The organism is Bradyrhizobium sp. WSM4873, from assembly GCF_055811355.1.
Genome location: NZ_JBVVPS010000006.1, coordinates 151767 through 207750, shown reverse-complemented (window position 1 = coordinate 207750; position 55984 = coordinate 151767). Strand labels below are relative to the sequence as shown.

The window sequence follows — 55984 nt, the reverse complement described above, 5'->3', positions numbered from 1 at the left end:
GACATGACGACCAAGGAAGTCCGCGAGGGCAGCGGCGAACCCTATGACTACGCGCTCGGCTTCGAGTTCGGGACAAGCCATCAGCCCGCGCGCCCGTTCTTTTACTCCACCTATAACGCCATGCGTGCCGACATGCAGCAGGCGATCGACGAAGCTGTAAATGAGGTTTTAAATGACTGACACTTCCCGCGAGATCACCTGGGCCGGCGGCACCCATACCTTTGACCTGGGGCATCCCTGGGTCCGGCGCGTCATGAGCTATCGCGGCCCGGCGCCGGCCGCAGCTTTGGCGCGCTTCGAGGCGGGCAGCTACAGTCCAGAGGACGTAGAGCGCCTGATCGAACTGGGGTTGATCGGCGGAGGTATGCCCGAACGCGATGTTGACGCGCTGCTCGATACCCATGTCCGCGGCAAACCTCTGGCGCCGAACGTGATGCTCGCGAGCGCCGTTCTGTCCGCGCTGTTTGTGGGTGCCGACAATGGCTAGTCTCACGATCCCGGTTAGGCTCAACCTCGACCAGTTGAAGGAACAGCTGCGGCAAACGTCGTCGCTCACCGGGACCGCTACGCGACAGATCGCAAAGCAGTTCCTCGACATGAATAAGGACCTCGCCAAGGAAGCGATCTTTGCGACAATGGCGCGCGGCGCTCTCGATCTCGCCGGCAAGGTCGCGCTGGCGGTGGGCGCCTATAAGCTCATGACGGCCGCGATCAGCGGCGCCCGCGAGCAGATGCAACAAATGGTCGATATCGCCGACAAGGCCCAGAACCTTGGCGTGTCGCCAGCATTCTTGCAGGCCTTCACCAACGAAGCACACAAGCTCAAGGTTGAGGCCGGCGAGCTCGAAACCGCGCTCGACCATGCTTTCCAGGCCACCAAGGATCGCACGCCGATCGACGTTGGCGAGTGGAGCGTCGGCGAAGAGAAGATCACCGACGTTGAGAAGGCTTTGCGCGTCTACAACGAGACCCTTGTCAAAACGGCCGGCCAACGGCTCCAGGGCTTGGTTCTGTTCCGGGACGCTCAGACGCAAGAGGACAAGGTCAAGGCGGTCCTAGCCGCCATGGTGCAGCTCGACCAGATCGGGCAGCATGCCGCTAGCCTGGACCTGGGCGAGAAGATGTTCGGCGCCCAAATCATCGATCGTATGCGGCAAGGCAAAACATCCGCCGAAAGCATGCTGGCGACAATCCAAGAGGCTAGCGTCGACGCGGACGGCATTTTCAGCAACGTCCTGGTTGAGCGCGCGAAGGAAGTTGATGACCAGCTGAAGCTTGCCCATCAGCGCCTCTCGACCGCGTTGAAGCCGTCCTGGGATGACCTCGCCAGCGTCATGATGGATATCAAGGGTGCCTGGGCCGACGTGATCGGCTACATCGCCAAGGCGGTGGAGCTGTCTAACAAGCTCCCGCGCATCCCCGGCATGCCTGCCAGCTCGACCGACCTGGAGGCCAAGCGGGACGCGCTCGCCCAGGTCAACGCCCGCCTTAACGGCACTGGCGGCGGGCTTCTCGGCAGCGTCAACCTCCCGCCCTTGGCCATTCCCGGTATCGGTCAGGTTTACGCCGGCACTACGGCCGACCTGGAAGCCCACCGCGAAAGGCTGCAAAAGGAAATCGCGGCACTCACGGCCGGACAAGATCAGTCCGGCCCCGCTGTCCCCGGCCAATCGCGCGGCACCGGCCCGGCGCCGTCCAAGGTCAGCACCGGCAGCAACGTGGACAAGCTCGGCTCAGCCGCTGACAGCATTGAAAAGCGCATCGCCGCATTGCAGGCAGAGGCAGCCGCGCTCGACCTGACTACCTCCGCACGCGAGCGCGCCAAGGTGGCGGCACAGCTTGAGACCGTGGCCATGCAGGCCAACGCCGCCGCCGGCAAGGGCGAAGGCGTCGTTACGAAAGAACAGCGCACTCGTATCGAGGAAGTCACCGAGGCCTACGGTAAGGCCACCGAGGCGATCGAAAAGGCGACGGTTGCCCAATCGATCCGACGTGGTCGGCAGACCTCGCTCCTGGATCCACAGGACGTGCAGATCGCCGAACAGCTCAGGGGTCTCTATCCCGATGTTGCAACGGCGCTCAATAGCGTTGAAGCATCGGCCATGCGGACCAATGAGGCCATGCGTTCGGTCGGCAGCACCATGAGCAGCAGCCTCACCACCGGCCTTGCGGACATCCTGGACGGCACCAAGAGCGTGTCGGCGGGTTTTGCCGACATGGCTAGGTCGATCGTCCGCGCGCTCGAAGAGGCCATGATCAAAATGCTGATCGTGCAGCCGATCATGCGGACCCTAGCGGGCGGCCCTGGCTTTGCCGACGGCGGCCTGGTCGGCGGCGCCGCGCCGGTCGCCAAGGCAGACGGCGGATACATCGCCGGACCAGGAAGCGGAACGTCCGATAGCATCCCGGCGCGGCTCAGCAATGGCGAATTCGTTGTGCGGGCCTCCGCGACCGCGAAGCACCGCGCCGTCCTGGAGGCAATCAATGCCGATCGCATTCCGCGCTTCGCCGATGGCGGACTGGTCGGCAACGCCGGCAGCAGCGGGGCGCCTATGATCGCCCCCTCGAATGTGATCGCGCCGCAGATCAGCGTCTCCGTGCAGGGAAGTCCCGGTCAGTCGTCGCAGGACCATCAACGCATGGGCGAGACCATCGCCCAGGCGGCCCAGCACCAAATCAAGACCCTGATCGCCCAGGAACTCCGGACCCAGCGGCGCCCCGGCGGCGTGCTGAGATAGGGCGCGTAACCCGGAAGCGCGACGCTATATCGTCAGATTGAAACCCAAATGCGAAAGCCACCCGGCGGCGAACCCGGATGGCTTTCTGGAGGACCCGAACGTGCCGTTGCAGAGAACGTCCAAGCAAGATCAGTATAGCGCTGCCAACTCCATTCCGCAGGACAACCGACCTCAAATCCGGTCGAAAAAAGTCCCCCAGCGGGTCCGCCAGTCTGCCTTCAAAGACAAGAAAATCCTCGCAAAAATAGCCGCTTTCCGCGTTCCTGCCGAGTTGCTGGCCGGCGAGACTTCAGTTGCGCACCCCACACCCTCGACACTCTCTATCGACAGCTCTGTAACACCCACCAACGACAACATACCCGTGTGGGCTCTTACTGGTGACGTGGTCAAAGCGGTGGCAGCGACAGCGGCCCTCCAGATCGCAGACAGGCCCGCCTATCCGTTCGTCTTCAATCTGACTCACGAAGCCGAGGCGAAGGCGCTGACTCACCCACGGGGCTTCCTAGAGTCTCTGAAGCGGTCTTTCGACAAACAGCTCGCGAGGGCTGGCATCCGGCTTCCATATTGGTTTGCGATCGACATCACCGACGAGGGTCGCCTGCATATTCAGGGCGCCTATGGTGCGATCGTCGAGAGTGACATCCTCAAGGAGGTCATGTGGAAGGCCTGGGGCAAATGGAAGGCCATGCCCCAATTCCAAATCAAGATGGCGTGGCGGCGCTGCGACGACGGCTGGGCAACCTACTGCATGCGCAGGCATCGCCGGGTAGCTAAACTCATTGGCCAGACCTTCACCATGACCCGGCCGTTACAGCAGGAGGCCGAATTGACCTATAGGGAGATCCGCCGGATTATGCGCGGCGTGCATTCGTTTCGGTTGCACATCAATTTGGTAGAGGAAGCCGGCCTTGGGTAGGCTATCAGTTGCGGCAATCACTCTTCTCACCTTCGCCGGAACGGCGTTCGCTGAGCAAAAACGCGACATTCGCGGATTCGTCACGGGCATGTCCGAGGCGGAAGTTAATGCGCGAATAGACTTGAAGCGATGCAGGGGGCCTACTGAGATCACATGCCCGCAGCCGGACGATGCGGAGCTTACCTTTGTATTCACCCGCGGTGCCAAACGGTTGTTTCGCTTTCGGCTCTTCGTGCGGCGCGCCAACCCGGACTTGGACCAGGTCCGCGCATTCGTCGAGCAAACGTATTCAGTGAAGTTCCCGGGAGTCGAATCCAAGGTGCAAATCCCGGGCACATCTGATTGGCTGTCTTCGTCCTCGGGCTCTGCGGGTTTCTCTGTGACCATCGAAAACCGGGAAATTATGCGCGAGAACGGGCTCCGCGAGGACCAATTGCTCGATGAACAGAGGCTCGCGAGGCCGCTTCCCAAATTGTGAGACCGTGGTCCGCGGGTGCGCCGGGCCTGGGGTGAGGCACCGGAACGGGGTCGGCAGTTCCAGATCAAGATCGTCCCGTTACGCGACGATGGCTGGGCAACCTACGCCACGCGCAACCTACGCCGGGTATCGGGCAAGATCGGCCCAGCCTTCACCATCACCCGGTCGCTACAGCAGGATGCGCAATGGACTTACAGCGAGGTTCGGCGAATCATGCGAAGGGAAGCTCGTTAGGGCTGCAAGGTCGGGGAGTAACGGGAATGAGATGGGTGCTGTTATTTGTCGGTCTGTTCGTCGGATTTGTGGGCGGCGCCGGAACCGTCATCTACCTCCAAACGAGAGTGACGGCGGGCGAGACGGGAGAGATGGCGATCCACTTCGACAAGAAAATGTATTACGATACTGACGCGTTCGTTGTCGTCTCAGGAACCTTGACCGGCCCGGATATGGCCTATCCCAACAACACATACAACGTAACTTGCTATCAGGAGGTCAAGCAATGCTGGTCGTCCAATGTTGAAGCCATCGGCGAGAAGCAGATTGGACGGCTAGGGCCACCATCAGAATTCGACATTCGGTCGTGGACAAAGAATGAAATCGTGGCTGGGGATGACTCGCAGTTTGGCTGCGTGAAGACAACGATTACGATCTCCCGAACGTCCAAGATGTTGCTTTGGGTAGAGGAGCCGGTCAACCAGACGAAGCCCTTTTGCAAGAACGCAAAAAACGAGATCAGAAAAATGACGATCGAAGACTCTCCAAGCTGGAAGCGTCTAAACAAATCTTGAGATCGCGGACTGTAAGCGGGCGCTTACACGCAAGTTTATTTTCGGCTGCGGCATCAACGTGCGCAGTGTCAGCAATGACTTGCACGTCCATTTGGTGCTCTTGCCGGCGACTCGCAAATCGCGCATTTCGATTCCCGTGCATCACCAACGCAGGGCTTCCAGATGACCATTGCCGACGACCGTTACTTCCAACTCGTGCGCTCGCTCACCGACCTCAATGCCGGTTCCGACGACTACGTCGTGCTGGGGCGCAACTGGGTGGAGACCCAGGTTCAGGTCGCGTTGTGCGCGGCCGACATCTATCCGGCATCGAGCGACGAACAAAACGATTGAATGTGATCTTTCCGTAACACTGCGACAAAAGGGGTCAATTCTTCCTCGCGCAATCCTATTTTTCGTGCGCTACGTGAATAGCCCTCCGCAACCAACAGAGAGGGTAAATGCTCACCCAAGCGCAATTGAAGGCACTTCTCCATTACGATCCCAATACAGGGGTCTTTAGGTGGCGAGTGGATAACGACCGAACGAGGGCTGGCGACATTGCCGGTTCACGTAGGAAATACTCCCACGTGATCACGATCGCTCGAAAGTGCTATCAGGCTCACCATCTCGCTTGGTTTTATATGACTGGTGAGTGGCATATCGGCCGTATGGCGCATGCGAACGGCAACAACGCGGACAATCGATGGAGCAATCTGGTTGCTAAGGACGATCGTTCTTTGAGGCGTTCACGTTACTACAGCACTGCCGAAGATGGGCGGGACGTCTACTCTCACTTAGTGGCGTCTGAGTTTGGCGAATTGGGGAGCGCCTGATGGACATCACACGCCGCGAGGGAGAGGGAGTCAGGGACTTCGAGCAGATCATGCGAGAGCTTAAGGACCGCATCGACGATCATAGTGGACCTGCTGTTGCCCGCGGACATCACGATGAACTTGGTTGGGTGATCTTAGTGAAGGACGGACACGAAGCCGTGCTGATCTCGGAGAACCCCTTCGTGGACTTTATAGACGAAGGTTAGTCTCGATTGTCTTGCCCTCAATCATCCCTCGCGCTTAGATTGCGCGGGGGATTTTTCATGCGACAGCTCTTGATTCTACTGACCGCGTTGGTCTTGGCCGGTTGCGGCGCTACAATGTCCAGCCGCTACGAACCGCCGATCGTCGACATGGTCGGAGTCGATCAGCAGAAATGGGCCAAGGATCAGGCCGAGTGCATTCAAGCCAAGAAGGACCACGGCTTCGTCGGCGACGGCTACATGGTCTCGAAGTGTATGGAGCAGAGGGGCTACAACATCATCGCCTGGAAGGGCTGAGATGCAGCAGACGGCAATGGATCTGGTGACGCTACTCGGTGGCGGCGCCGCAATCGTATTAGCGGCCGTAGGCGTGGCCTACTGGTGCTTCAAACTCTTCAGTGACAAGTGGCTTACGGGCAAATTCAACGAGCGCTTGGAAGCCTACAAGCATAGGCAGCAACGCGAGCTGGAAGAGCTGAAGTTCAAAATCAACGCCCTTATGGACCGGACCACGAAGCTTCATCAACGTGAATTCGACGTTCTCCCGGAAGCATGGGGCAAGCTAGTTGAGGCGGTGGGACACGTTAGATCTGTGACGTCCGCCTTCCAGCAATATCCCGACCTAAATCGCATGACACCTGACCACTTATCCGAATTCCTGGACCAATGTCCGCTTGAGAACTGGCAAAGGGAACAGATTAAGCAGGCGTCGGACAAAACGAAGCGCTACCAACAGGACATCGATTGGCACAAGCTGAACGAAGCACGCAAGATTCACGTGGAATTCTACGTCTATCTCCGCAAAAACGGAATCTTCATTCGCGAGGAGATCAGATCTGAGTTCGATGCGATTTCTGACTTGATCCACAATGCTGTCGTTGAACAGGAAATGCACCTAGCACACAACGTCTACGGCCCAGATTCGCGTAAAGCGCGGGTGAAGCTGTCGACTGATGCGGACACCATGTTGAAGGGTCTGGAAACTAGGGTTCAGGCGCGTCTGTGGGACGGTCAAGCTGCGACGTCGATAGTGCTATAAGCGGATAGCCAATTGCCTCGATCATCGTCACGCGATCCCGCAACGGACCTTCCGGCATGATGCCGTATCTGCCCGTTGTCGTTGATTTGGTATGACCGAGCAACGGCCCGAACTGTTCGTCCAGATACCCCGCGCGCCGGAACGCATCGGCAGCGCCATGTCGGAATGAATGGAAGTTGTGCCGCTTGTCGCTCTTGGCGCCGATCCGCTTGAAGTAGCCTGCGAAGAACCGCGAGGGTGTGCGCGAGAAAAAGCCTCGCGTGTCGGGCTTCAACTCCGGGAAAAGCTGTTGCTCGCCCCGCGCGACCATCCTGGCGTGGTGTTTGAGCAGACCCAGCTTGATCAGCTCGCTATGTATTGGAACGACGCGTTCTGAACCGCCGGTCTTTGTGCTCTTTAGCCGCGAGCCCTCGCGCGTGACGTGGAGCACCCAGACGCCATGAATCTGGCGAACGTCCGCCGTCAACAGTTGCGCGAGCTCGCCTAGGCGCGCGCCAGTGTATGCCGCGATCCATGGCAGCCAATAACGCCAATCCCTGATCTCGACGTCGCCCGGCTTGTGCTCCTGGTCGTCGCCAGCACACCGCGTCATCAACGGCGACGTGAAGATCTTGCGCAACTGGTCGTCCGAATAGGGGAAGACCTTCTGCTCTTGCTTGTCGACGCTGAGGAACATTCCCCGCATGCAGTCCTGCTCAATAAACTCGTGATTGAACAGCCACTCGCAGAAGCCCGCGATCGCGGACAGATAGCGATTCAACGTGTTCGCGCTGATCGTTGGCTTACCGACCGTCTTGTTCGCCTCGATGATCTTGCGGAAGGTCATCCCTTGGAATTCTGTGATCTTGAGCGCCTTCACAGGCCAAGAGGCGAGGGCATGCTTCCAATCGCGAACGGACCTCCTGGTGATCGCCGAGACATGTGACATGTCGCCAATGAACTCAAAGAACAGGCCGACGATCACCCGGTTCTGTGTCCAGGTGTCCAGGCTTATCGACGCCTTCTTCTCGCGCTCGAAGCGGTCATACAGCTCCCACAGGCTTTCGCCTGGGGCCGCCTTCTTACGGCCGGCAGTAGGATCGGGCGGCGCGATCGTGGCGTCGGTAGGGACACCCGACCAGTTGCCCCGGTCGCGTTCCTCCGCACGTTCCAGCATCTGGATCTCGGCGCGCTGGAGACGCTGGCAGAGATCGCGGTAGGCGGCGGAACCTCTCTCGATCAACAGCCGGTCCCGCTGGATCACGTCATCGGCCGCCCATTCGATCGGGCCGGTTTCGCCTACGGCGAGGTGCTTTCGGAGCTGGGCCAGTTTGATAGCGCGCCGATCGCGGGCGAGGGCAGGGGCGTCTTTCATGACCAGGACATCGAGCGCGGCGTTCAGCTGCACTAGTGGATCACCGGACCATGCGACCGAGCCGGCCGCGATATCGTCCGCGAGCTGATCCTTGGCTTGCCGCACCATAGCCGTCGTGGGCGTTGCGGCGCGCTCGCGCTGGTCGTGATCCAAGAGGTTCTCGTAATGCCGCCAGACCGCCGTCTGGAGGTCGCCGGGCGTTGGTTCCTGGCGCTGGGCAAGCTCCTCGAATCGCGCCCTATACTTCGCCAAAATCGGGAGCGCGGCGAGGCGCGCGGCCTTCGGATCCCGCACACCGGTCGACTTCCAGATCTCTTTCTTGCCGACGATGGGCTGGAGTTTTTTGGGGACCGCCAGACGCACGTAGTAGACCGCCGAACCACCCCGGCGCTGAATATTTGATGCTAGTCCCATGGCCCCTCGCGACAAAGAGTCGTAACAGTTGACGGGGCTATAAGTAGCTATCAAGCCATTGAGATTCAATCAGTTATTGAATTTGTTGGATTCTTCGTCGGGGCAGAACCAGTCCAGCTGCCCCGACCAGTCCCGAGGTGGGTCGGAACCGCGCCTCAGATCAACAGCCATTCGGCGAGGCGCCGGGCGAGAGCGCAGCCGCCGAGCATGGCGCCCGTTCGGTGCCGATCCCCCAGGGCTGCCAAAGCATCGTAACCCTCGGCGCTCATTCTCTGCGCGACGCGACTTCCGCGCGATTTTTCAAGGCATTGGGCGGGTCGGGCGGCGCGGAAATCGCAAGGCTTTGTCGAACCTTTGAGCGTCGCCATAGACACATAGGTGTTGGGGGATTTCAGCGCCCAATGCCTAACGGACGCCGCCAAGCGATGATATTCCGCTTGCGCGGCGTCGCGCTTTTCCAACCGTCAGTTCGTCGCGTACCAGCCGAACGGAAACGGCAGGAATGGCCAGGCCAGCTGATTGTCGTTGGCGACCTTCCGTGGCTCTTGCTCCGGCATCTTCGCGGGCAGAGCAGGCGGCGTCGATCGCAGCGCCAAGCGCAGACATGCACATTGCAAATTCATCGTGGTGGCCCCCGCCCGTCAATAGTCTTCAAAAATTCGCGTCAGCCTGGAAATCACCGCGCGTCCTCAAAACGACGCGCTCATTCTCAAATCGCACACAGTCTAGGAAAATCGGCGACCGCTTTCAACCAATCTTGCCGCGCGCTCACAGGAAGTAAGGTTGATCGGTTAGGTTAAGGGCGAGCGGTTGTTGCGGCCGCCTCCGTGACTGTTATCAGATCGATCCGGCTTGCGATGGCTGCCTGAAATTCGTGCTCACACGGCATCACAGTTCGTCGCAGCGCTCGTATCCCGTGAGTTCTGCATCATGTCTTTCGATCGCAACGTCCGAAACATCGGTCCGCAGGCGAGCTGGACCGAGATCTGGCACCTCTGGACCGTATTCGTGCCGCGCCGCTCGATCAACGGCCAGCTGGTTTACGGCAAGGTCTGGCGCCGCCACGACGGCCGCGACTGGATCTACAAGAAGTTTACCGAGTACGACAACGAAGCGGCGGCCTGAAGCGGCGTCACTGTCGTCCGGCGCGGTATCGCTGCTGTCGCTCAAGCGGCCTTTGCCGCCGCAGGCTTGGGCGGCGGCGGCTTCAGCGGCTTGTCCTGCCTCTTCGACCAGGAGATATAATAAGCCACGGTCGTCATGATCGCGATGCCGGCGACGCTGACGAAGATTTGCGCGAACAGCGAGCCCGAGCTCATCGACAGCTCGAAATGACCGACGAACGACAGGAACACGCCGACGCAGAACACGGCGAGCGACTGCTGGCCGCACACGATGATGGGATCGAACCCTTTCCATTCCAGGCCCGGCCAGTCCTTCGGCACGAAGCGGATCACCAGGATCACGATCACGACGAAATGGATGAAGCGGTAGGGCGCGAGGTTGGTCTTGTCGTTTGGATTGAACGTCGAGAACAGCCATTCCGGGAACATGCCGCCGAGGGTCGGGAAACGGCCAGCCATGGTCATGACCAGCGCGAACAGCATGTAACCGAGACAGAGCCAGAGCGTGACCGGCGCATTGATCAGCGCCATCGAGCGCCGCGCGCCGCCCATGGCGCACCAGGCGCCGAACACGAACAGCACCTGCCAGCAATAGGGGTTGAAGTACCATTGTCCGGCCGGATAGGCATTCAGGTTCAAGCCGAAATGGCGCGCGGTCAGCCACAGCACGATGGACAATGCCATCGTCAGGTCCGGCTTGCGCAGCATGAACCAGAGCACCGGCGGAAACAGCCCCATCAGCACGATGTAGAGTGGCAGCACGTCGAGATTGAGCGGCTTGAAGCGCAGGAACAGGCCCTGGCGCAGCGTCTCGGTGGCGTTATCGACCAGGCCGGCGACGTTGAACTCGTTGATCATCTCGGAATCGCCGAAGCGCAGCGCCAGATAGCTGATCGAGGCGATGTAGATCACGAACAGGATGATGTGGGCGACGTAGAGCTGCCAGACCCGCTTGGTCAACCTCGTGGCGCCGACCAGGAAGCCGCGCTCGAGCATCATCCGCGCATATACGAAGGAGGCGGTGTAGCCGGAGATGAAGACGAACAGATCGGCGGCGTCGGAAAAGCCGTAATTGCGGGTGGTGATCCAGTTCACCACGTTGTCGGGGATATGGTCGAGGAAGATCGCCCAGTTCGCAATGCCGCGAAACAGGTCGAGCCTGAGGTCACGGCCCTTCTCGGGGAGCGTGGCGTTGATGTTCAGGAAGGACATGCGACGGGAGCTTTCGGAGGGGACGGACAGGGAGAGGTCAACGAAGCAGGGCCGCCGGGCGAGATCCCGGGGCGGAAGGCGGGTACGCAATTGTCACGATGCAGCATAATGATTATACCGGTCGGCGAGGCATCCCGGGGGCCGGAATCACCGATCAGTTCCCAAAAGGTGTCTCTATACTATGCCCGCGGTTTCCACCAACTGCTACCGTGACGCATCGAAATCGAACGAAAAGACGAACAAGAGGCCCGGACCATCAATGACCGCACGCATTTTCAAGCCGGCCAAGAACGCGATGCAATCCGGCCGGTCGAAGACCAAGGAATGGCAGCTCGACTACGAGCCCGAGCAGCCGCGCGCGGTCGAGCCGCTGATGGGCTGGACCTCGTCCGGCGACATGAAGCAGCAGATCACGCTGCACTTCCACAGCAAGGAAGAGGCGGTCGCCTATTGCGAGCGCAAGGGCATCGCCTACCAGGTGATCGAGCCGAAGGAATCGGTGCGCCGTCCGGTCGCCTATGCGGACAATTTCTCGTTCCGCCGCGGCGAGCCCTGGACGCATTGAGAGCGGGCCACGCGTCGAGACTCGCGTCATGCCCAGGCTTGCCGTCTTCGCTGAAGCTTCGGCGGCCCAACACCGAATGCCCGGCGGAGCCGGGTCCCGGGCATCCACGTTTAGCCCCCGTAAGAGCCTGCGGCTGGCCGGAATAAGCTCGGACAACCACGCGAGTTCTTCCCATCGTCCTGGCCTTGGCAGCCATTCCGCCCCGTGCTTCGCTGCCGCGTAAGACAGGCTCATGACGAGGTGGGGTATGGCCGGGCGTGACCAGCTCGACGGCGTCGATCTGAAAATACTCTCCGAGCTGCAGCAGGACGGGCGGGTTCGCAACAACGAGCTGGCGCTGCGCGTCGGGGTGTCCGGGCCCAACTGCGTGAGGCGGCTGAAGTCGCTGTTCAGCCGCGGCGTGATCCGGGCGGTGCGCGCCGTCATCGACGAGCGGCTGCTCGGCTACGAGGTGGTGTCGTTCGTCTCGATCCAGCTCGGCAGCCAGGCCCAGCCGGTGCTGGCCGCGTTCGAGAGCTCGATCGCGGCGATCCCGCGCATCCAGCAGTGCTGGCGAATTTCGGGCGATACCGACTATCTTCTCAAATGCGTGGCGCCGAGCGTCGAGAGCATGCGCCAGCAGCTGCTGCATTTCGCCGCGATGCCGAACGTGAAGAACGTCCGCAGCTTCCCGGTGCTGGGCGTGGCCAAGGACGTGCCGCTGCCGTTGCAGGAGATCGCAGCGGCAGGATAGTTCGGCGGCGACGGGTCCCGAAACGTAGCCGCACAACGACATCCAAACATCCGACGGCCCGGGGGGTGATTCCCTTACTGCGATACAGGTTCGGATAAGGCGGATATAAGGGTAAGTAACTCACCTAACTGTGACATGTGATTTGCGAAGTCCTGCAATGCGCCGAGTCGTGATTGCCGGTTCCCGGCGCCGGCCTACATGCGAGCTGTGAACCTCAGCCTGCGTCGCATGCCGAGGCCTCTTTTGTGGGACCCTGAAGCAGGAAAAGACAACATGACCTCGACCTCGAAGACGTTCGTCGCATCCGCTGCGACGCTGTTTGCATCTGCGTTTCTCATGATGACCGCGCCGGCTGCCCAGGCAGAAGACTACTGCATCACCAATGGCGCCCAGGCCGCGCATGGTTGCGGCTATCCGACGATGGAGGCCTGCCGGGCCGCGGCCGGCGGCATCGGCGGCTCGTGCTCGCAGAGCGGCGGCGCGAAGACGTCGGCCGACGCGCTGGCCTTCCAGCCGAAGCAGACCCAGTCGCGCACCAAGCTGCGCCCGGGCGGGCAGACCAACTCGAACTGATGGAGTTTCGAAATGTTGCGGCCTCCGAGTTGGATCTCGGAGGCCGCAACGGCATGACAGCCCGCGCGTCAGCGATACCTGCCGCGAAACTCGCGCGGAGAGGCGCCGGCCCAGGTACGGAAGGCGCGGGAAAAGCTCTTCTCACTGCGGAAGCCGGCGATTTCCGCGATCCGCTTGATCGGGCTGCGACCGCGCATCAGCTCCTGCTTCGCAAGCTCGAATTTTGCTTCTTCCTTGAGATCGCGCAGCGAGGTCGCTTCCTCGCGCAGGCGCCGATGCATGGTGCGGGTGGAGAGTGCCAGCTCGCGCGCGACATCCTCGGCTCCGAGACTGCGTCCGCGCGCATTGCGGAGCACGCGGCGAACGCGCTCGACCAGCAGTCGGTCGCGCCGATAGGGGAGCACTGTCAGCCGCAGCGCGCCCTTGAGCATGTTGTCGAGGTCCGCCGCGCTACGGGTGAGCGGCAGCGACAGATAATGCTTATCGAAGACGATGGAAGCACGGTCCGCATCGAAGCGGATGTTTCGGCAAAAGATGGTTGGATAGACCGAGACGTGGCCGGGCTCGGGGTGCGGAAATTCCGCGGCGCGGAGCGCGATCCTGGAATCCACGGCCCAGCAGGAAAAGCCAAGAACATAGCGAAGCAGGGTGACCAGGCAGAATTCGCGTAGAGATCCGAGGTCGCGCAGTTCGCGGATGGACACAACCGCGGTCTCCTTGCCGACGGCGAGATCGAGCAGCACGTCCTCGGTGAGCAGACGATGGTGCCGGCACCTGCGCTTGAGCGCGACCTCCAGCGTCGGGGCGGTGATCGAGGCGCGGCACAGCATGCCGTAGGTGCCGAAGGGCAGCCGCCGCGAGAACCAGCCGAGCGCCTCGTCATCGAGCTCGCGCATGGCATGGCCCGCCAGCGCCTCGAACTGGCCAGCGGTGACCCGCCCATTCGGAGAATTGACAAGGTCTGGCGTTACCTGACCCCGGCTCAGCGCCTCGGTCGGATCGCGGCCGTAACGTTCGTACGCAGCAACGACCCCGCGGACGAAGGCGGCTGGGGTCACCGCGCGGCGCGGGATCGCGGTTGCGACCTGAAAAGGCATCGGGAGTCCTCTGGGAAAATCCTCGCCAAATTTGGCGGAAAATGCAACCTTTTCGACGGCAGAAGGGCTCCGATGCCGCTAGGTTCGGTCCCCAAAATACGGAGGAATCGCCTTGAATATCCCGAGCATCGATTTCGATCTGGGCGAAGACATCAGCATGCTGCGCGACACGCTACGCGCCTTCGTGGAGGCGGAGATCGCCCCGCGTGCCGCCGATATCGAGAAAGCCAATCTGTTTCCGGCAGACCTCTGGAAGCGCCTCGGCGACCTCGGCCTGCTCGGCATGACCGCGCCGGAGCAATATGGCGGCTCCAACATGGGCTATCTCGCCCATATCGTCGCCATGGAGGAGATTTCGCGCGGCTCGGCCGCGGTGGGCCTTTCCTACGGCGCCCACTCCAATCTCTGCGTCAACCAGATCCGCCGCAACGGCAATGATGCGCAGCGCGAGCGCTATCTGCCAAAGCTGATCTCCGGCGAGTATGTCGGCGCGCTCGCGATGTCCGAGCCCGGCGCCGGCTCAGACGTCGTCTCGATGAAGCTGCGCGCCGACAAGCGTGGCGACCGCTACGTGCTCAACGGCTCGAAGATGTGGATCACCAATGGCGGCGATGCCGACGTGCTGGTGGTCTATGCCAAGACCGACCCGGAAGCGGGCCCGCGCGGCATGACCGCCTTCCTGGTCGAGAAGGGGGCCAAGGGCTTCAGCCATGGCCAGCATCTCGACAAGCTCGGCATGCGCGGCTCCAACACTTATCCGCTGTTCTTCGACGAATGCGAGGTGCCGGAGGAGAACGTGCTTGGCAAGGTCGGTGAGGGCGTCAGGGTGTTGATGTCCGGCCTCGACTATGAGCGCACCGTCCTCTCGGGCGGCCCGCTCGGGATCATGGCGGCCTGCATGGATGCGGTGGTGCCCTACATGCACGAGCGCAAGCAGTTCGGCCAGCCGATCGGCGACTTCCAGCTGATGCAGGGCAAGCTCGCCGACATGTACGCGACCTGGCAGGCCACGCGCGCCTACGTCTATGCGGTGGGGCGTGCCTGCGACCGCGCCGATCACGCGCGCAGCTTGCGCAAGGACGCCGCCGCTGCGATCCTCTATTCCGCCGAGAAGGCGACGTGGATGGCGGGCGAGGCGATCCAGGCGTTGGGTGGGGTCGGCTACACCTCCGAATTTCCGGTCGGGCGTCTGTGGCGCGATGCAAAGCTCTATGAGATCGGCGCCGGCACCTCGGAGGTCCGGCGCATGCTGATCGGGCGCGAATTGATGGCCGAGACGGCTTAAAACCTTCACGCAATTGGAATCAACATGCCGCTCCATTCCAGCATCGATACGTCTTCATCGGACTTTGCGCGCAATTCCGAGGCCATGCGCACTCTCGTCGCGGATTTACGCGAAAAGCTGAGCCTGGTCGCGGGCGGCGGCGGCGAGGTCTCGCGCAACCGCCACACGTCGCGCGGCAAGATGCTGGCGCGCGAACGCGTCGACCTGCTGGTCGATCCCGGCACCGCGTTCATGGAGCTGTCGCCGCTCGCGGCCTATGGCCTCTATGGTGGCGACGTGCATTCGGCGAGCGTCGTCACCGGGGTGGGGCGCATCTCGGGCCGCGAATGCGTGATCGTCGCCAACGACGCCACCATCAAGGGCGGTACCTATTATCCCATGACCGTGAAGAAGCATTTGCGTGCGCAGGACGTGGCGCGCCAGAACAATCTTCCCTGCGTCTACATGGTCGATTCCGGCGGCGCCTTCCTGCCGCTGCAAGACGAGATATTTCCGGACGAGCGTCACTTTGGCCGCATCTTCTACAACCAGGCGCAGATGTCGTCGCAAGGGATCCCGCAGATCGCCATCGTGATGGGTTCCTGCACGGCCGGCGGCGCCTATGTCCCCGCGATGTCGGACGAGAGTATCATCGTGCGCAATCAAGGCACCATCTTCCTCGGCGGACCGCCGCTGGTGAAGGCCGCCACGGGCGAAGTGGTGACTGCAGAGGAGCTCGGCGGCGCCGACGTGCATTCGCGGCAGTCGGGCGTGACCGATCATTACGCCCAGAACGACGCGCACGCGATCGGCATCGCCCGCCGCATCGTCGGCACGCTGAAGCCATCCGTGCGACCGAACCTCAACATGCATCCGCCGCGTGATCCCCTGTTCGCTGCAGAAGAGATCTACGGTGTGGTGCCGGTCGACGGGCGCAAGCCGTTCGACGTGCGCGACATCATCGCACGCGTGGTCGACGGCTCCGAATTCGACGAGTTCAAGAAACTCTACGGCACGACGCTGGTCTGCGGCTTCGCCCATATCTGGGGTTTTCCGGTCGGCATCATTGCCAACAACGGCATCCTGTTCAGCGAGAGCTCGCTGAAGGGGGCGCATTTCATCGAGCTGTGCTGCCAGCGCGGCATTCCGCTGGTGTTCCTGCAGAACATCACCGGCTTCATGGTCGGCAAGAAATACGAGGCCGGCGGCATCGCCCGGGACGGCGCCAAGCTGGTGACTGCCGTCGCGACAGCGTCGGTGCCGAAATTTACCGTCGTGATCGGCGGCTCTTACGGCGCGGGCAATTACGGCATGTGCGGCCGCGCCTACTCGCCGCGCTTCCTGTGGATGTGGCCGAACGCCCGCATCTCGGTGATGGGCGGCGAGCAGGCCTCGATGGTGCTGAGCCAGGTCCGCCGCGACAATATCGAGGCCAAGGGCGACAGCTGGTCGAAAGAAGACGAAGATAAATTCCGCGAGCCGATCCGCGCGCAATATGAGAGCCAGGGGCACCCGTATTACGCGACCGCGCGGCTCTGGGACGACGGCGTGATCGACCCGGCCGATACAAGGCTGGTGCTCGGCCTCGGCCTCTCGGCGGCGTCGAATGCGCCGATCGAGCCGACGAAATTCGGCCTGTTCAGGATGTGATGCGATGGATCGCTCAAAGCTCTACCGCCGTTTTCGCACCCTCCTGATCGCCAACCGCGGCGAGATCGCCTGTCGCGTCATCCGCACCGCGCGCGCCATGGGCCTGCGCACGGTCGCGGTCTACTCCGAAGCGGACCGCGATGCGATGCATGTCGCGCTCGCCGACGAGGCCGTGCTGCTCGGGCCCGCACGTGCCCGCGACAGCTATCTCAATCCCGAACGGCTGATCGAGGCCTCGCGCAAGACCGGCGCGGAGGCGATCCATCCCGGCTACGGCTTCCTGTCGGAGAATGCCGAATTTGCCCAAGCGTGTTTCGACGCCGGCATGGTCTTCGTCGGCCCCACCGCCGCGATGATGACCGCCATGGGCTCGAAGTCGGGATCGAAGGCACTGATGGAAAAGGCCGGCGTACCGCTGGTGCCCGGTTATCACGGCGAGGCCCAGGACGATGCGACGCTGGCGAAGGCGACCGAGAAGGTCGGTTTCCCCATTCTGGTGAAGGCGTCCGCCGGCGGCGGCGGACGTGGCATGCGCATCGTTCGCTCCGCGGATGAACTCGCGCCTGCGATCGTCAGCGCGAAGCGCGAGGCCAAGGCGGCGTTCGGCGACGACCGCATGCTGATCGAAAAATATGTCGACAATCCCCGCCATATCGAGGTGCAGATCATCGGCGACAGCCACGGCAATCTCTTGTCGCTGTTCGAGCGTGAATGCACGCTGCAGCGCCGCCACCAAAAGGTGATCGAGGAGGCGCCGTCGCCGACGCTCAATGCGGCCCAGCGCGAGACGGTCTGTGCCGCCGCGCGAAAGGCGGCCGGAGCCGTCAATTATGTCGGAGCCGGCACGATCGAGTTCGTCTCCGACGGCAAGGACGTGTTCTTCATCGAGATGAACACCCGCCTCCAGGTCGAGCATCCCGTGACCGAGCTGATCACCGGGATCGACCTCGTCGAATGGCAGCTCCGCGTCGCCTTCGGCGAGGCGCTCCCGATGAAACAGGACGAGATCAAGCTTCAAGGCCACGCCGTGGAGGCGCGGGTCTATGCGGAGAATCCGACCAAGAACTTCATGCCGTCGGTGGGCAAGATATCAACCTGGCGTCTGCCCGCTGAAACGGGGGGGCTGCGCATCGACTCCGGCTATCGGGAAGGCGATGCGGTCTCGCCGTACTACGATGCGATGCTGGCGAAGATGATCGCCTGGGCGCCGACGCGGGATGTCGCGATCGAGCGGCTGAACCGCGGGCTGGAAGAGTCCGACGTCCGCGGCATCGTCACCAACATCCCGTTCCTGTCGGCGCTGATGACGCATCCGAAGGTGCGGGCGAACGCGATCGACACCGGGTTCATCGAGCGCGAGCTGGCGGTCCTGACGCAGGCCTCGCCGGCGCCCGGCGAGCTCGAGCTGTGTGCCGCGGTGGCCGCTGTGATCAACGACGAGCGGCAGGCTGCGCAGGCGGAGGCGAATTCGCCCTGGCAAACGTTTGGCTGGATGCCGGTCGGCCGCCGCCAGCGCGGCTTTGCTTTCCGCGTTGGCCACGGACCCGAGCAGAAGGTCGCTCTAAACTATGGCAGCGGCCCGTCGACGCTGATGATCGGCGAGCGCGAGCTGGCGTTCGCGATCGTGACGAAGGACGGCGGCTTCGACCTGACGCTCGACGGCGTCAAAACGTCGGTCGCTGCCGTGATCGACGGCCATGAGCTATATCTGCGCACGCGCAACGGGCGATTCGACCTGCATTGGGTCGATCCGTTCGGTGGCGAGACCGAGGAGCAGGCCGGCGCGGACAAGATCGCGGCGCCCTTGCCGGGCACGGTCGTCGCCGTGCTGGCGGAGGAGGGTGCCAAGCTCGAGAAGGGCGCGCCGATCCTGACCCTGGAAGTGATGAAGATGGAGCAGACCTTGCGTGCGCCCTATGCCGGCGTGCTGAAGTCCATCAAATGCAAGGTCGGCGACATCGTCCAGGAGGGCGTCGAGCTCGCCGTGGTCAAGCCTTCCGGAGAATGAGATGAGCGATCAGGTCCGCATCATCGAAATGGGGCCGCGCGATGGCCTGCAGAACGAGAAGACGGCGGTCAGCGTCGAGGCCCGGATTGCCTTCATCGAGGCGCTGGTCGCCGCCGGCCTGAATACAGTCGAGGTCGGCGCCTTCGTCTCGCCCAAGGCGATCCCGCAGATGGCGAGCTCGGACGCTGTGCTGCGCGGCGTCAGCCACCTGACCGGCCCCGAATTCCACGTGCTGGTGCCGAACGAGAAGGGCTATGACGCCGCGCGCGCCGCCGGCGCCGAGACCGTCTCGGTGTTCGCCGCAGCCTCCGAGGGCTTTTCGCGGGCCAACATCAACTGCACGGTCGCGGAGTCCATCGAACGGTTCAAGCCGGTGCTGGCGCGCGCCAAGGCTGATGGTGTCAAGGTACGCGGCTATATCTCGTGCGTGCTCGGCTGTCCGTTCGACGGCGAGATCAAGCCGAAGGCGGTGGCCGATCTCGCCACCACTCTGTGGGAGCTCGGCTGCTACGAAATCTCGCTCGGCGACACCATCGGCGTCGGCACGCCCGAAAAGGCCAAAGAGATGCTGCGGGCGGTCAGCGCCAACATCCCTCCCGCCAATCTCGCGATGCATTTCCACGACACTTACGGCCAGGCGCTCGCCAATCTCTATGCGGGGATGGAGGAAGGCGTCCGCGTCATCGACGCCGCCGCCGGCGGCCTCGGCGGCTGTCCCTACGCGCCGGGTGCGACCGGCAACGTCGCGACCGAGGATGTCGTCTACATGCTCGAGGGCATGGGCGTCAGGACCGGCGTCGATATGGACCGGTTGCTGGCGGCAATCAACGAGATGAGCGGCGTGCTGGGCAAGCCGCCGGTGAGCCGCGTGGCGTCCGCGCTGAACGCCAAGCGGAAGCGCGTCGCGATCTAGGCCTATGCTGCCTTCAGCCCGACATCCGGCAGGCGCGGCCGGGTCCTGAGCGCCTTGACCATCATCGCTTCGACCTCGGCCTTCTCCTGCGGCAGCAGAGCGAGGCGGGGCGGGCGGGTCAGCGCGGTGCCGCGGCCCATGATGTGCTCGCACAGCTTGATGCACTGGACGAGGTCCGGGCGCGCGTCGAGATGCAGCAGCGGCATGAACCATTCGTAGAGCGGCATCGCCTCGGCAAGGCGGCCCGCCTTGGCCAGGCGAAACAGCGTTTCGCCCTCGCGCGGGAAGGCGTTGGACATGCCGGAGACCCACCCCACGGCGCCCATGGCGATGCTCTCGACGATGACATCGTCGAGGCCGGCGAACAGCACGAAGCGATCGCCGACCATGTTCCTGGTGTCGATGAAGCGCCGAGTATCTCCGGAGGAATCCTTGAAGCAGACGACGGTCTCGACATCGGCGAGCGTAGCCAGGATGTCGGGGGTGACGTCGTTCTTGTAGATCGGCGGATTGTTGTAGAGCATCACGGGCAGATCGGTCGCGCTGGCGACGGCGCGGAAGTGAGCGGCGGTCTCGTGCGGCTTGGACGAATAGACCAGGGCCGGCATCACCATCACGCCGTCGATGCCGACGCGCGCTGCCTCCTTCGCGGTTTCGACCGCGAAGGCCGTGGTGAATTCGGCGATGCCGCACAACACGGGCACGCGGCCGGCCGCGACGGACTTCGCGGTCTCCATGATCGCGATCTTCTCCTTGCGCTCCAGCGAGGTGTTCTCGCCAACCGAGCCGCAGACGATCAGGCCGGAGACGCCGTCACGGATCAGCCCGTCCATCACCTTGGCGGTCGCGTCGATGTCGAGCGAGAGATCGTCGTGGAATTGCGTGGTGACGGCCGGGAAGACGCCTTCCCAGGAAACGCGGCGGCTCATGGTTCGACTCCGAGTGGATTTGGCCGGCGGGGGGCTGGATCCGCCGGGTGTTTTGAAAGGGGATAGCGGGGTGGGTTTAGAGCGTGGCGCCGACCTTGCGCAGCTCGGCCAGGACGGGTGCCTTCGGCAGCCAGATCTTATCGAACTCGGCAATGACAGCTTCGGTATCGCCGGCCGGCACCTGGCGGATCGGGATCGGCGCGTTCTTGAAGTTTTCGATCAGCGTCGGCTCGTTCGAGGCGAGCTCGTCGATCTGCGCGTCCAGCGTCGACTTGACGGTCTTGGCGATCAGCTCGCGGTCGGCGGCGGGAAGCGACTGCCAGACCCGGCCCGAGACCACTGCGGCCATCGGCATGAAGACGGCGTTCATCTGCAGGATCACTTTCGACACCTTGTCGAAGCGCTGGTTCCAGGAGAATTCAAGGTCGGCTTCGAGGCCGTCGACCTGACCGTTGGCCATCGCATCGAACACCTGCGGCGTCGGGATCGGCGTTGGTGCCGCGCCCAGAGAGGAATAGAAATCGCGATAGACCGGCGTCGGATTGATCCGCAGCTTCATGCCTTTGATGTCAGCAAGCGAAGTCAGATCCTTGGAGGAGAATACCGCCCGCATGCCCGTGATGCCCCAGCCTAACCCGATCGTCCCGGTCTCCTGCGGCAGCACCTCGAACAGCTTGACCGCCGCCGGATGCCGCACGAATTTCGCGACCGCAGGGGTCGAGCGGACGATGTAGGGCGCGTTGATCGCGGCGATATGCGGCACGCGCGAGCCGAGCTCCGCGGCCTGGATGAAGCCCATGTCGAGGGCGCCGGACTGCAATTGCTGCATCATCGCGGGTTCGTTGCCGAGCTGGCCGGAGTGGAACACGGTCAGGGTCAGGCGGCCGTTGGTGGCGGCCTTGAGGTCTTCACCGAATTTGAGCGCAGCCTTGTTCCAGGAATGGCCGTTGGGCGTGATCAGGCCGAGACGGAATTCCTTGGCCTGGGCGAGCGCCAGCGACGGCGTAAACACCGATGCGGCGGCGCTGGCAGCGAGAAAGCGGCGGCGTGAAAGCGGCATGGTCGGGCTTCCTTTTGGACGTGCCTATTTGATGAGGATCAGCGAAAGCGACGGATAGAGCGAGAGCAGCACCAGCAGGACGCAGGAGATGACGAAGAACGGCAGCGTCACCATGAACATCTTGCCGGGCTTGGCGCCGGTGACGGCGGCCGCGACGAAGAAGCAGAGCCCGACCGGCGGCGACAACAGGCCGAGCACGAGGTTGATCACCACCACGACGCCGAAATGCCTGGGATCGATGTGATAGACGTCGGTTGCGACCGGCAGCAGGATCGGCACCGTCATGATCAGGCCGGGAATGCCGTCGATGACAGTGCCGATCACCAGCAGGATCACATTGCAGATCAGCATGAAGCTGACCGGGTCCTTGGCGGCCGTCTGGATCCAGGCGGCGGTTTCCTGCGGCACCTTGCCGAAGATCAGCACCCAGGAGAACACCGCCGCGGCGGCCACCAGGAACAGCACGATCGCCGAATAGATCGCGCTACGCAGCATCATTTGCGGCAGCTGCGAGAATTCGAACTCCCTGGTCCAGAACTTTCCGACCAGGGCTGCGGCAACGGCGCCGACGGCGGCGGATTCCGTCGCGTTGGCGAGGCCGCCGAGGATGGTGCCGACGATGACGATCGGGATCAGGAGGGTGGGCGAGGTCCGCAGGATCGTCATGACGCGCTGGCGCGGCGTCTGATAGTCCGCGCGCGGATAGTTATAGACGTATCCCATCAGTGCGATGACAACGCAGAACATCACGGTGAGGATGACGCCCGGCACGATGCCGGCGATCAGCATGTCGCTGACCGAGACCTGCGCGAGCACGCTGTAGACCACGAACATCACCGAGGGCGGGATGATCGGGCCGAGCATGCCGCCATAGGCGGTCAGTCCCGCCGCAAACGTCTTGTCGTAGCCCTTCTTCTCCATCTCCGGCACCATGATCTGGGCCATGATCGCGACCTGCGCGGTCGCAGATCCCAGGATTGAGGAGATGAACATGTTGGCGAGGATGTTGACGTAGGCGAGCCCGCCCTTGAGCGAGCCGACGAAGGCCATCGCCATGTCGACGATGCGGCGCGTGATGCCGCCGCCGTTCATGATCTCGCCGATGAGGATGAAGAGCGGGATCGCGATCAGGCCGTAGCTGTCGACGCCGCCGAACAGCTGGAGCGGATAGGACTGGAACAGCACCGGATTGCCGGACGCCGCGATGTAGACCAGGCCGGCGAGGCACAGGCAGAGGCCGATCGGCACGCCGACCAGCATGATCGCGAGGAAGGCTGCCGACGTGATCATCAGTTGACCCCGTCGAGTTCGGAAAGGGCAAAGCCCTTCGGGGGCGTGCGCGGGACCAGTTCGAGATCTTCCAGCAAATTGGCGAGACCATGCACGGTCATCGAGACCGCGAAGATCGGCAGCGTCAGATAGAGCACCCAGGTGGGCCAATTCAGGGTCTGAGTATGCTCCGTGTAGAGGAAATTGAAGGTTTCGGCGGCGAGCTTGCGCCCGTCGAAACCGGCGCGGGCAAGGCCAATCGGGTCCATCCAGAGCACGCAGGTGATGATCAGGGCGAGGCCGAACACGACGACGAGGCCAGTCGAGATCACCTTCGCGATCTTCTGGGCGGGGAGCGAAAGACGTTCCGTCAGCATCGTGACCGCGAAATCGAGCCGCAGCCGCGTCATTGCGGAGGCGCCGACGAATGTCAGCCAGACCACGCAATAGACCGCGGACTCGTCGATCCAGTAGATCGGGAAATGCGAGTAGCGGGTGACGACGTTGACCAGGATCAGGGCGGTGAGCAGGTACATCAGGCCCATCAATGCGATCCGCTCGACGGCGAGCAGGGCGCTGGAGGCGCGGACGACCATGCGTCGAACGCTGAACGCGCGCGTGGCCGGCATCGTCTGCTCGATCATGAAGAGGCCCCATTGCCCGCAAGATTTATCGTGCGATGATCGAATGTATAATTTATACATTTTGGCTGTCAAATGGAATCGCGGGCTGCGTCGAAGGCGTGCACGCGTTTTTTTGCGGGGACGCGATGACCTCAACATGCAAGACAGGGACCGTTCCGGCCGGCCGAGTCGGGGAGGGACGGAAGATCGGATGAAAGCGCCTCTGAAACATCGCACCCTGTCGGCTGCGATCGTCGACCAACTCCGGCAGGCAATCCTCGACGGGACCTATCCGGCCGGATCGCAACTGCGCCAGGATGCGCTTGGCGAGGCCTATGGCGTCAGCCGTATCCCCGTGCGCGAGGCGCTGTTTCAGCTCGAAGCGGAAGGTTTGGTGCGGATCGTTCCGCAGAAGGGCGCCATCGTCTCCGAGCTGTCACTGGACGAGATCAACGACGTCTTCGACCTCCGCCGTATCCTGGAGCCGCGGCTGCTGGCGCACTCGGCTCCCCGATTCACAACGGAGGATTTCGCCGGGCTCGACGACATCCATAAAAGCTTTGAGAAGGCGATTAAGGCGCGCAATGTCAGCGAATGGGGTCAGCTCAACGCCGACTTCCATATGGCGCTCTATGTCCATGCCCCGCAGCCCCGCACCCGGGCGATCGTGCTGTCACTGCTCCAGACCAGCGACCGCTACACGCGCCTGCAGCTCTCCAACACCAAGGCGATGGGGATCGCCGAGAAGGAGCACGCCCATCTGATCGCGCTCTGTCGCGCGCAAAAAGTCGAGGAGGCCTGCCGGTTTTTGGAGCGGCACATCGAAGCCGTGCGCAAGGATCTATTGCAGGTGGTGGCGATCGCGCCGCGGTCGCGGCGCAAAGAGAAATCGTAGGGTGGGTTAGCGAAGCGTAACCCACCACTTTTCTGACCGCATTGACGAGAGGAGGTGGATTGCGCCTTCGGCGAATCCACCTTACGGGAGGAGTTTCACCTGCTCCCGTCCGGCCCCATCACCAGGTCCGGCAGCCCGGTCGAGATGCCCGGCACAAAGCACAGCAGCAGCACCGCGAGCATCATCAAGAGCACGAAAGGAAGCGTGCCCCAGATCACCTCGCGCAGGGGAATGTCCGGCGCGACGTTGCGAATGACGAAGATGTTGAGGCCGACGGGTGGATGGATCAGCCCCATCTCCATCACGATGGTCATGACGACGCCGAACCAGATGATGTCGAAATTGGCGGCGCGGAGCGGCGGCAGGATGATCGGCGCGGTCATGAGAATAATCGAGACCGGCGGCAGGAAGAAGCCGAGCACGACGACCATGACGAGGATCGCGAACAAGAGGCCCCAGCGCGGCAGATGCATCGCGACGACGGATTCGGCGGCGGATTGCGAGATGTGCAGATAGCTCATCACGTAGGAATAGAGCAGCGACATGCCGATGATCATCATCAGCATGGTCGATTCCCGGATCGTCGATTTCAGGATCGGCGCGAGGTCGCTCGGCCGCCACACGCTGTAGATCGCCGCGATCAATGCCAGCGCCAAGAGGCCGCCAAGGCCGGCAGTCTCCGACGGCGTGGCGTAGCCGCCATAGAGCGCGATCATGACGCCGGTGAGCAGCAGCACGAAGGGGATCACGCGCGGCAGCACGCTGAAGCGTTCCGCGAGCGTGTATTCGTCGCGGGCGAGGATCGCAGCTTCCGGGCCGCCGTTCTTGTAGATCGCTTCGGCCGCGGCATATTCCTGGCGGAAGCGGATCACGGCGTAGACGCCGAACAGCGAGACCAGCAGCAGGCCGGGTCCGATGCCGGCGAGGAACAGCCGTCCCAGTGATTTTTCGGCGGCGACCGCAAACAGGATCATGGTGATCGACGGCGGCAGCAGAATGCCGAGCGTGCCGCCGGCGGCGATGATCCCGGCGGCAAAGCCGCCGGAATAGCCGCGCTTGCGCATCTCGGGGATGCCGGCCGAGCCGATTGCCGAGCAGGTCGCGGGCGAGGAGCCCGCCATCGCCGCAAACAGCGCGCAGGCGAACACATTGGCGACGCCGAGGCCGCCCGGGACGCGGTGCAGCCAGGCGTGCAGGGCCGAGTAGAGATCCTGGCCGGCGCGCGACTTGCCGATCGCGGCGCCCTTCAGGATGAAGAGCGGAATCGACAGCAGCGTGATCGAGGCCATTTCCTCGTAGACGTTCTGCGTCACCGTATCGAGAGAGGCGGCGGGCATGTAGATGCCCATGAACACGACCGCGACCGCGCCGAGCGCGAACGCGATCGGCATGCCCGAAAACATCACGACCAGCGTCGCGATCCCGTAGGCGAGGCCGATACCGAAAACGCTCATGAACGCCTGGCTCCAGCGAAAGGCAGCGCAAGCTGCACGAGGATCTGGACGCAGAGCAGGCTCATGCCGAACGCCATCAGCGAATAGGGGATGGCCAGCGGCGGCGACCACATCGAGTTCGAGACCTGGCCGTCGACATAGGCTTCATGCGCCAGCGTCCAGGACTTCCAGGCGAAGAAAGCGCAGAACAGAAGCGTCACCGCGTCGACCAGCCAAAGCCTGATCCGGTTCGCCAGCGGCGAGAGCAGGCCGACGAAGGCCTCGATGCCGATGTGACCGCGGTTCTGCTGCACGTAGGCGGCGGTCATGAAGGTGGCGCCGACCAGCAGGAACACCGCCGCCTCGTCCTGCCAGTAATTGGCGGCCTTGAACAAGGCGCGGCTGAGCACGCTGTAGCTCAGGATGGCGCAGGCCGCGATCAGTGCGATCGCGGCGAACACGACGATGATGTTGTTGAGGATGGCGAGACCGCGATCGATCGCCGCCGCAAGGCTGGTCCTTGCGGCGGCGTTGGCCTGGTCGTCACGATCCGGAAGCGGACCGTGGCTCATGCGGCGACGTCGGTCGCGAGCTTGAGCAGGTTGGCCGAGGTCGCGGTCTTGGCGCCGTAGTCCTTCCATGCGGTGTCGCGGGCGATGTCACGCCACTTGCCGACGGTCGCGGCATCGAGCACCGAGACCTTGGCGCCGGCCTTCTCGTAGACCTTGGCGACCTCGACGTCGTCATCCTGCGCGCCCTTGCGGCCGAAGGCTTCGAGCTCGGTGCCGACCGCGAGCAGAACGTCCTGCTGGTTCTTCGGCAGCTTGTCGAAGATCGCCTTCGACATCATCAGCGGCTCGAGCATGAACCAGTAGGACGCGCCTGCGCCCGAGGTCAGCGACTTCGCGACCTCTTCGAGGCGGAACGAGATCAGGCTGGTCGAGGAGGTGATGCCGGCATCGCAGGCACCCGTCTGCATCGCTGCGTAGATTTCGTTCGAGGGCACCGACAGCACCGAGGCGCCGGCGGTCTGCAGCACCATATCCATCTCGCGCGAGCCGCCGCGCACCTTGAGACCCTTGGCATCTTCGGGGGCAACGATCGGCTTGGAGCGGCTGGCGACGCCGCCGGCCTGCCACACCCAGCTGAGCAGGATGATGCCCTTGTCGGCGAGGAAGTCGGTCAAGGCCTTGCCGACCGGCTCCTTCTTCCAGCGCATGCCCTGGTCGTAGGTGGTGACGAGGCCCGGCATCAGGCCGATATTGGTTTCCGGCAATTCGCCGCCGGCATAGGGCATCGGGTAGAGGCTGATGTCGAGCGCGCCCTTGCGCATCGCGGAGAACTGCGCGTTGGTCTTGATCAGCGAGGAGTTCGGATAGATTTCGGCGGCGATGTCGCCATTGCTGCGCTTGGCGACTTCGGCGGCGAACATGCGGCAGAGCCGGTCGCGGAAGTCGCCCTTGTCGACGGTGCCGCCCGGAAATTGATGCGAGATTTTCAGCGTGGTCGCGGCATGCGCGGTGCCGGTGCCGAAACGGAGAATGGCGGGTGCGGCGACGGCGGTCGCAATCAGGTGGCGGCGCGTAAGCATGGCGTGATTCCCTTGGACGGTTCTTGGGACGGTTCTTTGGAGGGCTATTGTTTGCCGTGATTTTGGGCTGGTCTTCGAGATCGTGCTGAGGCTCATCCTAGCCGGTCTTTCAGACAATGTTCTCTAGTCTGATAGTTCGAGACCGAATGCCGCGGCAAGTGTCGGTCATGCTGCGTTGCACACTCCCCGATCTCCTGCATCCGCCAAACAAGGGACGGCGGCGGGCGCGCAGAAATTTATCGGCGGTGGCGTAACAACGCCCCGTGGCAATCCGTCGAGATCAGATAGCGGCGTCCGTCGCTGACAAACATCATCTCAAAGGGAAGACCAGTCATGACCATTCGTACCCGCATCGCGCTCGGCGTTTCGGCGGCCGTTCTCTCGCTCGGCCTCGCGCTGTCGCCGGCCGCCTTTGCCCAGGACAAGATGGGCAAGGACGACGGCATGATGAAAAAGGACACGATGTCCAAGGACGGCATGAAGAAGGACACCATGTCCAAGGACGACGGCATGAAGAAGGACACGATGTCGAAGGACGGGATGAAGAAAGACGACGGGATGATGAAGAAGCACTGAGCTTCCATCGTCGAGGAGGCGCTTGCGACAGGCAGACGCGCGCCAAAAATCCGGGGGCGGTCACGTAGACCGCCCCCCAGAGTGTTGTTTCAGTCCAAATTCAATTGAACGTGACTTGCGAGCGCTAGACTTGCGAGCGTCAGACTTGCGAACGTTACTTGCGCTTCGCCTTGCGGGCGGCGTAGCGGGCGTCTCGCTTGGCCTTTTGATCGGCCTCGGCTTCGGCCGCCTTCGCGACGGCTTCTTCGGCTTCGCGGGCGATCCGCGCAGCCTCGAGCGCGGCAGCCTCTTCTTGCAGGCGCTTCTGCTCGGCCTTTTCCGCCTCTCGCGCAGCTTTTGCCTCGGCGCGCTTGGCCGCAAGGGCCTCGCGCTCCGCACGCTTCGCCACAACCGCGGGATCATCCGGCCCCGGCTGCGACTTGAATTTGTTCAAAAGGTTCTTGCGTGCTTCCTGTGCCGCCTTTTGTCGGTCGGAGAAGCCTGGCTCCCTAAATCCACTCATCGGCGAACCTTGTCATCCTCGCTTTCGATCCTACATCACTGCCTGTTGGTACGTCGGCTGGGCATAGCGGGCGCCGCGCGACGCAGATGCGTGTACATCGGCGCGCGCCGTGATGCCACCTATAATCGCAGCCGATCAGGTAGACGAAAATCGCCGCCCCGACGATCTCTCGTAGCCCCGAAAAACTGCCGAATTGTGATGTCCCTCATAAGGGGGCACCAGGGCGGTGCCTAGCGTCCGCCCAGTATGAGACGCGGAGCACGGGTATGACGATCTCACGACTGAGCCTGAAGGCGCTCGCAATCGCCGTTGTGGTGGCAGCCCTGGCCGGTGCCACGCTGCTCCTGGCCCGGCCGCAGCCGATCGAAAGTGCCGTCCTGGGCACAGATTGGGAATGCACCCAGACCGCGTTTGTGCTTACGACCTGCGCACCGCGGGTCCAGCAGGCGATCCCGGCGGCCGAAACCTCGCGCAAGGAAGCGATCCGGCCGACCCGAGGCTAGGAAGCTTGGCGGGATGTGACCTCACGCCGCGGAGGTGATAAAGCCCGCTCGCCCCCGTGATCGGTCAGCCATGCCCAAGCCCGAAGCCAAGCCCGAACCTAAGCCCGAACCGGGCGCGAAGGCCAAATCCACTCCAAAACCTCAATCCGGTGACAACCGTCGCGGCGCCATCGCCGGCTTGATCATCGCCATCGTGATCCTCGGTGTCGGCTGGTGGCTCGCCCGCGATCTCACCTCCGCGAGCAAGATGCAGGACTGCCTGATGTCCGGGCGAAGCAACTGCAACGTGATCGAGCCGGCCCGCTAGAAGCGCTCCAGCGGGGCTCCCGCTGACGAAAAAATGTCGTGATCTTAATCATTTGTAACGGGACTTAGCCGACCAAAGCAGGTCAGTCATGTCAGCCGGCGTCAGCTCAGCGCGAGCCGAATCATCTATCGCGGCAGGCATCACGGCCATTGACGGCAATCGAGAGAGTAGGGGGCAAGCGCGCATGAGTGCGTCCAGTCGCATCAAGATCATCATTCCCTTGGTTTCGGCGATGTCATTGCTCGCCGTCCCGGCGCAGGCTCAGGACGCCAGACCGCCGAGAGACGCCGCCCAGCCATCGGCCGGGCCAGGCGCCGGCGCGCCGCCTCAGAACATGCGAAAGGGGCCGCCGCCGCAGCAGGCTGCCCGGCCTGCGCCACAGGCCGGCGTCCAGCCCTACGCCGGCGGTCTTGGTCATGCAGGTCCGGGTCCAAACCTTGCTCTCGCGAGTCCAGGTCCTGCGCCGCGTAATGCCGGCGGTCCGCCGCCCGGACGCAATTACGCCAGGGGTCCCGCACCGGCGCGCGACTGGGGCGGACACACCTATCGCGGCCATCTCGCCTGGGATGGCGGACGCTGGCGCCACGAAGTCCACAACGGCCGCTCCGGCTGGTGGTGGGATGTAGGCGGCGCGCGGTATTATTATCCGCAGCGGATGGAGGGGCCTCCGGCCTACATCTCGGAGGACTATTACGATGACGTGCCTGTGGCCTACGCCCCGCCGCCGGTCGCCTATGAACCGCCGCCGCCTCCGCCGCCGGCCGATCCTGGTGCGAGCGCGCTTGGTGGCGCTATCGTGGGCGGCGTGCTGGGCGGCCTGATATCGGGCAACGCCTCGGGTGCGGCCGCAGGCGCTGTGATCGGCGGTGCCACCGGGGCGATCGCCGGCGCGACGGCTGCTTCGCGCCCCGGCTACTATCTGGCCCAGGGCAACTGCTACTACCGCTATCCGAGCGGCCAGTATGTGCAGGCTGACCCCCGGGCGTGCTACTGAGCACGCCAGGCGAGAGCTGAAGCGAAGAGGGGGGCGAAAAGTCCGCCTCTTTTCGTTTTGGCGTTGGCCGTCAGCTGGCCGGAAATTGATTCGAGGGCGATCACCCCGCGCGTCAGGACACCAGCCAGCTGAAGAACGCGATCGCGGCCCAGACCAGACCTGCGATCCAGGCCAGCATCACGATACCGATGGTCGCAAGATAAGCGATGCCGAGCGGGTCGGATCTTTCGCGTCGCGGCGGGACGGCAATTTCGGCTGCGGCTTCTTGTGTCATGACGGGAATATCTCCCAAGCCTTCTCGCTCTCTGGGAGCGCTGAGGACTGTTTAGCGGAGACGCCGGGCGCCGGCTGTGACGCACTTCACAGATCGGTGCGCATCGAGCCCACAATCGGGGCGGGTCGCTCGAAACATGCGTGAGTTGGATCGCGTCGCAAATCCGTGTCGGGAGGCGTTAACCCCGCAATCATACGGGCGAAATTGCCACGCGCATGTCCAGATCGTCCGGCTAGAATTGGCTTCATGTGTACCAAGTACGATCCACAGCATGAAGCCGAGGCGGCGATGAAGCGCGCCGTGGCGGCCGAAGGTCCTGACCGGCAACGTCTCATCGAGCTGGCCCTGGCCTGGCATCAACTCGCCCGCGACCGGCGCGAAGAGCGGACGGACTGAGGCCACGCTCTTACGACATTACCCCTATTCACAGAAAAACCCCGTGCTCGGGGGGACGAGCACGGGGTTCTCGAGAGCCGATCGGGGCTGGCAAATCGGCGCCACTTGATAGCGAACGCGCTGATCGCAGGTTCGTTCCGCGCCCTTCAATTCTTTTCGCGCGAGAACGCCGCCATCGACGCCCATCGGCTGCGGCCCGTGCTCGTGACGCTCGACGCTTGACGCGAGCCGCCGAAACGCGGCGTTAAGACTCGTTCGGACGACGATTTTCCGATCGCGATTCGTTTCGGGGAACGAAGCGGAGCAGGACCGTGAACAAACAAAAGTCCCGAGGCGACTTGCTGGCTCAGGCTGCTTCCGACTTCGGCACCGCGTCGGCATTGACCGAAAGCTTGACGACATCGCCTTCGACGGCACCCACATATTTCGTGTCGATGTAGTGATGATGGTCCTTGTGACCTTCCGGGCTGTCCTTCCGCGTCAGTTTGATGCGGTTGCCCTCGACTCGATCGACGGTGCCGACATGGGCGCCGTCCTTGCCGATGATCTTCATGTGCTCTCTGATCTCGCTCATGCTGTTCTCCTTGTGCAGTGTCAACGGCGAGGACCGGTCTTCGTTGCAAGGAGGAGCGGGGCCGACTGTCTGGAGCCAATGCGTTCGCCGAACGTTGAAAGGCAGTCGCAATTGCCAAGATCCGCATCAAGACCCTTATCAAGATCCGCATGGAGACCACCGAGGCCTATCTCGAACGAAAGCACAGGGAAATCGGGCTGCTGAACGATTGCCTGAGGAGCCCGCTGCATTTGGCTCGTCCGCAGTCGGTCGACGAGGTCGTGGACTCCAAGTTTCAGCTCGCCGCCGCGCTACGCGCGGAACATGCGCTGCAGGACTGGAAGGCGACGGAAACGGCCTGGTCGCACGCGGCGTCTCCCAGCAGCGGTCCGTTCGTGTTCAGCTACGATTATCAGCGCGCTGACCTCAAGGTACGCGGTCCCTCGTTCTATGAACTCGAGCGGGGCTGCGGGAGCGAGGCGGTCTATACCGCCTCCGGCATGGCCGCGATTTCCGCGCTGCTGCTCGCGTCCGCACGAATCACCGGCAAGGCAGATGTCGTGGTGCTGCCGGGCACCTACGGCGAGACACTGGAGCTGATCGAGAGCCTCGTCCCCCATTTACGGCTTGTCACCGCCAGGCTCCCGCTGGGCGAAGCGTTCGCTGCGGCGGCCTCGCCACGGCTTCTCCTGCTGGATTCATGCGTCCCTGCCGGAGCGTTCGAAGCCGCTTTGCGTTGCGACGGTTCGGGGCTCGACCTGTTGATTTTCGACACGACATGTTTCGCCGGCAGATCCGGGCGCATCCGGCGCGTCCTGAGATGGGCCGCGAGATGGGACATTCCCGTCGTGTTGGTGCGAAGCCACAACAAGCTGGATTCGCTCGGGGTGGAATACGGCCGGCTCGGCTCTGGTGTGTTCGTGCATTGGAGACGGAAGGACCTCAAGGCGGAGCAGCTGCTGTCCGAAAGCCTGGCGGCGGAAACCCGCAATGCCGTCCGGCTTCTCGGCGGCGCGGCGCTGCCGGCGCACTTCCCGCCATTCGTGGGCTCAGTGGCCTATTGGGCCCTGACGAAAAGGCGCGTCGCCGCGATTCTGCGCAACGGCCGCCAGACGGCGCGATATTTCGCCTCCGAGCTCGCTTCGCTCTCGGCCGAGCTGCATTTCACCCACGGCCTCTATGTCACGCTTCGCGGCAGGCGCGCCCTCGATGAGGCGAGCGCGCGGCAGGCCGCCGAAGACATGAGCCGCGACCTCGGCGGCAAAGGCTTCCCCATTCGCCACGCCGGCAGTTTTGGTTTCGATTTCGCGGCGACCGAGTGGTTTCACGACGCGACTACGGATCGGTACAGCGTCCGGGTGGCGGTGCCGGATCTGCCGACCGAGTTGTGGAAGGATCTCGCGGCGGCGATTGCCGGGTGGTGGGCGCGACATCAGGGGCGACACTGAAGGGTGAGTACGGTGCAAGGCTATGACAGAGCGACCGAAAGCGTTTCCTTACAGGGAATGCACGTGGCATGTGTCAGACGAACAGTCCCAGCAATGGCTTGCGGTGCTTGAAAAGACGGGTGCAGCCAACGTCCGAGCGCGCCTAGCCCAGACCGACGCGGCATCCGCAGGAGCGATTGCGATCGGAACCGCGCCCGTCATGACGATCGGGTTCGCCCAGGAATGGCTGAACTGGAAAGATAATCAAAAATCCGAGGCGGATATCGAACGGCACGAGCGGCAGATCTGGTGGACTCGGACCGCGGCAATCGCCGCATCGGTCGCCGCCTTGAGCGCACTGTTCGGCTGGATTTGGACGATCTTCATCCGGGGGATTAATGGCCTGTAACAGACATGATTGTTACGTTGCGCCTACATCCGCCAGACGAGAGCGGCGAGTGCGCTGTTTCAATCGATCGCCAGGCATTCTTCCACGGCCGGCTTCTGGTGGCCGCGACGCGCCCACGCCTGAACGGCGAAGGCGAGTTGGTGCTGACTGGCGGCCGCGTCCGCGATGGAAGCCCGCGCCGTCGCGATGGGCTTTGTGATGACGCCGGAGTTCACGACTCCCGCGTCAACTGCCAGGAACGATATTGCCACAATCGCCACCGCAGATGCGATAGCCATTCTCGTCAAGTCGGATAGTGGCATCGAAGTCCTTATCGGGCGCACGTCGCTCGGCGGTTAGATAGGGCTCGTTTGCCAAGATCAAAGCCCGGGGCGAGGCGACCCACGCGTTCGTGAAGGACGGTGGATTCTGCAGGCGCGCATCGTAGACGGGGCTCACGAGTGAACGGCGGTGCATCGAGTCGCCGTGCGCCGGTGATGTCCCGGGTGGATGAGACTGAAATTGGCGATCCCGGCAGGAATCGAACCTGCAACCCTCAGAGTAGAAATCTGATGCTCTATCCAGTTGAGCTACGGGACCGTCTTGAGCCGCCCTGGTTGGGGGCCGGCTGTTCATCTACCATGCCATTATGAAAAATATCGTCTTCCGCCAAGCCTGAACCGAACCGTTTTCCGCGAAGCCGCGACAAAGCGGAACGGTGGGGTGTCAGGGTGCCGGGTTGAGCGGCAGCGGACTGGACGATGGATCACATCGCCGGGAACGCTGGCCAGCTTCCGGGACACGGCCGCCGGACGACTGGTCGGATATTGCTGCGCCATCAGGACGGCGTGCGTGGCGATAGCTTGATCGGTCTCCTCTGGGCCTGCCTTGTCATGGCGAATGCGACGGTTTGCACCTTTGGTTCCATCGCCTTGAGTCCGTCACCTTTCCGCGCATTTCATGCGACAAGCGGCGTTCGTCCGCGATTTCCGGGAGTCCATCCATGATCGGTCTTGTTCGCGCCGTCACACTCTGCGCCACGCTGGCGTTCGGCCTTAGCGTAGCGCAGGCCGCCGACAAAGCCTTCAAACGGGACGACCTCGCCGATTCCGCGATCAAGCTGGAGGCGCAGATCAAGGGCGAGGCGGGGCCGGTCGCCAAGAGCGGCGCGAGCTTGCGCACCGACGCCGATGCTGCCTTCCGGCGCAACGACTACCGCACCGGCCTGTCGGTGCTCGGCCAGATCGCGGCGACCACGCCGGAAGACGCCGGCAACTGGCTGCGCCTGGCAAAGGTCATCTTCCAGATATCGCCGAAGAGCTCGAGCGAGCAGACGTTCCTGCTGGAGCGCGCCTCGACCGCCGCCTACATCGCCTACCAGCGCGCCGGGAATGCGGGCGAGGAGGCCGACGCGCTCGCAGTGCTCGGCAAGTCGCTGTCCGAACGCAAGTTGTGGCGGCCGGCGCTGGATGCGCTGCGGCTGTCCCTCGACATGCGGGAAGTCGCCGACGTCCGCGGCCAGTATGAGAAGATGCGCGACGAGCACGGTTTTCGGCTGCTCGACTACACCGTGGACTCGGACTCCGCCAGTCCGCGCGCCTGCTTCCAGTTCTCGGAGGAGCTGGCAAAACGCACCGATTTCGCGCCGTACCTCGCGCTGGCGGGCCAGGACAAGCCGGCGCTGTCGGCCGAGGGCAAGCAGCTCTGCGTCGACGGGCTGAAGCACGGCGAGCGCTACAACATCAATCTGCGCGCCGGCCTGCCGTCCACCGTGAAGGAAGGCCTGCCGAAATCGGCCGAGTTCAACGTCTATGTGCGCGACCGCAAGCCCTTCGTGCGCTTCACTAGTCGCGCCTATGTGCTGCCGAGGACCGGCCAGCGCGGCATTCCCGTGGTCAGCGTCAACACGCCAGCCGTCAACATCAACGTGTTCCGGATCGGCGACCGCAATCTGATCAACACGGTGGTCGACAGCGATTTCCGGAAGACCCTGTCGAAATACCAGCTCAGCGATCTCGGCGGCGAGCGCGGCGTCAAGGTCTGGACCGGCGAGCTCGCGACCGCGATGACGCTGAACCAGGACGTCACCACGGCGTTCCCGGTCGACCAGGCGCTGGGCGAACTCCAGCCCGGCGTCTATGTGATGACGGCTGCGGCCAAGGGGCCGGGTTCGGACGACGACTACCAGCTCGCCACCCAATGGTTCATCGTCTCCGATCTCGGCGTCACGGCCTATTCCGGCAATGACGGTATCCATGTTTTCGTGAATTCGCTGGCCACGACCGATCCGGTCGGCAAAGCCGAGGTGCGGCTGGTCGCGCGCAACAACGAGATTTTGGCCACCCGCAAGACCGATGAGAGCGGCCATCTGCTGTTCGAGGCGGGGCTTGCGCGCGGCGAGGGCGGCCTGTCGCCGGCGATGCTCACCGTGACCGGTGAGAAGGCCGACTATGCTTTCCTCAGCCTCAAATCCTCCGCCTTCGATCTGTCGGACCGTGGCGTTTCGGGCAGGGTCGTGCCTGCGGGCGCCGACGCCTTTGTCTATGCCGAGCGCGGCGTCTACCGCTCCAGCGAGACCGTCTATCTCACCGCGCTATTGCGCGACGGGCAGGGCAACGCCGTCACGGGCGGGCCGATGACCCTGGTGATCGAGCGTCCCGACGGTGTCGAATACCGCCGCGCCGTGCTGTCCGACCAGGGCGCCGGCGGGCGCACCTTATCCATGCCGCTCAACTCGGCCGTCCCGACCGGGACCTGGCGGGTGCGCGCCTTCACCGATCCGAAGGGCTCTTCGGTCGGCGAGACCACCTTCATGGTCGAGGATTACGTCCCTGACCGGATCGAATTCGACTTGTCTGCCAAGGACAAGCTGATCAAAGCTAACGCTCCAGTGGAGCTTAAGGCGGACGGTCATTTCCTCTATGGCGCGCCGGCCTCCGGGCTGGCGCTTGAAGGCGACATGCTGGTCTCGCCCGCGTCCGAGCGGCCGGGCTTCGCCGGCTACCAGTTCGGCGTCGCCGATGAGGAGACCACCTCGAACGAGCGCACGCCGCTGGAAAACCTGCCGGAAGCTGACGCCAACGGCGTTGCGACCTTCCCGGTCACGCTCGACAAGCAGCCGGCCTCGACGCGGCCGCAGGAGGCGCAGATCTTCGTCCGCATGGTCGAGACCGGCGGCCGCGCCGTCGAACGCAAGATCGTGCTGCCGGTCGCGCCTGCTGCCGCCATGATCGGCATCAAGCCGCTATTCGGCGACAAGAACGTCGCCGAGGGCGACAAGGCCGAGTTCGATGTCGTGTTCGTCTCGCCCGAGGGCGAGAGGCTGCGCCGCGACGGCCTGCGCTACGAGCTCCTGAAGATGGAGTCGCGCTACCAATGGTATCGCCAGAGCAATTACTGGGAGTACGAGCCGGTCAAATCGGCCTCGCGCGTTTCTGATGGCGACGTGACCGTCGCCGCGGACAAGCCGTCGCGGATTTCGCTGACGCCACGGCCCGGCCGCTACCGGTTGGACGTGAAGTCGAACGACGCCGACGGGCCCGTGACCTCGGTACAGTTCGACGTCGGCTGGTATTCCGACGGCAGCGCCGACACGCCGGACCTCCTGGAGACCTCGATCGACAAGCCGCAATACGCCTCGGGCGACACGATGACCGTGTCGGTCAATGTCCGCAGCGCCGGCAAGCTGACCGTCAACGTGCTCGGCGATCGCCTGCTGACGACGCAGACCATCGACGTCAAGGAAGGCACCGCGCAGGTGAAGCTCCCGGTCGGCAAGGACTGGGGCACCGGCGCCTATGTGGTGGCGACGCTGCGCCGGCCGCTCGATGCGGCCGCGCAGCGCATGCCGGGCCGGGCGATCGGACTCAAATGGTTCGGCATCGACAAGCAGACCCGCACGTTACAAGTGAAGCTGACGCCGCCGGCTCTCATCCGGCCGAATGCAATGTTGAAGATCCCCGTCAAGCTCGACGGGCTCAATCCGGGCGAAGACGCCAAGATTGTCATCGCCGCGGTCGACGTCGGCATCCTCAATCTCACCAATTACAAGCCGCCGGCGCCGGACGACTATTATCTCGGCCAGCGCCGCCTGAGCGCGGAGATCCGCGATCTCTATGGGCAACTCATCGACGGCATGTCGGGCACGCGCGGGCAGATCAAGTCCGGCGGCGACGCCGGTGCCGCCGAGCTCCAGGGCTCGCCGCCCGCGCAAAAGCCGCTCGCGCTCTATTCGGGCATCGTCACCGTTGCCGCCGACGGCACCGCAGAAGTGAGCTTCGACATTCCGGAGTTCGCCGGCACCGCGCGCGTGATGGCGGTGGCGTGGACCGCGACCAAGCTCGGTCGCGCCAACACCGATATCGTGATCCGCGACCCTGTCGTGCTGACCACGACCCTGCCGCGCTTCCTGCTCAACGGCGACCACGGGACGGTCAATCTCGAGATCGACAATGTCGAGGGGCAGGCGGGCGATTACGTCATCAACGTGAAGACGGGCGGGCCGGTGAAGATGACCGGCAATCCCGCAACCACGGTCAAGCTCGCCGCCAAGCAGCGGAATTCGTTCACGCTCGCCATCGACGCGACGGCGGCGGGGCAGGCGACGCTCGACGTCGACATCAAGGGGCCGAACGGCCTGGCGCTGGCACGCCATTATGCGCTCGACGTCAAGGCGGCGACGCAAGTCCTGGCGCGGCGCTCGATCCGGACGCTCGCGAAGGGTGAGAGCCTGACGTTGACCTCGGATATGTTCGCCGATCTCGTTCCGGGCACCGGCAGCGTCTCCGTCTCGGCCAGCCTGTCGACTGCGCTCGATGCGGCGACGATCCTCAAGGCGCTCGATCGCTATCCCTATGGCTGCTCGGAGCAGATCACGAGCCGGGCGATGCCGTTGCTCTATGTCAACGATCTCGCGGCCGGCGCGCATCTGGCCATGGACACCGAGGTCGACCAGCGCATCCGTGACGCGATTGAGCGGCTTTTGGCCCGTCAGGGCTCCAACGGCTCGTTCGGGCTGTGGTCGGCAGGCGGTGACGACGCCTGGCTCGACGCGTACGTGACCGACTTCCTGACCCGCGCCCGCGAAAAGGGCTTTGTGGTCCCGGACGTGCTGTTCAAGACCGCGCTGGATCGTATCCGCAACTCCGTCGTCAACGGCAACGAGCCGGAGAAGGACGGCGGCCGAGATCTCGCCTACGGCCTCTATGTGCTGGCGCGCAACGGCGCGGCGCCGATCGGCGACCTCCGCTATCTCGCCGACACCAAGCTGAGCAACCTCGCAACTCCCATCGCGAAATCGCAGCTCGCCGCCGCGCTCGCGCTGGTCGGCGACCGCAACCGCGCGGAGCGGGTCTATGGCGCAGCGCTCGACAGTCTCGCCCCAAAACCCGTGCTGGAGTTCGGCCGCACCGACTACGGCTCGCAGCTCCGCGATGCCGCGGCGCTGGTATCGCTTGCCAGTGAAGGCAATGCGCCGAAGGCGACGCTGACGCAGGCGGTGTCGCGGGTCGAGACTGCGCGCGGGCTGACGCCCTACACCTCCACGCAGGAGAATGCGTGGCTGGTGCTGGCGGCGCGCGCGCTCGCCAAGGAGAACCTGTCGATGGAGGTGGACGGCCAGCCGGTCAAGACCGCGCTGTACCGCAGCTACAAGGCCGCGACCCTGGAGGGCAAGCCGCTGAAGATCACCAACACCGGAGACGCGCCGGTGCAGGCGGTGGTCTCGGTGTCGGGTTCGCCGGTGACGCCGGAGCCTGCGGCATCGAACGGCTTCAAGATCGAGCGCAGTTTCTTCACGCTCGACGGCAAGCCTGCTGATATCAGCAAGGTCAAGCAGAACGACCGCTTCGCCGTGGTGCTGAAGATCACCGAGGCCAAGCCCGAATACGGCCACATCATGGTGTCCGACTATCTGCCGGCCGGCCTGGAGATCGACAATCCGAAACTGGTGTCGTCGGGCGACAGCGGCACGCTGGGCTGGATCGAGGATGGCGAAGAGCCAGAGGACACCGAGTTCCGCGACGACCGCTTCACGGCTGCCGTCGACCGGGCCTCGGATTCGAAGGCGGTCTTCACCGTGGCCTACGTCGTGCGTGTGGTCTCGCCCGGCAAATACGTGCTGCCGCAGGCCTATGTCGAAGACATGTACAATCCCTCGCGCTATGGCCGCACCGGGACCGGCACGGTCGAGGTGCGGGCGGCGAAGTGAATGAGATGAAAGCCGAGCCACATACTGTGTCGTCATGCCCGGGCAAAAGCGCGAAGCGCGTCTTCGCGCAGATGTCCCGGGCATCCACGGACTGTGGTGCCGCCGGCAAGAACGTGGATGGCCGGGACAAGCCCGGCCATGACGGAGCGCGGAGCTGGGGCCGTCGCGTCCTGCCGATAGCCGCCTTCGCGCTCATTCTCACCATCGTCGGCTTCGTCGCCTGGGTTTACTCCCTCGGCCCGCTGCCTTTCGACGAAGCCCGCCAGGTCTCCACCACCATCGTCGATCGCAACGGCAAGCTTCTGCGCGCCTATGCGATGGCGGATGGTCGCTGGCGGCTGCCGGTCGAGACAAAAACGAACGTCGATCCGACCTATCTCAAGCTGCTGCTCGCCTATGAGGACCAGCGCTTTTACGCACATGACGGCATCGACCCGCTGGCACTGGGGCGCGCTGCGTTTCAGCTTGGGACCCGCGGCCACATCGTGTCGGGCGGCTCGACCATCTCGATGCAGCTCGCGCGGCTGATGGAGCCGCGGCGGCAGCGTTCGCTTTATGCAAAGCTGCGGCAGATGGTGCGTGCGATCGAGATCGAGCGCAGCTTGAGCAAGGAGCAGATCCTCGACCTCTATCTCGCGCTCGCGCCCTACGGCGGCAACCTCGAGGGCATTCGCGCCGCCTCGATCGCCTATCTCGGCAAAGAGCCGAAGCGGCTGTCGCTGGCCGAAGCGGCATTGCTGGTCGCGCTGCCGCAATCGCCGGAGACCCGCAGGCTCGATCGCCATCCCGATGCGGCGCGCAAAGCGCGTGACCGCGTGCTCGACCGCATGGTCGAGGAACAACAAATTAGCCCCGACGACGCCAAGCAGGCCAAGGCCGTTCCCGTGCCAAAGCTGCGCAAACCGATGCCGATCCTGGCGCCGCACGCCTCCGATGCGGCGCTTGCGACGGTCAAGGACGCGCCTGTCATCAAGCTGACGCTCGATGCCAACCTCCAGAAGGTACTGGAGCCGCTGGCGCGCGATCGTGCCATTGCGTTGGGGCGGAACATCTCGGTCGGCATCATCGTCGTCGACAATGAGAGCGGCGACGTGCTCGCGCGCGTCGGCTCGGCGGATTATTTCGACGAGCGCCGGGCAGGGCAGGTGGACATGACCCGCGCCATTCGGTCGCCGGGCTCGACGCTGAAGCCGTTCATCTATGGGCTCGCCTTCGAGGACGGCTTCGTTCACCCCGACAGTCTGATCGACGATCGGCCCGTGCGCTTCGGCTCCTACGCGCCGGAAAATTTCGACATGACGTTCCAGGGCACGGTGGCGGTGAAGAAGGCGCTGCAGCTGTCGCTGAACGTGCCCGCGATCGTGCTGCTGGACCGCGTCGGCGCGAGCCGGCTGGCCTCGCGGCTGCGCCAGGCCGGTGGCAATCTGGTGCTGCCCAAGGACGAGGCGCCGGGACTTGCGATGGGCCTTGGCGGCGTCGGCGTGACGCTGCAGGACCTCGCCCAGCTCTATGCGGGCTTCGCCCGGCTCGGCACCACCAGGCCGTTGCGCGAGATCATGAGCGAGAGGGACGACCGCGAGCCGCTGCGGCTGCTCGATCAGGTCGCGGCGTGGCAGGTCGGCAATGTGCTGCTCGGCACCCCGCCGCCGGAGAACGCGGCTCACAACCGCATCGCCTTCAAGACCGGCACCTCCTACGGCTACCGCGACGCCTGGTCGATGGGATTTGACGGGCGCATGACCATCGGCGTCTGGGTCGGCCGGCCCGACGGCGCGCCGGTTCCGGGCCTGATCGGTCGGGTTGCCGCCGCGCCGATCCTGTTCGACGCCTTCGGCCGCACCGGCAAGACGCTCCTCCCGTTGCCGAAGCCGCCGAAAGGAACTCTCGTTGCCAGCAACGCCAAGCTGCCGTTACCCTTGAGGCGGTTCCGCCCGGTCGGGGACCTAGTGCGAACCGGGGGCGAGCAGGCTCTGCACATCCAGTTTCCGCTGAACGGCTCGCGGATCGACGTCGATCGCTCGGGTGGCGAGGGCGGCGCAGCCATGCCGGTCAAGGTCGCCGGCGGCGTCCTGCCCATGACCGTCATGGTTAACGGAACGGCGCAGGGCGAGATTGACGGACGGCGCCAGCGGCTGATCGATCCGCCCGGTCCGGGCTTTGCGCGGCTGACCGTCATCGATGCCACGGGCGCCGCGGACACAGTTGTCATTCGAATTCAGTGACCCTGCCTCAAGCGGTTGTGGCGATGGCGGTTTCAGCGTAAGCGGAACCGATGGCCGAGACCTACCCAACACCCCGTTTTGGAGCTCCCCGCGAGCCGAAATCTCCGGTGAATCCGGGCAGCCGGCTCGTGTCCATGTTCGACATTGCCACGGCCACCCACGTCCGCGCGGTGAGCTTCCTGCTATTGTGCGCGCTGCTGCTATTCCTGCCGGGCTTCTTTACGATTCCGCCGGTTGACCGCGACGAGGCGCGCTTTGCGCAGGCCACCAAGCAGATGGTCGAGAGCGGCGATTATATCGACATCCGCTTCCAGGAGGACGTCCGCTACAAGAAGCCGGTCGGCATCTACTGGCTGCAATCGGCCGCGGTCGAGACAGCATCGGCGCTCGGCCTGCCACGGGCCGAGTTGCGGATCTGGGTCTACCGGCTGCCGTCGCTGATCGGCGCCATCGGTGCCGTGCTCATGACCTATTGGACGGCGCTTGGCTTCGTTACGCGGCGCGCCGCGGTGCTTGCAGCACTTCTGATGTGTGCGTCCGTGCTGCTCGGGGTCGAGGCGCGGCTTGCCAAGACCGACGCGATGCTGCTGTTCTGCGTGACCGCTGCGATGGGCGCGATGGCGCGGGCGTATCTGTCCTGGCAGCGCGCCGAGGACGAGACGCATCCGCCCTGGAGCTGGCCCGCGATCTTCTGGACGGCTCTCGCTGTCGGCATCCTGATCAAGGGCCCGCTGATCCTGATGTTCGCAGGCCTGACGATCGTCGCGCTCGCGATCCAGGACCGCGATGCCTCCTGGCTATGGAAGCTGCGCCCGCTCTGGGGCCTGATGTGGATGCTGGTGCTGGTGCTGCCCTGGTTCGTCGCGATCTTCTGGCGCGCGGGCGATGCCTTCTTCGCCGATTCCGTCGGCGGCGACATGTTGAGCAAGTTGGGCGCGCAGGAATCCCACGGCGCGCCGCCCGGACTGTATCTGGCGCTGTTCTGGATCACATTCTGGCCCGGCGCGCCGCTCGCGGCGATGGCGGCGCCCGCAGTGTGGCGCGCGCGGCGCGAGCCCGGCGCGCAATTCCTGCTGGCCTGGCTGGTCCCGTCCTGGATCGTGTTCGAGGCGGTGCTGACCAAGCTGCCGCATTACGTGCTGCCGCTGTATCCTGCGATCGCGATCCTCACCGCGGGTGCGCTCGAGCGGCGCGTGCTGTCGTGGTCCTGGCTGATGCGCGGCTCGGCCTGGTGGTTCGCGATCCCCGTTGGCGGCTCGATCATCGCGGTCGTCGGCGCGGTGATGCTGACCCGGCAGCCTGCTTTCGTGGCCTGGCCGTTCATCGCGGCCTCGCTGATCTTCGGCCTGTTCGCCTGGTGGCTTCATGACAACAATCACGCCGAGCGCTCGCTGCTCAACGCGCTGGTCGCAGCCCTGATGCTCGCGGTGACGGTCTACGGGATCGTGCTGCCGTCGCTGACGCCGCTGTTTCCGAGCATCGAGATCGCACGCGCGCTTCGGAACGTCACCTGCGTCGGCCCGAAGGCGGCCGCGGCCGGCTATCACGAGCCGAGCCTCGTCTTCCTCACGGGTACGCAGACGCTGCTCACCGACGGTTCGGGCGCTGCGGATTTCCTGCGGCAAGGAAGCTGCCGGTTCGCGCTGATCGAGCAGCGTTCGGAGCGCGGTTTCGTGCAGCGCGCTGAGGCGATCGGGCTGCGCTACAAGGTTGGTACCCGCATCGAAGGCTATAATTTCTCGCAAGGGCGTGCGATCTCGATCTCGATCTTCCGCTCGGAAGGCACCGAGTAGAATGTCGGCGCCCACCGACATCGCGCCGCGCGCGAGCTATCCCGCGCAATTGCTTGCCATGTCCGGGCGCGCCCTGGCGCAGCTCGTGCGTACGCCCTCGCATTCGCGCCGCGCCGAGGCCGCGCGAAAGCTGGCGCGGCATTCGCTGTGGCTCAGTGCGGCAGGTGCAGCCCTGGTCATCGCGCTGATGGTCGTGTTCGACCTGACCGAGATCCAGCTGATGCCGCCGCGTGGCACGCCGGGCCTGTGGCCGATCCGCATTCTCACCGATTTCGGCAAGGACGAGTATGTGCTCTCGGCGCTCGGGGGTGTGCTGGTGGTGCTGGTGCTGGTTGCGGCGGGATTGCACGGCACAAGCCGCGCATTGCTGCTCGGCCTCGGCACGCGACTGCAGTTCATGTTTCTGTCTGTTGCCGTGCCGATATCCGTCGCCGAGATCCTGAAATATCTCATCGGCCGCGGACGTCCGTTCGTCGGCGGCAAGGCCAATCCCTTCAACTTCATCCCGTTCGAGGGGACCGGGGCCTATGCCAGCCTGCCGTCGGGGCATGCGGTGACGGCGTTCGCGCTGGCGTTTGCAGTCTCGGCGCTGTGGCCGCGCCTGCGCGTGTTCATGTTCACTTACGCGATCGTGATCCTGCTGACGCGACTGGTGCTGCTTGCGCACCACCCGAGTGACGTGGTGGCCGGCGCCCTAGTCGGCATGGTCGGCGCGATGGCGGTTCGCTACTGGTTCGCGGCCCGCAGGCTCGGCTTTGCCATCCGTGCCGACGGCACCATTGTGCCTCTTGCGGGGGCAGTCTCAGGCCGCCTCAAAAGGGTTGCCCACGGGGCATCCGCCCCATAAAAGCGGCTGCCTGCCGGGACCGCCGGTTCCCGAGCCAAGCCAATTCCAACCACGAGCTTCGATTTGTCGTCCCAGCCTTCGGTTTTCCAGCCCTCGGTTTCCATCGTCGTTCCCGTGCGCAACGAAGCCGACAACATCGTGCCGCTGATCGAGGAGATCGGCGCGGCGCTCGACGGCCGCTGGGCCTATGAGATCATCTACGTCAATGATGGTTCGACGGACGCGACCGGCGAACGGCTCGGCGCGGTCATGAAGCAGCGGGACAATCTGCGCCAGCTGCGCCATGCCAAATCGGGCGGCCAATCCGCGGCTGTGCGCAGCGGCGTGCGTGCGGCACGCGGCGCGATCGTGGCGACGCTCGACGGCGACGGCCAGAACAATCCGGCCTTCCTGCCCGACCTGATCGCGGCTGTCGAGAACGGAAGCAAGGTCGGACTTGCCGCCGGACAACGCGTCGGCCGCAAGGATACCGGCTTCAAGAAGTTCCAGTCGCGTGTCGCCAACGGCGTCCGCAACGCGATCCTGAAGGATGGGACGCGCGATACCGGCTGCGGCCTAAAGGCGTTCCGGCGCGATGTGTTCCTGATGATGCCCTATTTCGACGGGCTGCATCGTTTCCTGCCGGCGCTGGTGCGCCGCGAGGGCTACGAGATCGCCTATGTCGACGTGATCGACCGCCCGCGACATTCCGGCGTGTCTAACTACGGTTTCTTCGACCGGCTGTGGATCGGCATCATGGATCTCGTGGGCGTCTGGTGGCTGATCCGCCGCAAGAAGCCGACGCCGGAAGTGACTGAGGTGAAGGCATGATCATCCAATACGGTCAGGCGCTGAGCAACTATTTCTACGACGTCTTCGTCGCCAAGTTCGACTTCTGGCTGGCGTTCGGCCTCGTCGCGCAGCTGTTCTTCACAGCGCGCTTCCTGGTGCAGTGGATCGCGAGCGAGCGCGCCGGCAACAGCGTGGTGCCGATGGCGTTCTGGTTCTGCTCCATGGGTGGCGGACTGATGACGCTGGTCTACGGCGTCGTCAAGCGCGAGCCTGTCATCATCCTCGGCCAGGCGCTCGCGACCATCATCTATATCCGCAATATCATGCTGATCGTGAAGAACCGCGGCCGCGCGTCAAAGGCGCTGGAGCGCTGATCCAAGGCGACTAGCGCGGCAATGCTGACGCCGCGCCTGTTGCAGGCAGGGCGGCGGTCCCCGCCTCGTGCCTGCGATGGGGCTCGCCGGCCGCGTCGAGCACGGGATAGGCGACTGAGCAGATATGCGAGTGGATGCGGCGCAGGTCGCGCAGCACGTCGAGATGCAGCGACGTGGTTTCGATGGTCTCGGGACGGCCCTCGCGGAGGCGGTCGAGGTGGCGCTCGACGGCGGCAAGCTCCGTGTTGCGCAGCGCAGTCTTCTCCACCAGCAGCTTGCGCGCTTCGTTGGCGTCGCCCGACATGAAGACGCCGAAGGCGATGCGCAGCGAATCCATCGTGCGCTTGTGGAAGGCGGCGAGCTCCTCGGCGCCCTCGGGCGAGAACTGGAAGCGGCGCTTGATCTTCTTGGTCGCAAGCTCGCTCAGGCTCTTGTCGATGATGTCGCCGATATGTTCCAGATTGATGGCGAAGGAGATGATCTCCATCGCGCGCCGGCCCTCGCTCTCGTCGAGGCTGCCGCGCATGAGTTTGGTCACGTAGAGCTTGATGGCTTCGTCGAGGCCGTCGACGATGTTGTCCATCTTCGAGACCTGGTCGACCAGCGCGCGGTCACCGCTCATCATTGCGGCCATCACCTTGCGCAGCATGATCTCGACGAGATCGCCCATGCGCAGGGTTTCGCGGCCCGCATCGGCCAGCGCCAGCGACGGCGATTCCAGCGCGGTCTCGTCGAGATAGCGCGGCCGGGCCGGATCGGCCTCCTGAACACGATCGGGCAGGAGCCGCGTCAGCAGGCGCGACATGGTATCGAGCAGGCCGATGAAGATGATGGCCGTTCCGACGTTGAAGGCGATATGAAACGCCGCCGTCATCCTGGCAAGATCCGGCTGCCAGGCGTGCATGTGCTCGGCGATCGGGCCCAGGAAGGGCAGGACGAGCGCGATCCCGATCACGCGATTGACGAGATTGCCCACCGGCAGACGATAGCTGGCGGGATCGTCACGCTTGGCGCCTTCGAATACGGGATTGATGGCGCTGCCGAGATTGGCGCCGAGCACCAGCGCGAGCGCCGCGTAAGGCGAGATGAACTGCGAATAGGCGAGTGACATGATCAGCAGCACGCTGGCGACGCTCGAATGCACCGCCCAGGTGACGAGCGCTGCGATCACGATGCACAGAACGGGATCGCCCGTGATGGAGGACATCATGACGCGGACGCCCGGTGCGTTCTCGGCTGGCGCCAGCGTGTCGAGCAGGATGTGCAGCGACAGCAGCATCAGTCCGAGACCGATCAAGACACGGCCGACATCCTTGATCCGCGAGCGTGGACCGACACGGAAGGCGACCAGTCCGAGCACGAACAGGACCGGCGCGACGGCGGCGATGTTGAACGACAGCACCTGCACGATCAACGTCGTGCCGACATTGGCGCCGAGCATGATGGCGAGCGCGGTGACCAGGCTGAGCAGGCCCTCGGCTGCGAACGAACTGGTGAGCAGCGCGGTGGCGGTGCTGCTCTGGAGCAGCGCCGTCAGCCCGAGACCGGCGGCAAACGCGTTGAAGCGGTTACCGAGAGCCTTGCCGAGCAGCCGTCGCAGGTCCGGGCCAAAGGCGCGCAGAATCCCGCTGTGGACCATGTGCAGGCCCCACAGCAACAGCGCCACGCCGCCCATCAGATCGAGCAGTACCAACGTTCCCATGCTCCGTGTCCGGATTGGAGTCGATTGGTGAGGCTAGCGCCAAACGACAGGGGATCAAACCGATTGTTGGCGCGTCGACCTTAACGTTTGCGGCAGCTGCGCGTTCCCGCGGCGCGCGTTGGCGCGTCCGCAGGCGCGATGCCTTGTGAGCAGGCTCACATTGCTGCCTTGAGGGCAGCAAAGCCGCGATCGAGGTCGGCCTTGAGGTCGTCGACACTTTCGAGCCCGATATGCAGACGCAGCGTCGGGCCGCCCGGGGCCCACTTGGTCGCGGTACGGTAGCCATCGCAGTCGAAGGGAATCACCAGGCTCTCGAAGCCGCCCCAGGAGAAGCCCATGCCGAACAGTTTGAGCGTATCGAGCATGGTGTCGACCGCCTTCTGCGGCGCCGGCTTCAAGACGATGCTGAACAGGCCGGACGCGCCCGTGAAGTCGCGCTTCCAGATCGCATGGCCCGGATCGGTCTCGAGCGCCGGATGCAGCACGCGCGCGACCTCGGGACGGCTCGCAAGCCAGCGCGCCATGTCGAGCCCGGAGCGATGATGCTGCGCCAGCCGCACCGACAGCGTACGCAGGCCGCGCAGTGCCAGGAAGACGTCATCGGGACCGGCGCAGACGCCGAGCAGGCGGATGCCTTCGGCGATCTGCGGCCAGGCCCTGGCATTGGCCGAGATGGTGCCGAACATGATGTCGGAATGGCCGCCGATATATTTGGTGGCGGCCTGCATGCTGATGTCGACGCCCTGTTCGAGCGAGCGGTGATAGAGCGGCGTCGCCCAGGTGTTGTCGTCGATGACGAGCGCGCCGCGCGCATGCGCGACCTCGGCGATGGCGCGGATGTCCGGCATCTCGAACGACTGCGAGCCGGGCGCCTCGACCAGCACGGCGCTTGTGTTGGGCTTGAACAGCTTGTGGATGCCGGCCCCGATCATCGGATCGAAGTAGGTGGTCTCGACGCCGTAGCGGGTGAGCATGCCGTTGCAGAAATTGCGCGAGGGCCGATAGACGTTGTCGCAGACCAGGATGTGGTCGCCGGCCTTCAGCACAGAGAGCAGGGTGGTCGAGATCGCCGACAGACCCGACGGCACGATGCCGACGCCGGCGCATTGCGGCCCCTCCAGCGCCATCAGGGTCTCCTGGAACGCCCGGGTCGTCGGCGTGCCGTGCCGGCCGTACTGGAACTCGCCGCGATGGGCGTGCAGGTCCTCGGCGGTCGGATAAAGCACGGTCGAGCCGTGGAAGACCGGCGGGTTGACGAACCCCTTCTGCGCCTTGCTGTCGCGGCCGGAGGTGACCAGCCGGGTTTCGGCGTGCTGCTCGGAGGGGTGTGAGGAATCCATGCGTCTGCTTTCAAAACCGCGTTTCCACCAGGCGCGCTGCGCCCGCGGGCTGGCCGAAAGGCCGCTGTCGTTAATAACAGAACACAGAAGAGTCCCGTCAACCCCTTGACCCGGCACGCCAGTCGTTCTGTTATCGCAGTGCTATTCAGTCGCCGCATGTTGAGGGGCCTGCCGCGACCTTCGATCCATCGCTTGACCGGACCATGCGCTACAGCCGTAACGGCGGGCGCCTTTCGGCGGGGATTAAGGTAGGGCCTCCCGGGATCGGCGGGTGATCGGCAAGGTTTTCCAGCATGACTCTTGCAAGGCTGGTCTTGATACGGCTAGCCCTGGCAGAGACGATCGCAAAGACAACGTTCCTGACCTTGAGACGACTTTGAAAGGCCCAAAGCCCATGAAACGCGTAACCCTGGCTCTCACTCTCGCACTCGCCGCCGGCCTGACTGCCCAAGCCGCCGATGCGCAAACGCTCAAGACCGTCAAGGACCGGGGCATGCTGTCCTGCGGTGTCAGTCAGGGCCTGCCCGGGTTCTCCTCGCCGGACGACAAGGGCAACTGGACCGGGCTTGACGTCGACGTCTGCCGCGCGATCGCCGGGGCGATCTTCAACGATCCGACCAAGGTCAAATACGTGCCACTCTCCGCCAAGGACCGCTTCACGGCGCTGCAATCCGGTGAAGTCGACGTGCTGTCGCGTAACACCACCTGGACCATCTCGCGCGACACCTCGCTCGGCGCCAACTTCACCGGCGTGACCTATTATGACGGGCAGGGCTTCATGGTGAAGAAGTCGCTCAAGGTGAACTCGGCGCTCGAGCTCAACAGCGCCTCGGTCTGCGTCCAGACCGGCACCACCACCGAGCAGAATCTCGCCGACTACTTCAAGGCCAACAACATGAAGTACGAGGTGATCGCGTTCGGCACCAACGACGAAACGGTCAAGGCCTACGAGGCCGGGCGCTGCGACGTCTTCACCACCGACCAGTCGGGGCTGTACGCCAACCGCCTGAAGCTTGCCAATCCCGGCGATCACATGGTGCTGCCGGAAATCATCTCGAAGGAGCCGCTCGGACCAATGGTGCGCCACGGCGACGACCAATGGTTCGACATCGTGAAATGGACGCTGTTTGCCATGATCACCGCCGAAGAGCTCGGCGTGACCGCGAAGAACGTCGACGAGAAGACGAAACAGGAAAATCCGGAGCTGAAGCGCGTCCTCGGCACCGACGGCAATTTCGGTGAACAGCTCGGCCTGAGCAAGGATTGGGTGGTGCGCATCGTGAAGGCCGTCGGCAATTACGGCGAAGTGTTCGACCGCAACGTCGGCGCAGGCTCGCCGCTTGGTATCAATCGGGGTCTCAATAATCTCTGGAACAAGGGCGGTCTCCAATACGCCCCGCCGATCCGCTGATCCCGCCTGACCCGCGCTCGCGGCGATGAGCATCGAGGCTCGCAAACCCCCGCCCCAGATCGCGCTGAAGATCAGGCGCGTGCTGGGGGGCAAGACAGGCTGGAACGGCATCGCCGTCCAGTTTGTCTTCGCCGCGGTCCTGGGCTGGATTGCCTATGAAATCGTCTCCAACGCCCGCGCCAACCTTGAGAACCAGCACATTGCGGCGGGCTTCGGCTTCCTGGCGAACAACGCCGGTTTCGACGTCAATCAGACGCTGATTTCGTATACCGGCTCGGACACGTTCCTGCGCGTGTTCCTGGTCGGGCTCCTCAATACGCTCGTGGTCTCGGTGGTGGGCATCGTCTTTGCTACCGTGATCGGCTTCATCGTTGCGCTGTGCCGCCTGTCGCCCAACTGGCTGCTCGCGCGCATTGGCGAAATCTATGTCGAGATCATCCGCAACTTGCCGGTGCTGTTCCAGATCCTGTTCTGGTACCTGGCGGTGCTTGCTGCCTTGCCCAATCCACGACAGAGCATTTCGCTGCTCGGCATCGCCTTCGTCAGCAATCGCGGTCTCGTCATTCCCCGCCCGATCGGCGAGAGCGGCTTCGAGGCGTTTCTTGCGGTGCTGGCGCTCGGCATCGTGGCTTCGGTGGCGCTGCGCATCCATGCGCGCCGGGCGCTGTTCCAGCGGGGTCAGGTGATCCGGATCTGGCCCTATGTGCTGGGCCTGCTGTTCGGACTGCCGCTTGTCACCATGCTGGTAGCGGGTCTGCCCTTCAGCTTCGAGCTGCCGCAGCTCAAGGGCTTCAATTTCGCCGGCGGCTCCCGGATCATCCCTGAGTTCGTGGCGCTCACGTTGGCCTTGTCGACCTATACGGCTGCCTTCATCGCCGAGATCGTGCGCGCGGGCATCCTCTCCGTCCACAGCGGACAGATGGAGGCGGGATCGTCGCTGGGCCTGAGCCGCGGCACCACGCTGCGCCTGGTGGTCGTGCCGCAGGCGATGCGCGTCATCGTTCCGCCGCTGACCAACCAATATCTCAACCTCACCAAGAATTCGTCGCTGGCCGTCGCGATCGGCTATCCCGACCTCGTCTCCGTGTTCGCCGGCACGTCGCTGAGCCAGACCGGGCAGGCCATCGAGATCATCGCCATGACGATGGGCGTCTATCTCCTGATCTCGCTGATCACCAGCGCCGTCATGAGCGTCTACGGTTGGCGCGTCAGCCGGAGTCTCGGCGCATGAGCGATATCACCACGTCCAGCTTCGTCCGCCAGGAACTTCTTGATGAGCGTCCCGCGCCGGTGAAGACCACGGGCTTCGTCGGCCTGGTGCGGACCCGCCTGTTCAACTCGCCGACCAACATCCTGCTCACGATCGTCGGCGCCTTGCTGCTCTGGTTCACCGTCGTTCCTTCCGTCAAATTCCTGATGGTCGATGCAGTCTGGACCGGCAAGGATCGCACGGCCTGCCTCGCCGAGAACGCCGGCTTTGCGGTCGGCGCCTGCTGGCCCTACATCCAGGCCAAGCTGCCGCAATTGATCTACGGCTTCTACCCCGAAGCCGAGCGCTGGCGGGTGAACCTCACGCTGGTCCTGTCAGTGGTCCTGTTGGTGCCGCTGCTCATTCCGCGACTGCCGTCGAAAGGATTGAACGCAGGCCTGTTCTTCTTCGCGTTTCCAGTGGTCGCATTCTTTCTGCTGCATGGCGGCGGCATCAAGGGATTTGGCCTGAGCTGGACTGCTGACTTGCTGCAATTGTTCGACGACAGCATCATCGGCGCCGGGCAGGCTCTGCTCAGTCTCGGCAAGACGTCCTCTGCCGCGCCGCTGTTGTGGGTCGTCGGCAATGTCATCGTGCTCGTGGGAACCGCGATCTACTGGCTGATCTTTCCGCTGACCTGGCTGCGTGACCAGCTCCAGGGGACGGGCCAGTCGGTCTGGGCCGATTTCGCCATTACGGCCGCGGTCGTCTCCCTGATTGCCTTCGTTCTCGGCGGCGGCCTCCGCACCGGGGGGCGGGCCCTGACATCCAGCATCGTCACCTTCGCCGCCATCGCAATCGTGATCAAGCTGATGGGGCTCGATCACGGCGGACTGCCGATCGTGCAGACGAACCTGTGGGGCGGACTTCTGGTGACGCTGGTGGTCTCCGTCACGGGCATCGTCACCTCGCTGCCCATCGGCATTGCGCTGGCGCTTGGCCGCCGCTCGACCATTCCGCTGATCCGGATCTTCTCGATCGCCTTCATCGAGTTCTGGCGCGGCGTGCCGCTGATCACCGTCCTGTTCTTCGCCACCTACATGCTGCCGCTGTTTCTCCCGGGCAATTTCACGGTCGATGGTCTCGTGCGTGCGCTGATTGGAATTTCGCTGTTCACGGGCGCCTATCAGGCCGAGAACGTCCGCGGCGGGCTGGCTGCGATCCCGCGCGGGCAGGGCGAGGCAGCCGCGGCATTGGGGCTGTCCTGGTGGAAGACGACCTCACTGATCGTGCTGCCGCAGGGGCTACGCCACGTCATTCCGAACCTCGTCAACAGCTTCATCTCGCTGTTCAAGGACACTTCGCTGGTCTCGATCGTGGCGCTGTTCGATCTGCTGGGCTCGCTGCGGGCGTCGTTCTCGGATCCGAAATGGTCGTCGCCGTCGACCGCGTTCACCGGGTTCGCCTTCGCCGGGATCATCTACTTCATCTTCTGCTTTGGAATGTCACGCTACTCGCTCTTCGTCGAGCACCGCCTCAACGCTCACCGCCGCAACTGATCGAGGTCACCATGTCCGACCCCATCGTCAAGATTTCCGGCCTGAACAAATGGTACGGCGAGTTTCACGTGCTGCGCGACATCGACCTTGCGGTCGAGAAGGGCGAGCGGATCGTGATCTGCGGCCCCTCCGGCTCGGGCAAGTCGACGCTGATCCGCTGTATCAACGCGCTCGAGGAGTTTCAGGAAGGCGAGATCGTCGTTGACGGCATCGAACTCGGGCCGAACCTGAAGCATGTCGATGCGGTGCGGCGCGAAGTCGGCATGGTGTTCCAGAGCTTCAACCTGTTTCCGCACCTGTCCGTGCTGGACAATTGCACGCTGGCGCCGATCTGGGTGCGCAACATCCCCAAGAAGGACGCCGAAGCGGCGGCGATGAAGTTTCTGGAGCGGGTCAAGATTCCGCACCAGGCCAACAAGTTTCCAGGACAGATGTCCGGCGGTCAGCAGCAGCGCGTCGCGATTGCCCGCGCACTGACGATGAACCCGAAGGTGATGTTGTTCGACGAGCCGACCTCGGCGCTCGACCCCGAAATGGTCAAGGAGGTGCTGGACACCATGGTCGACCTTGCCGAGGAGGGCATGACCATGCTGGTGGTCACCCACGAGATGGGCTTTGCCCGCGAGGTCGCCAACCGCGTGGTGTTCATGGACGCGGGCCAGATTATCGAAGCCAACACGCCTAACCAGTTCTTCGCGGCCCCGCAGCACGCCCGCACAAAACTGTTCTTGAGCCAGATCCTGCGCTGAGCACCTGCAATCCGGTGGCGTCGCTGGTCTAACCGACCCGCCAGCTTGGCACCATGCGAATCGGCCAGCCTCTTTTCGAGCCATACCCCGGAGAGAGACTTTGCAGAGCAGCGCCGGCGCGCGCGCATTCCAGAACGCGCGATTGCACAAGAAATTGAAGAAGCAGGCGGACGCGCTCATGTCCGACGCGGTTCAGGCACTCGGGCAGGGCAGATACGCGGAGGTCGAGACACTCTGCCGCCGGATTTTGACGAAGGTTCCGGATCATTTCGACGCAGCGCACCTGCTCGGCTTGCGCGCGTATGATGGTGGGCGACTCCAGGAGGCGCAACAATTGCTGGAGCGCGCGACCGCGCTCGATCCGCGGTCGCCCGATGCCCATGGTAATCTCGGGGCAGTGTATTTCAATCTCCAGAAATTTCAGGACGCCCGCGCATGCCAGGAGAGGGCCATTGCGCTGAAGCCGAATTCTCCGATCGCCTTGACCAACCTCGGCAATACGCTGCTGCACATGGGCCTCGCCGAGCAGGCTATCGAGCTGCACGATCGCGCTATCAGGCTGAAGCCGGATTATGCCGATGCATTTTGCAATCGCGGCATGGCGGAGCTGATCGAACGCCAGTTCCAACGCGCCAAGGAGAGTTTCGATCGCGCCGTCGTGTTTCAGCCGCGTCACGCGGAAGCGATCGCAGGCAGGGGCATGGTATGCATCGAACTCCGGCACTATGAAGAGGCGGCCGCAGCGATCGCGGCAGGGCTCGCGATCAAGCCGGCTTCGCCGACAATTCTGGCGCAGCGCGGACGGCTCAATCTCGATCTGTTGCGGCTGGAGCAGGCGCTCGCGGACTTCGATGCGGCGCTGGCGCTTTCGCCAAGGCTCGAAGTGGCCTTGCAGGGGAAGGCGCAAGTCAACATTCTCAAGGGCAACACGGCCGAGGCGATTGCGGCGGTCAAAACCTTGCTCGAGGAAAATCCGCGGTCCGACATTGGAATTGCGCTTCTGGCTTCCTGCTACGCGAGCCAGGGAGACATTGCGACGGCGCTCGAACATCTCGATGCGGGGCTGGCAATTGCGCCTGATTATGCGGACTTGATCGGGCGCAAGATATTCTTCCTGGACTATCTCCCGGAGGCCGATTTCGCGGTTCAGCAGGCTGCGCGAAAACAATGGTGGGATGCGATCGGCGCCAAATTGCCGCGAAGGGCGTTGGCGCCCCGCGCACTCGATCCGGACAAGCGGCTTCTAATCGGATATGTCGCTTCCGAATTCAGGAACCACTCGGCAGCGTTCGCTGTGTTACCAGTGCTGCGCCATCATGATCACGCCAGGTTCGAGACCGTCTGCTATTCGTGTTCGCCGTTACAAGATGAGATAACAGACGAATTCAAGTCCATGGCGGACGTCTGGGTCGACGCCTGGCAGATGTCGGATGACGAGTTGGCCGATCGTATCCAGGCCGACGGGATCGACATCCTGATCGACGTGTCAGGGCATTCGACCGGCAACAGACTCCACGTCTTCGCCCGCAAGCCGGCCCCGATCCAGGTCACGGGTTTCGGACACGCCACGGGCACGGGCCTTCAGACCATGGACTATGTGCTCGCGGATCCCGTCTTCATTCCGCAATCGGCGCGCCATCTGCTGGCTGAAACGGTCTACGACCTGCCGTGCCTGATCACGATCGATCCCATTTTGGATGTACCTGCATCGGAGCCGCCCATGCTCCGCAACGGTTATGTCACCTTCGGCGTGTTCAACCGGATCTACAAGATCTCGGACGAGGCCATCCGCGTGTGGTCGAAAGTGATGCGGGAGGTGACGGGTTCGAAGATCGTCATCAAGCATTCTCTGCTTGACGATCCCATGCTGCGCGACAATTTGGTCGCGCGGTTCATGGCGCAGGGCGTTGCCGAGGTGAATATCACCTGCCTTGGCTCGACGCCGCGCCACGAGCACCTGCGGGCGTTTGCGAACGTCGACATCTCGCTCGATACGTTCCCGCAAAACGGCGGCGTCAGCACCTGGGAATCGCTCTATGCGGGCGTTCCGGTCGTAGCCAAGCTCGGCAACGGTGCCTCCTCGCGGGCTGGCGCCTCTATCGTGACTGCCGTGGGGGGGGGGGGGGGGGGGGGGGGGGGGGCCGGGGGCGGGGGGGGGGGGCCGCGGGGCGGGGGGGGGGGGGGGCCGGCGGCGCGGGGGGGGGGGGGGGGGGGG

General features: G+C 63.8%; 55 protein-coding genes and 1 tRNA gene (1 of these 56 running past the window's edge). 39 read left to right on the top strand and 17 right to left on the bottom strand.

From position 1 onward, the window contains the following. From AC0L21_RS11960 to AC0L21_RS11910, 11 genes are all read left to right on the top strand, one after another. Positions 1–180, top strand: partial view of an HK97-gp10 family putative phage morphogenesis protein gene (locus AC0L21_RS11960; protein WP_473261509.1) — the 3' end only. 222 nt of this gene lie to the left of the window's left edge; 180 of the gene's 402 nt are visible here — the last part of the coding sequence; its start codon lies off the left edge, out of view; it ends in the stop codon at positions 178–180. Then, entirely contained in the window at positions 173–487 is a 315-nt protein-coding gene (locus AC0L21_RS11955; protein WP_473261507.1) for a gene transfer agent family protein, read from the top strand. Before AC0L21_RS11960 ends, AC0L21_RS11955 begins: the two co-directional genes overlap by 8 nt. A gap of 34 nt (positions 488–521) precedes the next feature. Then, positions 522–2738: a phage tail tape measure protein gene (locus AC0L21_RS11950; protein WP_473261505.1), complete on the top strand. Its 2217-nt coding sequence runs from the start codon at positions 522–524 to the stop codon at positions 2736–2738. 100 nt (positions 2739–2838) lie between these two features. Continuing rightward, positions 2839–3654, top strand: a complete 816-nt coding sequence (locus AC0L21_RS11945) for a hypothetical protein (protein WP_473261503.1) — start codon at positions 2839–2841, stop codon at positions 3652–3654. Beyond that, positions 3647–4132: a hypothetical protein gene (locus AC0L21_RS11940; protein ID WP_473261501.1), complete on the top strand. Its 486-nt coding sequence runs from the start codon at positions 3647–3649 to the stop codon at positions 4130–4132. The genes AC0L21_RS11945 and AC0L21_RS11940 overlap by 8 nt, the downstream gene beginning before the upstream one ends. A 260-nt stretch (positions 4133–4392) precedes the next feature. Continuing rightward, entirely contained in the window at positions 4393–4920 is a 528-nt protein-coding gene (locus AC0L21_RS11935; RefSeq protein WP_473261499.1) for a hypothetical protein, read from the top strand. Between the two features lie 162 nt (positions 4921–5082). Then, a complete protein-coding gene (locus tag AC0L21_RS11930) occupies positions 5083–5253 on the top strand; it encodes a hypothetical protein (protein WP_473261497.1) in 171 nt (56 codons plus the stop codon). 107 nt (positions 5254–5360) lie between these two features. After that, on the top strand, positions 5361–5735 hold the full coding sequence (locus AC0L21_RS11925) for an HNH endonuclease (protein WP_473261495.1): 375 nt from the start codon (positions 5361–5363) through the stop codon (positions 5733–5735). Continuing rightward, on the top strand, positions 5735–5941 hold the full coding sequence (locus AC0L21_RS11920) for a hypothetical protein (RefSeq protein ID WP_473261493.1): 207 nt from the start codon (positions 5735–5737) through the stop codon (positions 5939–5941). Before AC0L21_RS11925 ends, AC0L21_RS11920 begins: the two co-directional genes overlap by 1 nt. 114 nt (positions 5942–6055) lie before the next feature. Beyond that, entirely contained in the window at positions 6056–6235 is a 180-nt protein-coding gene (locus AC0L21_RS11915; RefSeq protein ID WP_473261491.1) for a hypothetical protein, read from the top strand. A gap of 1 nt (position 6236) precedes the next feature. After that, positions 6237–6977, top strand: a complete 741-nt coding sequence (locus AC0L21_RS11910) for a hypothetical protein (RefSeq protein ID WP_473261489.1) — start codon at positions 6237–6239, stop codon at positions 6975–6977. Here AC0L21_RS11910 and AC0L21_RS11905 read toward each other — a convergent pair. Both AC0L21_RS11905 and AC0L21_RS11900 read right to left on the bottom strand, forming a co-directional pair. Continuing rightward, a complete protein-coding gene (locus tag AC0L21_RS11905; protein ID WP_473261487.1) occupies positions 6922–8745 on the bottom strand; it encodes a DUF6538 domain-containing protein in 1824 nt (607 codons plus the stop codon). The two genes, AC0L21_RS11910 and AC0L21_RS11905, sit on opposite strands and share 56 nt — an antisense overlap. A 155-nt stretch (positions 8746–8900) precedes the next feature. After that, positions 8901–9206 (bottom strand): hypothetical protein, encoded by a 306-nt coding sequence (locus AC0L21_RS11900; protein ID WP_473261485.1) that lies wholly within the window; start codon positions 9204–9206, stop codon positions 8901–8903. A gap of 469 nt (positions 9207–9675) precedes the next feature. Between AC0L21_RS11900 and AC0L21_RS11895 the strand changes: the two genes are divergently transcribed. Further along, positions 9676–9870: a hypothetical protein gene (locus AC0L21_RS11895; RefSeq protein ID WP_473261483.1), complete on the top strand. Its 195-nt coding sequence runs from the start codon at positions 9676–9678 to the stop codon at positions 9868–9870. Positions 9871–9911: 41 nt separating this feature from the next. Here the strand turns inward: AC0L21_RS11895 and AC0L21_RS11890 are convergent, their stop codons facing one another. Next, a complete protein-coding gene (locus AC0L21_RS11890) occupies positions 9912–11081 on the bottom strand; it encodes an OpgC domain-containing protein (protein ID WP_473261481.1) in 1170 nt (389 codons plus the stop codon). Between the two features lie 259 nt (positions 11082–11340). On the opposite strand from AC0L21_RS11890, the gene AC0L21_RS11885 reads away from it, so the two are divergent. The 3 genes from AC0L21_RS11885 to AC0L21_RS11875 all read left to right on the top strand — a co-directional run bounded on the left by AC0L21_RS11885 (position 11341) and on the right by AC0L21_RS11875 (position 12952). Next, positions 11341–11646 carry an ETC complex I subunit gene (locus AC0L21_RS11885; RefSeq protein WP_007591346.1) on the top strand — a complete coding sequence of 102 codons (306 nt, stop codon included), beginning with the start codon at positions 11341–11343 and terminating at the stop codon, positions 11644–11646. Between the two features lie 247 nt (positions 11647–11893). Next, positions 11894–12379 carry an Lrp/AsnC family transcriptional regulator gene (locus AC0L21_RS11880; RefSeq protein WP_007591345.1) on the top strand — a complete coding sequence of 162 codons (486 nt, stop codon included), beginning with the start codon at positions 11894–11896 and terminating at the stop codon, positions 12377–12379. Positions 12380–12652: 273 nt separating this feature from the next. Next, positions 12653–12952 carry a DUF3551 domain-containing protein gene (locus AC0L21_RS11875; protein WP_473261478.1) on the top strand — a complete coding sequence of 100 codons (300 nt, stop codon included), beginning with the start codon at positions 12653–12655 and terminating at the stop codon, positions 12950–12952. A gap of 68 nt (positions 12953–13020) precedes the next feature. Here AC0L21_RS11875 and AC0L21_RS11870 read toward each other — a convergent pair whose 3' ends face one another. Further along, positions 13021–14049, bottom strand: a complete 1029-nt coding sequence (locus AC0L21_RS11870) for an AraC family transcriptional regulator (RefSeq protein ID WP_473261476.1) — start codon at positions 14047–14049, stop codon at positions 13021–13023. A gap of 157 nt (positions 14050–14206) precedes the next feature. On the opposite strand from AC0L21_RS11870, the gene AC0L21_RS11865 reads away from it, so the two are divergent. The 4 genes from AC0L21_RS11865 to AC0L21_RS11850 are packed head-to-tail and all read left to right on the top strand — an operon-like array spanning position 14207 to position 19884. Beyond that, positions 14207–15334 carry an isovaleryl-CoA dehydrogenase gene (locus AC0L21_RS11865; protein WP_473261652.1) on the top strand — a complete coding sequence of 376 codons (1128 nt, stop codon included), beginning with the start codon at positions 14207–14209 and terminating at the stop codon, positions 15332–15334. Positions 15335–15358: 24 nt separating this feature from the next. Continuing rightward, on the top strand, positions 15359–16963 hold the full coding sequence (locus AC0L21_RS11860) for a carboxyl transferase domain-containing protein (protein ID WP_473261474.1): 1605 nt from the start codon (positions 15359–15361) through the stop codon (positions 16961–16963). A gap of 4 nt (positions 16964–16967) precedes the next feature. Next, positions 16968–18971, top strand: a complete 2004-nt coding sequence (locus AC0L21_RS11855) for an acetyl/propionyl/methylcrotonyl-CoA carboxylase subunit alpha (RefSeq protein WP_473261472.1) — start codon at positions 16968–16970, stop codon at positions 18969–18971. 1 nt (position 18972) lies between these two features. Continuing rightward, the gene (locus AC0L21_RS11850; protein WP_473261470.1) at positions 18973–19884 is read left to right on the top strand and encodes a hydroxymethylglutaryl-CoA lyase; all 912 of its coding nucleotides are present in this window, start codon (positions 18973–18975) and stop codon (positions 19882–19884) included. 2 nt (positions 19885–19886) lie between these two features. Here AC0L21_RS11850 and AC0L21_RS11845 read toward each other — a convergent pair whose 3' ends face one another. From AC0L21_RS11845 to AC0L21_RS11830, 4 genes are all read right to left on the bottom strand, one after another. Next, positions 19887–20813, bottom strand: a complete 927-nt coding sequence (locus AC0L21_RS11845; RefSeq protein ID WP_473261468.1) for a dihydrodipicolinate synthase family protein — start codon at positions 20811–20813, stop codon at positions 19887–19889. A 76-nt stretch (positions 20814–20889) separates the two neighbouring features. Continuing rightward, entirely contained in the window at positions 20890–21873 is a 984-nt protein-coding gene (locus AC0L21_RS11840; RefSeq protein WP_473261466.1) for a TRAP transporter substrate-binding protein, read from the bottom strand. A 24-nt stretch (positions 21874–21897) separates the two neighbouring features. Continuing rightward, complete coding sequence (locus AC0L21_RS11835; protein WP_473261462.1) at positions 21898–23163, bottom strand: TRAP transporter large permease; 1266 nt, start codon at positions 23161–23163, stop codon at positions 21898–21900. Continuing rightward, positions 23163–23771, bottom strand: a complete 609-nt coding sequence (locus AC0L21_RS11830) for a TRAP transporter small permease (protein WP_473261650.1) — start codon at positions 23769–23771, stop codon at positions 23163–23165. The genes AC0L21_RS11835 and AC0L21_RS11830 overlap by 1 nt, the downstream gene beginning before the upstream one ends. A 205-nt stretch (positions 23772–23976) precedes the next feature. On the opposite strand from AC0L21_RS11830, the gene AC0L21_RS11825 reads away from it, so the two are divergent. Continuing rightward, on the top strand, positions 23977–24660 hold the full coding sequence (locus tag AC0L21_RS11825; RefSeq protein ID WP_473261460.1) for a GntR family transcriptional regulator: 684 nt from the start codon (positions 23977–23979) through the stop codon (positions 24658–24660). 95 nt (positions 24661–24755) lie between these two features. Here the strand turns inward: AC0L21_RS11825 and AC0L21_RS11820 are convergent, their stop codons facing one another. The 3 genes from AC0L21_RS11820 to AC0L21_RS11810 are packed head-to-tail and all read right to left on the bottom strand — an operon-like array spanning position 24756 to position 27684. After that, positions 24756–26114, bottom strand: coding sequence for a TRAP transporter large permease (locus tag AC0L21_RS11820; RefSeq protein WP_027517811.1), 1359 nt, complete (start codon positions 26112–26114; stop codon positions 24756–24758). Then, positions 26111–26665 (bottom strand): TRAP transporter small permease, encoded by a 555-nt coding sequence (locus AC0L21_RS11815; protein WP_473261457.1) that lies wholly within the window; start codon positions 26663–26665, stop codon positions 26111–26113. The genes AC0L21_RS11820 and AC0L21_RS11815 overlap by 4 nt, the downstream gene beginning before the upstream one ends. Continuing rightward, positions 26662–27684: a TRAP transporter substrate-binding protein gene (locus tag AC0L21_RS11810; protein WP_247286133.1), complete on the bottom strand. Its 1023-nt coding sequence runs from the start codon at positions 27682–27684 to the stop codon at positions 26662–26664. The genes AC0L21_RS11815 and AC0L21_RS11810 overlap by 4 nt, the downstream gene beginning before the upstream one ends. A 333-nt stretch (positions 27685–28017) precedes the next feature. Here AC0L21_RS11810 and AC0L21_RS11805 point away from each other — a divergent pair, with 333 nt between their 5' ends. Further along, on the top strand, positions 28018–28260 hold the full coding sequence (locus AC0L21_RS11805) for a pentapeptide MXKDX repeat protein (protein ID WP_007591301.1): 243 nt from the start codon (positions 28018–28020) through the stop codon (positions 28258–28260). A 154-nt stretch (positions 28261–28414) separates the two neighbouring features. On the opposite strand, the gene AC0L21_RS11800 is transcribed toward AC0L21_RS11805, so the two are convergent. After that, entirely contained in the window at positions 28415–28762 is a 348-nt protein-coding gene (locus tag AC0L21_RS11800) for a DUF6481 family protein (protein ID WP_473261455.1), read from the bottom strand. A gap of 266 nt (positions 28763–29028) precedes the next feature. Here AC0L21_RS11800 and AC0L21_RS11795 point away from each other — a divergent pair, with 266 nt between their 5' ends. The 3 genes from AC0L21_RS11795 to AC0L21_RS11785 all read left to right on the top strand — a co-directional run bounded on the left by AC0L21_RS11795 (position 29029) and on the right by AC0L21_RS11785 (position 30566). Further along, complete coding sequence (locus AC0L21_RS11795) at positions 29029–29265, top strand: hypothetical protein (protein WP_473261453.1); 237 nt, start codon at positions 29029–29031, stop codon at positions 29263–29265. A 70-nt stretch (positions 29266–29335) separates the two neighbouring features. Next, positions 29336–29572, top strand: a complete 237-nt coding sequence (locus AC0L21_RS11790; RefSeq protein WP_473261451.1) for a hypothetical protein — start codon at positions 29336–29338, stop codon at positions 29570–29572. A gap of 184 nt (positions 29573–29756) precedes the next feature. Further along, positions 29757–30566 (top strand): hypothetical protein, encoded by an 810-nt coding sequence (locus AC0L21_RS11785; RefSeq protein ID WP_473261449.1) that lies wholly within the window; start codon positions 29757–29759, stop codon positions 30564–30566. Positions 30567–30678: 112 nt separating this feature from the next. Here the strand turns inward: AC0L21_RS11785 and AC0L21_RS11780 are convergent, their stop codons facing one another. After that, positions 30679–30840, bottom strand: a complete 162-nt coding sequence (locus tag AC0L21_RS11780) for a hypothetical protein (RefSeq protein ID WP_473261447.1) — start codon at positions 30838–30840, stop codon at positions 30679–30681. 246 nt (positions 30841–31086) lie between these two features. Between AC0L21_RS11780 and AC0L21_RS11775 the strand changes: the two genes are divergently transcribed. Next, complete coding sequence (locus AC0L21_RS11775) at positions 31087–31236, top strand: hypothetical protein (RefSeq protein WP_197031201.1); 150 nt, start codon at positions 31087–31089, stop codon at positions 31234–31236. A 346-nt stretch (positions 31237–31582) separates the two neighbouring features. Here the strand turns inward: AC0L21_RS11775 and AC0L21_RS11770 are convergent, their stop codons facing one another. Further along, positions 31583–31810 carry a DUF2171 domain-containing protein gene (locus AC0L21_RS11770; protein ID WP_247349066.1) on the bottom strand — a complete coding sequence of 76 codons (228 nt, stop codon included), beginning with the start codon at positions 31808–31810 and terminating at the stop codon, positions 31583–31585. Positions 31811–31959: 149 nt separating this feature from the next. Between AC0L21_RS11770 and AC0L21_RS11765 the strand changes: the two genes are divergently transcribed. The 3 genes from AC0L21_RS11765 to AC0L21_RS11755 all read left to right on the top strand — a co-directional run bounded on the left by AC0L21_RS11765 (position 31960) and on the right by AC0L21_RS11755 (position 33964). After that, a complete protein-coding gene (locus AC0L21_RS11765; RefSeq protein WP_473261444.1) occupies positions 31960–33237 on the top strand; it encodes a hypothetical protein in 1278 nt (425 codons plus the stop codon). 70 nt (positions 33238–33307) lie between these two features. Then, positions 33308–33625 carry a hypothetical protein gene (locus tag AC0L21_RS11760; protein ID WP_473261441.1) on the top strand — a complete coding sequence of 106 codons (318 nt, stop codon included), beginning with the start codon at positions 33308–33310 and terminating at the stop codon, positions 33623–33625. Between the two features lie 165 nt (positions 33626–33790). Then, entirely contained in the window at positions 33791–33964 is a 174-nt protein-coding gene (locus AC0L21_RS11755) for a hypothetical protein (RefSeq protein ID WP_473261438.1), read from the top strand. 163 nt (positions 33965–34127) lie between these two features. Here the strand turns inward: AC0L21_RS11755 and AC0L21_RS11750 are convergent. After that, a tRNA-Arg gene (locus AC0L21_RS11750) sits at positions 34128–34204 on the bottom strand. A 403-nt stretch (positions 34205–34607) separates the two neighbouring features. Here AC0L21_RS11750 and AC0L21_RS11745 point away from each other — a divergent pair. The 6 genes from AC0L21_RS11745 to AC0L21_RS11720 all read left to right on the top strand — a co-directional run bounded on the left by AC0L21_RS11745 (position 34608) and on the right by AC0L21_RS11720 (position 45819). Beyond that, on the top strand, positions 34608–39812 hold the full coding sequence (locus AC0L21_RS11745) for an alpha-2-macroglobulin family protein (protein WP_473261436.1): 5205 nt from the start codon (positions 34608–34610) through the stop codon (positions 39810–39812). Positions 39813–39883: 71 nt separating this feature from the next. Beyond that, positions 39884–42034, top strand: a complete 2151-nt coding sequence (gene pbpC, locus AC0L21_RS11740; RefSeq protein WP_473261434.1) for a penicillin-binding protein 1C — start codon at positions 39884–39886, stop codon at positions 42032–42034. Between the two features lie 50 nt (positions 42035–42084). After that, positions 42085–43827 carry an ArnT family glycosyltransferase gene (locus AC0L21_RS11735; protein WP_473261432.1) on the top strand — a complete coding sequence of 581 codons (1743 nt, stop codon included), beginning with the start codon at positions 42085–42087 and terminating at the stop codon, positions 43825–43827. 1 nt (position 43828) lies between these two features. Continuing rightward, a complete protein-coding gene (locus AC0L21_RS11730; protein WP_473261430.1) occupies positions 43829–44674 on the top strand; it encodes a phosphatase PAP2 family protein in 846 nt (281 codons plus the stop codon). Between the two features lie 63 nt (positions 44675–44737). After that, positions 44738–45484 (top strand): glycosyltransferase family 2 protein, encoded by a 747-nt coding sequence (locus AC0L21_RS11725; protein ID WP_473261427.1) that lies wholly within the window; start codon positions 44738–44740, stop codon positions 45482–45484. Next, positions 45481–45819: a lipid-A-disaccharide synthase N-terminal domain-containing protein gene (locus tag AC0L21_RS11720; RefSeq protein ID WP_473261425.1), complete on the top strand. Its 339-nt coding sequence runs from the start codon at positions 45481–45483 to the stop codon at positions 45817–45819. The genes AC0L21_RS11725 and AC0L21_RS11720 overlap by 4 nt, the downstream gene beginning before the upstream one ends. A gap of 10 nt (positions 45820–45829) precedes the next feature. Here AC0L21_RS11720 and AC0L21_RS11715 read toward each other — a convergent pair whose 3' ends face one another. Both AC0L21_RS11715 and metC read right to left on the bottom strand, forming a co-directional pair. Further along, positions 45830–47521: a Na/Pi cotransporter family protein gene (locus tag AC0L21_RS11715; protein ID WP_473261423.1), complete on the bottom strand. Its 1692-nt coding sequence runs from the start codon at positions 47519–47521 to the stop codon at positions 45830–45832. 155 nt (positions 47522–47676) lie between these two features. Continuing rightward, a complete protein-coding gene (metC, locus tag AC0L21_RS11710) occupies positions 47677–48861 on the bottom strand; it encodes a cystathionine beta-lyase (protein WP_473261421.1) in 1185 nt (394 codons plus the stop codon). A 394-nt stretch (positions 48862–49255) separates the two neighbouring features. On the opposite strand from metC, the gene AC0L21_RS11705 reads away from it, so the two are divergent. From AC0L21_RS11705 to AC0L21_RS11685, 5 genes are all read left to right on the top strand, one after another. After that, complete coding sequence (locus AC0L21_RS11705; protein ID WP_027517914.1) at positions 49256–50272, top strand: amino acid ABC transporter substrate-binding protein; 1017 nt, start codon at positions 49256–49258, stop codon at positions 50270–50272. A 25-nt stretch (positions 50273–50297) separates the two neighbouring features. Next, a complete protein-coding gene (locus AC0L21_RS11700) occupies positions 50298–51503 on the top strand; it encodes an amino acid ABC transporter permease (protein ID WP_473261419.1) in 1206 nt (401 codons plus the stop codon). Continuing rightward, on the top strand, positions 51500–53020 hold the full coding sequence (locus AC0L21_RS11695) for an amino acid ABC transporter permease (RefSeq protein WP_473261417.1): 1521 nt from the start codon (positions 51500–51502) through the stop codon (positions 53018–53020). The genes AC0L21_RS11700 and AC0L21_RS11695 overlap by 4 nt, the downstream gene beginning before the upstream one ends. An 11-nt stretch (positions 53021–53031) precedes the next feature. Next, positions 53032–53769 carry an amino acid ABC transporter ATP-binding protein gene (locus AC0L21_RS11690; RefSeq protein WP_473261415.1) on the top strand — a complete coding sequence of 246 codons (738 nt, stop codon included), beginning with the start codon at positions 53032–53034 and terminating at the stop codon, positions 53767–53769. Positions 53770–53869: 100 nt separating this feature from the next. After that, on the top strand, positions 53870–55984 hold a 2115-nt coding region (locus AC0L21_RS11685), incomplete at its 3' end, for a tetratricopeptide repeat protein (RefSeq protein ID WP_473261412.1).

Coding starts and splice junctions, on each gene's coding strand:
- AC0L21_RS11730 (WP_473261430.1), top strand. CDS start 43,829: ATGTCGGCGCCCACCGACATCGCGCCGCGCGCGAGCTATCCCGCGCAA.
- AC0L21_RS11755 (WP_473261438.1), top strand. CDS start 33,791: ATGGAAGCCCGCGCCGTCGCGATGGGCTTTGTGATGACGCCGGAGTTC.
- AC0L21_RS11865 (WP_473261652.1), top strand. CDS start 14,207: ATGCTGCGCGACACGCTACGCGCCTTCGTGGAGGCGGAGATCGCCCCG.
- AC0L21_RS11690 (WP_473261415.1), top strand. CDS start 53,032: ATGTCCGACCCCATCGTCAAGATTTCCGGCCTGAACAAATGGTACGGC.
- AC0L21_RS11930 (WP_473261497.1), top strand. CDS start 5,083: ATGACCATTGCCGACGACCGTTACTTCCAACTCGTGCGCTCGCTCACC.
- AC0L21_RS11770 (WP_247349066.1), bottom strand. CDS start 31,810: ATGAGCGAGATCAGAGAGCACATGAAGATCATCGGCAAGGACGGCGCC.
- AC0L21_RS11715 (WP_473261423.1), bottom strand. CDS start 47,521: ATGGGAACGTTGGTACTGCTCGATCTGATGGGCGGCGTGGCGCTGTTG.
- AC0L21_RS11835 (WP_473261462.1), bottom strand. CDS start 23,163: ATGATCACGTCGGCAGCCTTCCTCGCGATCATGCTGGTCGGCGTGCCG.
- AC0L21_RS11825 (WP_473261460.1), top strand. CDS start 23,977: ATGAAAGCGCCTCTGAAACATCGCACCCTGTCGGCTGCGATCGTCGAC.
- AC0L21_RS11860 (WP_473261474.1), top strand. CDS start 15,359: ATGCCGCTCCATTCCAGCATCGATACGTCTTCATCGGACTTTGCGCGC.
- AC0L21_RS11845 (WP_473261468.1), bottom strand. CDS start 20,813: ATGAGCCGCCGCGTTTCCTGGGAAGGCGTCTTCCCGGCCGTCACCACG.
- AC0L21_RS11790 (WP_473261451.1), top strand. CDS start 29,336: ATGCCCAAGCCCGAAGCCAAGCCCGAACCTAAGCCCGAACCGGGCGCG.
- AC0L21_RS11805 (WP_007591301.1), top strand. CDS start 28,018: ATGACCATTCGTACCCGCATCGCGCTCGGCGTTTCGGCGGCCGTTCTC.
- AC0L21_RS11905 (WP_473261487.1), bottom strand. CDS start 8,745: ATGGGACTAGCATCAAATATTCAGCGCCGGGGTGGTTCGGCGGTCTAC.
- AC0L21_RS11830 (WP_473261650.1), bottom strand. CDS start 23,771: ATGCCGGCCACGCGCGCGTTCAGCGTTCGACGCATGGTCGTCCGCGCC.
- AC0L21_RS11910 (WP_473261489.1), top strand. CDS start 6,237: ATGCAGCAGACGGCAATGGATCTGGTGACGCTACTCGGTGGCGGCGCC.
- AC0L21_RS11955 (WP_473261507.1), top strand. CDS start 173: ATGACTGACACTTCCCGCGAGATCACCTGGGCCGGCGGCACCCATACC.
- AC0L21_RS11720 (WP_473261425.1), top strand. CDS start 45,481: ATGATCATCCAATACGGTCAGGCGCTGAGCAACTATTTCTACGACGTC.
- AC0L21_RS11875 (WP_473261478.1), top strand. CDS start 12,653: ATGACCTCGACCTCGAAGACGTTCGTCGCATCCGCTGCGACGCTGTTT.
- AC0L21_RS11925 (WP_473261495.1), top strand. CDS start 5,361: ATGCTCACCCAAGCGCAATTGAAGGCACTTCTCCATTACGATCCCAAT.
- AC0L21_RS11815 (WP_473261457.1), bottom strand. CDS start 26,665: ATGAGCCACGGTCCGCTTCCGGATCGTGACGACCAGGCCAACGCCGCC.
- AC0L21_RS11795 (WP_473261453.1), top strand. CDS start 29,029: ATGACGATCTCACGACTGAGCCTGAAGGCGCTCGCAATCGCCGTTGTG.
- AC0L21_RS11745 (WP_473261436.1), top strand. CDS start 34,608: ATGATCGGTCTTGTTCGCGCCGTCACACTCTGCGCCACGCTGGCGTTC.
- AC0L21_RS11870 (WP_473261476.1), bottom strand. CDS start 14,049: ATGCCTTTTCAGGTCGCAACCGCGATCCCGCGCCGCGCGGTGACCCCA.
- AC0L21_RS11810 (WP_247286133.1), bottom strand. CDS start 27,684: ATGCTTACGCGCCGCCACCTGATTGCGACCGCCGTCGCCGCACCCGCC.
- AC0L21_RS11775 (WP_197031201.1), top strand. CDS start 31,087: ATGTGTACCAAGTACGATCCACAGCATGAAGCCGAGGCGGCGATGAAG.
- AC0L21_RS11780 (WP_473261447.1), bottom strand. CDS start 30,840: ATGACACAAGAAGCCGCAGCCGAAATTGCCGTCCCGCCGCGACGCGAA.
- AC0L21_RS11915 (WP_473261491.1), top strand. CDS start 6,056: ATGTCCAGCCGCTACGAACCGCCGATCGTCGACATGGTCGGAGTCGAT.
- AC0L21_RS11800 (WP_473261455.1), bottom strand. CDS start 28,762: ATGAGTGGATTTAGGGAGCCAGGCTTCTCCGACCGACAAAAGGCGGCA.
- AC0L21_RS11700 (WP_473261419.1), top strand. CDS start 50,298: ATGAGCATCGAGGCTCGCAAACCCCCGCCCCAGATCGCGCTGAAGATC.
- AC0L21_RS11820 (WP_027517811.1), bottom strand. CDS start 26,114: ATGAGCGTTTTCGGTATCGGCCTCGCCTACGGGATCGCGACGCTGGTC.
- AC0L21_RS11885 (WP_007591346.1), top strand. CDS start 11,341: ATGACCGCACGCATTTTCAAGCCGGCCAAGAACGCGATGCAATCCGGC.
- AC0L21_RS11920 (WP_473261493.1), top strand. CDS start 5,735: ATGGACATCACACGCCGCGAGGGAGAGGGAGTCAGGGACTTCGAGCAG.
- AC0L21_RS11765 (WP_473261444.1), top strand. CDS start 31,960: ATGGAGACCACCGAGGCCTATCTCGAACGAAAGCACAGGGAAATCGGG.
- AC0L21_RS11705 (WP_027517914.1), top strand. CDS start 49,256: ATGAAACGCGTAACCCTGGCTCTCACTCTCGCACTCGCCGCCGGCCTG.
- AC0L21_RS11895 (WP_473261483.1), top strand. CDS start 9,676: ATGTCTTTCGATCGCAACGTCCGAAACATCGGTCCGCAGGCGAGCTGG.
- AC0L21_RS11695 (WP_473261417.1), top strand. CDS start 51,500: ATGAGCGATATCACCACGTCCAGCTTCGTCCGCCAGGAACTTCTTGAT.
- AC0L21_RS11880 (WP_007591345.1), top strand. CDS start 11,894: ATGGCCGGGCGTGACCAGCTCGACGGCGTCGATCTGAAAATACTCTCC.
- AC0L21_RS11850 (WP_473261470.1), top strand. CDS start 18,973: ATGAGCGATCAGGTCCGCATCATCGAAATGGGGCCGCGCGATGGCCTG.
- AC0L21_RS11840 (WP_473261466.1), bottom strand. CDS start 21,873: ATGCCGCTTTCACGCCGCCGCTTTCTCGCTGCCAGCGCCGCCGCATCG.
- AC0L21_RS11855 (WP_473261472.1), top strand. CDS start 16,968: ATGGATCGCTCAAAGCTCTACCGCCGTTTTCGCACCCTCCTGATCGCC.
- pbpC (WP_473261434.1), top strand. CDS start 39,884: ATGTCCCGGGCATCCACGGACTGTGGTGCCGCCGGCAAGAACGTGGAT.
- AC0L21_RS11890 (WP_473261481.1), bottom strand. CDS start 11,081: ATGTCCTTCCTGAACATCAACGCCACGCTCCCCGAGAAGGGCCGTGAC.
- AC0L21_RS11785 (WP_473261449.1), top strand. CDS start 29,757: ATGAGTGCGTCCAGTCGCATCAAGATCATCATTCCCTTGGTTTCGGCG.
- metC (WP_473261421.1), bottom strand. CDS start 48,861: ATGGATTCCTCACACCCCTCCGAGCAGCACGCCGAAACCCGGCTGGTC.
- AC0L21_RS11735 (WP_473261432.1), top strand. CDS start 42,085: ATGGCCGAGACCTACCCAACACCCCGTTTTGGAGCTCCCCGCGAGCCG.
- AC0L21_RS11935 (WP_473261499.1), top strand. CDS start 4,393: ATGAGATGGGTGCTGTTATTTGTCGGTCTGTTCGTCGGATTTGTGGGC.